Consider the following 56,221-nt stretch of genomic DNA (forward strand, 5'->3'; position numbering starts at 1 on the left):
GTTTCCGACTCTATCAGACCGTTTCCGTATCCGATTTCCTCGGTGCTTTCCAGGTTCCCGCTTCCGCGTTTCCCTTTCCGGCGAGTCCGACTCTACCAGGTCCTTTCGGGCCCGATTTCCTCGGTGCTTTCCAGGTGATTTGCTTTCGCGTTTCCCTTTCCAGCGGCTCCGACTCTATCAGATCCTTTCGGGCCTGACTCCCAGTCAGCAGGGCTTGTCTTCACGGCTGTTGGGCCGTTCCGACGAGTGAGACATTAGCGGATTCCTGGCTCCCGAGCTAATCGGGGTGGCGCCCTTTCGAACGCGGAATCCTCATTTCGCAAACACGCATGAAAACGAGCCGACGACGAGTCGTCGATCGTTGAATGGTGGTGCGGAATGGCTGTCCGGGGACCGACCGGAGTCGACGCTCACGTCGGACAACTCGGAGAACACTACGTACGGGCAGGAGTCGTGTCAACTCCGCTCCGGACGGGCCCCTCGAGGCGTACGGTGACTCCATGACTACCCATACGTGCACCCAGCTGTGGTGGGCCGCCTGACGGCGGCCGTACACACGTATGTACCCAACGGCCGCCGCCCTCGGCGGCCGTTTTTGTGTCTCCCTCCCGGGAGCCGGCCGGTGGGCGCGGCGGCCTCGACCAGGAGGTGGAGAGATGACGCGGATCTTCAGTGGGGTCAAGCCGACCGGGCATCTGACGCTGGGGAACTATCTGGGAGCCGTACGCCGCTGGGCCGCCGTCGATCAGCACCGGGCCGAAGCCCTGTTCTGCATCGTCGATCTGCACGCGCTGACCGTGGACCACGATCCGGGGCGGGTCCGCAGGCTCAGCAGGCAGGCGGCGACGTTGTTGCTGGCCTCGGGGCTCGATCCCGAGCAGTGCACGGTGTTCGTACAGAGTCATGTGGACGAACACGCCCGGCTTTCCTATCTGCTGGAGTGCGTCGCGACCGACGGGGAGATGCGGCGGATGGTCCAGTACAAGGAGAAGGCCGCGTTGGAACGGAAGCGCGGTGGGAGCGTGCGGCTGTCATTGCTGACGTATCCCGTGCTGATGGCGGCCGACATCCTGGCGTACGGAAGCGACGAGGTGCCGGTCGGGGACGACCAGACGCAGCACGTCGAGTTGACCCGGGATCTGGCGGTGCGGTTCAACCAGCGGTACGGCCATACGTTCGTGGTGCCTCGCGCGACCCGTCCCGAGGTCGCGGCGCGGGTCATGAATCTGCAGGAGCCGACGTCGAAGATGGGGAAGAGCGACGACGTCGGACCGGGCGTCGTCTATTTGCTCGACGAGCCGGATGCCGTGCGGAAGAAGATCATGCGCGCGGTGACGGACAGCGGGCAGGACGTCGAGTACGACCCGGAGGAGCGGCCCGGGGTCTCGAATCTGCTGGAGATCCTCGCGGCGTGCGAGGGAGGGGACCCCGAAGCCCTGGCGGGTGCATACGAGTCGTACGGCGCTTTGAAGAAGGACACCGCCGACGCCGTGGTCGAACTCCTCAGGCCCGTGCAGGAAAGGCACAAACGGCTGTGCACGGATCCCGCTTATGTGGAGGGGGTGTTGCGGGACGGTGCCGAGAGGGCCAGAGGGATGGCGCGGCCCCGGGTGGACGCGGCCTACGAGGCGATCGGGTTGCTGCCGCCCGCGGCTGGATGACTGAGGACTGATGGTCGTCCTCGGCGACGGTCGGCCCTCGCCGCCGGAGTGGTCGGCGCCGGGGGCGCCTCGGCTCGGTCCAGGGGTGGCTCGGTGCCGAGGGCCGGCCGGGGCAGGGGCGGGTCAGCTGTTGCCGGAGGCGAGTTCGCGGCTGCGGTCGCGGGCCGCTTCCAGTGCGGCGATGAGTGCCGCGCGTACGCCGTGGTTCTCGAGTTCGCGGATGGCGTTGATCGTGGTGCCCGCGGGAGACGTGACGTTCTCGCGGAGCTTCACGGGGTGCTCCCCGCTGTCGCGGAGCATCACGGCGGCGCCGATCGCGGACTGGACGATCAGGTCGTGCGCCTTGTCGCGGGGCAGGCCGAGCAGGATGCCCGCGTCCGTCATGGCCTCGACCAGGTAGAAGAAGTACGCCGGTCCCGAACCGGAGAGCGCGGTGCAGGCGTCCTGCTGCGACTCCGGGACGAGCAGGGTCTTGCCGACGGCGCCGAAGATCTCCTCGGCGTACGCCACGTGCTCGGAGGTGGCGTGACTGCCCGCGGAGATGACGGACATCGCCTCGTCGACGAGGGCAGGGGTGTTCGTCATGACACGGACGACCGGAGTGCCGGCGGCCAGCCGCTCCTCGAAGAAGGAGGTCGGGATACCTGCCGCGCCGCTGATGATCAGGCGGTCGGCGGGGATGTGCGGGGCGAGTTCGTCGAGGAGGGAGCCCATGTCCTGGGGCTTGACGGTCAGAATCAGGGTGTCGGCGGTCTTCGCCGCTTCCGCGTTGCTGACCGGGGTGACTCCGTGGCGTTCCTGGAGTTCCTTGGCCCGCTCCGGTCGGCGGGCGGTGACCAGGAGATCGGTGGGGGCCCAGCCGGCTCGGATCATTCCGCTGAGCAGGGCTTCACCGATCTTGCCGGTGCCGAGGACTGCGACTTTCTGAGGCATGGTTGCGGGTGCCCTCCGAGGGTTGAGTCGTCCGCGTTCATCCTCCCACCGGGGTCATGAGGACGGGTCGGATGTCCGGTGGGCGGACGGCACGCCGCCCTCGGTCCCGGCGGGCCGGGGCGGGCGGACCGGCCCGTCCGCCCCGTCGCGGGGCCTACGGCGTCCTGCGTCGCAGGGTCGCCGCTCCGAGCCCCAGGACCAGCAGCGCGCTCCCGGCGACGATCAGTACGTCGCGTACGAAGGTCGCCGTCATGTCGGTGTGCTCGAGGACCTCGTTCATGGCGTCGACCGCGTACGACATCGGGAGGACGTCGGAGATGGCCTCCAGGACGGGGTGCATGTTGGAGCGCGGGGTGAACAGGCCGCAGAGGAGAAGCTGCGGGAAGATCACCGCCGGCATGAACTGGACGGCCTGGAACTCGGAGGCGGCGAACGCCGACACGAAGAGGCCGAGGGCCGTTCCGAGGAGAGCGTCGAGGAGGGCGACGAGCAGGAGGAGCCAGGGGGAGCCCGTGACGTCCAGGCCGAGGACCCAGACCGCGAGTCCGGTGGCCAGCGCCGACTGGATGATGGCGAGCGCGCCGAACGCGAGGGCGTAGCCGGCGATCAGGTCGCCCTTGCCCAGGGGCATGGCGAGGAGGCGTTCGAGGGTGCCGGAGGTGCGCTCGCGCAGGGTCGCGATCGAGGTCACCAGGAACATCGTGATCAGCGGGAAGATCCCGAGGAGGGACGCGCCGATGGAGTCGAAGGTGTGGGGGCTGCCGTCGAAGACATAGCGGAGCAGAACCAGCATCACACAGGGGACGAGGATCATCAGCGCGATGGTGCGCGGGTCGTGCCGCAGCTGACGCAGGGCACGGGCCGCGGTGGCCGTCGTGCGGGAGAGGTTGAGCGCGCTCGGGCGTGACGCCGGTGCCGGCTGCCCGGAGAGGCCGGGGCTCGCGGGTGCGGTGGGCGCAGTGGGGCTCGTGGGTGCCGTGGAACTCATCGTGCGGTCTCCTCGCGGGGCGGGGCGCCGGCGGGGTCGGGGTCGGCGCCGGTGGCCGGGGGCTCCGAGGACGGGCCGGGGGAATCCGGGGCCGGGGGTTCGGGGGTGGCGGGTTCCGGCGGTGAGGTGGGGGTGGTCGTCGCGGGCTGGTGTGCGGCCGCCACCGCCTCGTCCACGAGGTGGAGGAAGGCGGCTTCGACGGTGTCCGAGCCGGTCCGTTCGCGGAGGGCGTCGGGGGTGTCGTCGGCGAGGATCCCGCCCTCGCGCATCAGGAGGAGCCGGTGGCAGCGCTCTGCCTCGTCCATGACGTGGGAGGAGATCAGGAGGGTCGTGCCGCGCTGCTCCGCGATGGCGTGGAAGAGGTTCCACAGGTCGCGGCGCAGGACCGGGTCGAGGCCGACGGTCGGTTCGTCGAGGACGAGGAGTTCCGGGGTCCCTAGGAGGGCGACGGCGAGGGAGACGCGGCTGCGCTGGCCGCCCGAGAGGTTGCCGGCGAGGGAGTCGGCGTGGGAGGCGAGGTCGACGTCGGCGATGGCCCGGATGACATCGGCGTGGCGGCGTTCGGATGCGGCCCGGCCCGGGTCGAGGATCGCGGCGAAGTAGTCGAGGTTCTGGCGGACGGTCAGGTCGTCGTAGACCGAGGGCGCCTGGGTGACGTAACCGATACGGGAACGCAGTGCGGCATCGCCGGCGGGAAGGCCGAGGACTTCGAGGGTGCCGCTGACCTTGGCCTGGGTGCCGACGGTCGCGCGCATCAGGGTGGATTTCCCGCAGCCGGAGGGACCGAGCAGGCCGGTGATCTGGCCGCGCGGGACGGTGAAGTCGAGTCCGTGCAGGACGGTGCGGGTGCCGCGGACGACGGTGAGGCCTTCGGCGCGGACGGCGGGCGGGGAAAGGGGCACGGGTGTTCCTGAGGGGTCGGGCGGACGCGGACGAATAATCATCACTCGATGAATATTCCTCTCGTGAGGTGCGCCGGTCAAGAGCCGTGGCGCCCCGGTCCGACGAGCGGAGCATCGGGTGGCGCAGGCGCGCGTCGGCGCGAACGGAACGGGAGCGTCCGCGTGCCGTCGAACGATGCGCTCCCGCATTCGCGTGACGGTGGCTCGGAGGGGCTGCGCGATCAACTGGCTTACCTGACAATGGATTTCAATGTGCGATACGACTCCGTGCCGTGTCGCACGCTCCGCCGTGCCCTCCCCCGGCACGGCACCCACGCATCTCCCGCTGTCGACCGGAGGTGCTGTCGTGATGCGCAAAGCCGATCTGTTCGCGTCCCTCGTCGTCTTTCTGGTGGCGCTGCCCCTGTGTGTCGGGGTCGCCATAGCGTCCGGTGTGCCGGCCGAACTGGGGCTGATGACCGGAATCGTGGGTGGGCTGGTCGCCGGGATGCTGCCCGGCAGCAGCCTTCAGGTGAGCGGGCCCGCGGCCGGGCTGACCGTGCTGGTGTACGAGGCTGTGCAGTCGTACGGGGTCCGGGCGCTGGGCGTGCTGGTGCTCGGGGCCGGGCTGGTGCAGCTCGGACTCGGGGTTCTACGGCTCGGGCGGTGGTTCCGGGCCGTGTCCGTGGCCGTCGTGCAGGGGATGCTCGCCGGCATCGGGCTCGTGCTGATCGCGGGCCAGGTGTACGCCATGGGCGACGTGGCCGCGCCCTCCGGCGGGCTCGGGAAGATCGCCGGGCTCGTCTTGCTGGCCGCTGACGCGGATCCGCCGGCTGTGGCGATCGGCGGCGCCACCGTGGCCGTACTCCTGCTGTGGCCGCGCTGGCGACGGGGAGCGCGGGTGGTGCCGGCGCCACTGCTGGCGGTGGCGCTCGCCTCGGCCGTGACCGGGGCGTTCGATCTGCCGGTGCGACGGGTCGAGGTACGGGGGCTGTTCGACGCCGTGCGGCCGCCGTCCGTCACGGATCTGGGCCGGCTCACGGAAGTGGGCGTGATCGGGACGGTCCTGGCGTTCGCACTGATCGCTTCGGCGGAGTCGTTGTTCAGTGCGGCGGCGGTGGACCGGCTGCATCGGGGGCCGCGTACCGACTACGACCGCGAGCTCATCGCGCAGGGCGCCGGGAACGCCGTGTGCGGGATGCTCGGGGCGCTGCCGATGACCGCAGTGATCGTGCGGAGCGCGGCGAACGTGCAGGCCGGGGCACAGACCAAGGTGTCGCGGGTGCTGCACGGGGTGTGGCTGCTGCTCTTCACGGCCGTGGTGCCCGCGGTGCTCGGGTTGATTCCGGTGGCGGCGCTCGCGGGGCTGCTGGTGCACGCGGGGTGCAAGCTCATGCCGGTACGGGAGGTGCGGACGCTGTGGCGCGGGCATCGCGGTGAGGTGGTCGTGCTGGCGGTGACCGCGGTGGCGATCGTGGTCGGGAACCTGTTCGAGGGGGTGCTGGTCGGACTCGCGCTCGCGGTGGCCAAGACCGCCTGGGACATCAGTCATGTGCACGTGGAGACCGAGGACCGGGGCGACGCGGGGATGGTCGTACGAGTGGTCGGCAACGCCACGTTCCTTCGGCTGCCGAAGCTGCTGGACGCCTTGGAGGCGTTGCCCCACGACCGTGACGTACGGCTGGAGTTGGGCGGGTTGCGGCACGTCGATCACGCGTGTGCGGCGGCCCTGGAGGCGTGGGCCGCCGAGCGGGATCACGAGCGGACCGCCACCAGCAGCTCGACGACATAGGTCTCCTCCACGAACCCTTCCGGGAACGCCTGGAGGAGGTGGTTCCGTTCCTCGGCGAAGAACGCTCCGGTGGCCTCCTCGCCGAGGACCAGGAACTGCGAGTGCTGGCGCTCGTCAGGGGGCGGGCAGCGAGGGCTTCGACGGCGTCGAAGAGGGCGGGCGGATACGACGGACGGTTCGCGGCGTACTGCGCCGCGGCCGAGTTGAAGGAGTGGGCCCGTGCGGCGTGCTGGGAGGCGGCGGAGCGGGAGAGAGGCACGGGTTCATGGTCGGGGGTGGTGCGGGGGCTGAGGTAGACCCCCTTTTCCCCCTCCCCGGTCCATACCGGCTCCGGCGCCGAGGGGTGTGGCCCCCTGACCGGTCGTGTCCCCCAGACCGGTCGGGTCTCCCTGCCAGGTCGTGACGCGTCGCGGGCTCGTCCCCGGGCGCGGGACCCGGACGGCAGACCGGCCGTATCGCGTCGCGGGCTGATCCGCGGGTGCGGGACCCGGACGGAGTCAGGAGCGACGTCCCTTCTTCGAGGGGTTGCCGGCGCGGCGCGTGGTGCGGCGGGTGTACTGCTTCTTCGCCGTCTCGTACTCCTCGCGGTGGAGCTTCTCGCCCGGGGCCTCGGTCAGGGAGCGGAAGCAGTAGGCGAGGAGGGAGCCGACGAAACCGATGGCGAGCAGACCACGCAGGGATGCCTGGCGGTCGGGGTCGGGGCGCTTGGTGAAGGCGTCCGAGGTGTGCCGGAACGCGAGGGCGCTGCACACCGCGAACATCACCACGACCAGCACGGTCACGGGCGTCCCCACGTCCGCGATGGCCAGGCCCTGGTAGGCGAAGCGAAGCACGAAGCAGGCGGCCACGGCGGCGGCGAGGGATCCGACGGCCACGCCGATCCGGCGGCCGGTGTAGCCGCCGTCGTGCTCCACCCAGGTCGTCCCGAAGAATTGCAGGGGCTCGGGCCGGGGCCCCGCGGGGGTGCCGGTTCCGGTGCTGGTCTCGTCGCTCACGCGACGATTATCGCTCCGGTCCCGGCTCCGTCGGCTATCGCTCCGGTCACAGCCCCGTCGGCTATCGCTCCGGTCACAGCCCCGTCGTCCGCCGCGGGTGCCCTTGAGCTGGGGCGTCGGTCAGGAACACGCGGGGGCGACGTAGCCGTCGCTGCCCGTCTGTACGTATGCGTCCGCCACGAACTGGCCGTTGGAGATGTTGTCCCAGATCTTGCTCGTGCCGTAGGGGCCGGCGACGGACTCTCCCGAGCACTGGCAGTAGATCGGGACACGCGAGCCCGCCGGCAGGGTGCGGACGATGCTGAAATGAGTGCCCGGACCGCTGCGGACGTTGACGTTGTGGCCCGGTGCGAGCGGGTAGGTGCGGAGCGCCTCGGCCGACAACGGCTCCGCTTCCGCCGCCTCCGTCGAATCTGTGATGGCAATGTCTTCCACGGCCATGTCAATCTCCCCCGTTGATTGGTTCACGCCAAAAATATGCTGCGCGCCGAGGCTAGCAAGCCGTCGAGGTTTCGTACGAAGGATCGACTAGGCTCTGCGCGTCGCGCATGCGGTCGAACCCACGGGGGTGAGTGATGCCGCCACAGCGCAGCACCGGTACGGACTCGGAAGCGGAACATCCGCGCTATGCCGGGCAGTACCTGCTGGAGGCGAGACTCGGCTCCGGTGGCATGGGAATCGTGCATCTGGCGCGGTCCGCCTCCGGGTTGCGGCTGGCCGTCAAGGTCGTGCATGCCGAGTTCTCTCAAGACCCCGAGTTCCGGGGGCGGTTCCGTCAGGAGGTCGCGGCCGCCCGGCGGGTCAGCGGTGCCTTCACCGCGCCCGTGGTGGACGCCGATCCCGAGGCCGAACGCCCTTGGATGGCAACCCTGTTCATCCCCGGACCGACGCTCTCCGAGCATGTGAAGCGGAACGGCGCGCTGTCCTCGGCCCGGCTGCGTCATCTGATGGCCGGACTCGCCGAGGCCCTGCGGGACATCCACCGGGCCGGGGTCGTCCACCGTGACCTCAAGCCCAGCAACGTCCTGCTGGCGGAGGACGGGCCGAAAGTCATCGACTTCGGCATCTCCCGCCCCGCCGACAGTGAACTGCGTACGGAGACCGGCAAGTTGATCGGCACTCCGCCGTTCATGGCGCCGGAACAGTTCAGCAGGCCACGGCATGTCGGGCCGGCCGCCGATGTGTTCGCCCTGGGTTCGGTGATCGTGCACGCGGCCACCGGGAGCGGGCCGTTCGACTCGGACAGCCCGTATCTCGTCGCCTATCAAGTCGTCCATGACGAACCGGACTTGACGGGTGTGCCGGAGGACATGGTCGGCCTCGTCGCGCGCTGTCTCGCCAAGGAACCCGAGGACCGGCCCACCCCGGACGAGCTGATGACCGCCCTGCGCTCGGTCTCGGCCTCTTACGACACCCGGGCCTTCATTCCCGAACAGCGCACCGGGAAAGGGGAGTCGGCGCCACCCGCGCACGAAGTGGCCCCCCGCCCGAGGCATGAGCGTCCCGAGGGCGCCGAAGACCGCACCCATGTGGCTGCCCGGAAAAGGGGCGGGCGGAGCCGACGGCTGCCCGCCGTCATCGCGGTCGCCGGGCTCGCCGTCGCCGGCGGTGCCGTCGGCGCCTTCGGCCTCCTCGGCGGATCGCAGAGCCCCGTTGCGGAACAGCACACGGCCCGGCCGTCCAAGAGCGCCTTTCAGCCGTGGCAACTCGACCTGCGGGCCTCCGGCGCCCGGGCCGACGGCCAGCCCCGGTGCACGTACGCGGCTCAAGCCCTGCTGTGCGTCCGGCCCGGCGTCCTGGCCGCCGCGATCGATCCGGACGACGGCAAGGTGCTGTGGTCCCGGAGCGAAACAGGGAACGGGAATACCTACTCCACTCCGGCGCCGGTCCTCTCCGGGGGGCTCCTGCTGGTCGGCAGCCGGAGCGGGCATCGGCTGACCGCCCTGGATCCCGCCACTGGCACGACTCGCTGGAGTCGCGATGTCGCGCACTACGACGGCCGGGTCACCTCCGTCGGCGGTGTCGTCCTGCTCACCGGCCCCGACTCCAAGGTCACCGCGCTGGACGCGGCGACCGGCGAGGAGAAGTGGCGTCACGTGATTCCAGGGCTGGCCGTCCCCCAGTTCCAGTCGTACGGGGACGGGGTCGCCTACGTGGTCTCGACGCCCTCCGAGACCGGGAGCGGGACCGAGACCCGGGTGACCGCGGTGGACCCGACGACCGGTGCCACGACCTGGCAGCGGCACATGGACGGAGCGCTGAGCCTCGTGGCCGCCCGAGAGGGAACGGTCTGGTTCACCTCGACCACCGTCGACCAGTACACGGACTCGGTCCTGCGCTACGACGTGGCGAACCGCAGGATTCAGCGCACCACTCTGCGCATCCCGCAGGCGCAGGCGCAGGTGGTCGTACGTGGGGACACCGCGTATCTGCTGGGAAGCGACGGTTCGCTGGTCGCCGTGAACACCCGGACGTCGGAGCAGCTGTGGCGGGCGGAGACGTCCGTCAGCAGGGCGTCGGCTCCCGCAGTGGCCGGTCATCGGCTCTACCTCACCGCGGCGGACGGGCGGCTCGTCGCAGTCGACACGGATCGAGGCACGCTGCTCGGGCAGACAAAGGTGCGGCTGGAAAGCGACCGGGGATCGCTCATCAGCGTGCTCCCCGCCCCCCTCGCCGCCGGCAACCACATCTACGCCGCCGCCCCCGACGGCTCCCTCTTCGCGGTCGACGGGCGGGATCCCTCGGCCTGGTGATCGGCCTGATGATCGGCCTGGTGACAGCGCGAAGGGGCCGCCCCGGCAGGAGCGGCCCCTTTACGGCTTCACAGGCTTTCCAGCCTTTACGGCTAGCCCAGCTTCGAGACGTCCCGCACCGCGCCCTTGTCCGCGCTCGTCGCCATCGCGGCGTACGCGCGAAGGGCGGCGGAGACCTTGCGCTCGCGGTTCACGGGGGCGTAGACGCCGTTCAGGGCGTCGCGGCGGGTGGCCAACTCCTCGTCGGACACGAGCAGTTCGACCGAGCGGTTCGGGATGTCGATGCGGATGCGGTCGCCGTCCCGGACGAGGGCGATCGTGCCGCCGGACGCGGCCTCGGGGGACGCGTGGCCGATCGACAGGCCCGAAGTCCCGCCGGAGAAGCGGCCGTCGGTGATCAGGGCGCAGGTCTTGCCGAGGCCGCGGCCCTTGAGGAACGAGGTCGGGTAGAGCATCTCCTGCATACCGGGGCCGCCCTTGGGGCCCTCGTAGCGGATGACGACGACGTCGCCGTGGGTGATCTCCTTGCGGAGGATCTTGTCGACCGCCTCGTCCTGGGACTCGCAGACGACCGCCGGGCCCTCGAAGGTCCAGATGGACTCGTCGACGCCGGCCGTCTTCACGACGCAGCCGTCGACGGCCAGGTTGCCCTTGAGGACCGCGAGGCCGCCGTCCTTGGAGTAGGCGTGCTCGGCGGAGCGGATGCAACCGCCCTCGGCGTCCTCGTCCAGGGCCTCCCAGCGCTCGGACTGGGAGAAGGCCTCGGACGAGCGGACGCAGCCGGGGGCCGCGTGCCACAGTTCGATCGCCTCGGGGGACGGGGAGCCGGCCCGCACGTCCCACGTCTTCAGCCAGTCCGACAGGGACGGGCTGTGGACGGAGTGGACGTTCTCGTCGAGCAGGCCCGCGCGGTGCAGTTCGCCGAGGAGGGCGGGGATGCCGCCGGCGCGGTGCACGTCCTCCATGTAGTACGTGCGGTCCTTGGCGACGTTCGGGGCGACCTTGGCGAGGCACGGCACCCGGCGCGAGACCGCGTTGATCTCGTCCAGACCGAAGGGGACGCCCGCCTCCTGGGCGGCGGCCAGCAGGTGCAGGATCGTGTTGGTGGAGCCGCCCATGGCGATGTCGAGGGCCATGGCGTTCTCGAAGGCCGCGTGGGTGGCGATGTTGCGCGGCAGGACCGACTCGTCGTCCTGGTCGTAGTAGCGGCGCGTGATGTCGACGACCGTGCGGCCCGCGTCCTCGTACAGGCCCTTGCGGGCGGTGTGGGTGGCGAGGACCGAACCGTTGCCGGGCAGGCTCAGGCCGATGGCCTCGGTCAGGCAGTTCATCGAGTTGGCGGTGAACATGCCGGAGCAGGAGCCACAGGTCGGACAGGCGTTCTCCTCGATACGGAGGATGTCCTCGTCCGAGATCTTGTCGTTCACGGCGTCGGAGATCGCGTCGACCAGGTCGAGCGTGCGGACCGTGCCGTCGACCAGGGTGGCGCGGCCGGACTCCATGGGGCCGCCGGAGACGAACACCGTCGGGATGTTCAGGCGCAGGGCGGCCATGAGCATGCCGGGCGTGATCTTGTCGCAGTTCGAGATGCAGATCAGGGCGTCGGCGCAGTGCGCCTCGACCATGTACTCCACCGAGTCCGCGATCAGGTCGCGGGACGGCAGGGAGTACAGCATGCCGCCGTGGCCCATCGCGATGCCGTCGTCGACCGCGATCGTGTTGAACTCGCGGGCGATGCCGCCGGCCGCCGTGATGGCCTCGCTGACGATCCGGCCGACCGGCTGGAGGTGGGTGTGACCGGGCACGAACTCCGTGAAGGAGTTGGCGACCGCGATGATCGGCTTCCGTCCGATGTCCGCGCCCGGTACACCGGAGGCGCGCATCAGGGCGCGTGCGCCCGCCATATTGCGGCCGTGGGTGACTGTGCGGGACCTCAGCTCGGGCATCGTCGCTCGCTCCTTCGGGGAGGCATGAGGAGGGTTATGACTGAAGTCGAGCGTACGCCGGTGCTCCAGGATCCGGACAGGCCGTCCGCATCTCGGAACGTACGTCTCGACCAGCGGCCGCCTTCGCACGGCATACGCGCATGTCAGCGGTGTCCTGCCGCGGCGGAACGAGCTCGGCGACGGGTCCGCTCGCTCATGAGTTCGCCAGGTGTCCGGATGGGCTCGCCGGATGCCTCTTGGTTCGGCGGATGCCTCATCGGTTCGCCCGGTGTCCTCATGGGTTCGTCAGGTGTCCGCATCGGTTCGTCGGGTGTCCTCATGGGTTCGTCAGGTGTCCGCATCGGTTCGTCGGGTGTCCTCATGGGGTTCGTCAGGCGTCCGCATCGCGCGGTTCGTCCGGTGTCCTCATGGGTTCGTCAGGTGTCCCTGCACCACCGGCGCCACCCTGGCCACGATGCGTTCCAGGTCCACGGAGGCCAGCGGCTCGACCTTGATCACATGGCGCAGCATCGCGACCCCGACCAGCTGGGCCGCCGCCAGCTCCACGCGCAGCTCCGCGTCCGGGACGTCGAGCCGACCCGCGACGCGGCGCAGCAGCTGGGCTGCGACGAGGCGGCGGAAGACGGCGGCCGCGGTGTCGTTGTTCACCGCCGAGCGGACGATCGCGAGCAGCGGGGTACGGCTCGTGGGGTTCTCCCAGACGCCGAGGAAGAAGCGGGTCAGGCGTTCCCCGACGCCGTCGAGAGGGCCCTCGACGATCGTGTCGGGGGCGCCGAGCGCGGGGGCCATGGCTCCCTCGACGGCCGCCTCGAAGACCTGTTCCTTGGTGCCGAAGTAGTGGTGCACGAGGGCCGAGTCCACGTCGGCGGACCTGGCGATGCCGCGGATCGACGTCTTCTCGTACCCGCGCTCGGAGAACTCCTCGCGGGCCGCCTCCAGGATGCGGTCGCGGGTGGTGGGGCCCGCCTCCGTCTGCGTACGGGTGGGGCGTCCCCGGCCGCGGCGGGGGGCGGCGTCCGTCATCCGCGGGGCACCTTCACGGCGGAGGCGAGGTGGAGCCGGGTGAAGGCGAGGGCCTCCGCGAGGTCGGCCTCGCGTTCGGCACTGGACATCGCGCGGCGGGTGTTGACCTCGATGACGACATGGCCGTCGAAGCCGGACAGCGCGAGCCGGTCCAGGAGTTCGGCGCAGGGCTGGGTGCCGCGGCCCGGGACCAGGTGCTCGTCCTTGTTGGAACCGTTGCCGTCGGCGAGGTGGACGTGTCCGAGGCGGTCGCCCATGCGGTCGATCATCTGCAGGGCGTCGGTGCGGGCGGTCGCGGTGTGGCTGAGGTCGATCGTGAAGTGCCGGTAGTCGTCCTTCGTCACGTCCCAGTCGGGGGCGTACGCGAGCATCTCGCGGTCGCGGTAGCGCCACGGGTACATGTTCTCGACGGCGAATCGCACGTCCGTCTCGTCGGCCATGCGCCAGATCCCGGTGACGAAGTCACGGGAGTACTGGCGCTGCCAGCGGAACGGGGGATGGACCACGACGGTGCTCGCGCCGAGCTTCTCGGCGGCGGCCCTGGCACGCTGAAGCTTGATCCACGGGTCGGTGGACCAGACCCGCTGGGTGATCAGCAGACAGGGGGCGTGAACGGCGAGGATCGGGATCCGGTGGTAGTCGCTGAGGCGGCGCAGCGCGTCGATGTCCTGGCTGACGGGATCGGTCCACACCATGACCTCGACGCCGTCGTACCCGAGGCGCGCGGCGATCTCGAAGGCCGTCGCGGTCGACTCCGGGTACACGGAGGCCGTGGACAGGGCGACCTTCGCATCCGGGATGCGCACCACTGGTTCTGCCACGAGGGACAGCGTACGGGGTGCCTCCGGCGGTTGGGCGAGGGGCGGCGAGCTTGGCCGGGAGGCTCCTGTGGGCCCCCGGCGAGGGTGGGTTGGGCTCCGGCCCGGGGGCGGACCGGCCCTGCGGGCGGGTGGTGGACGGGCCTCCGACCTGGGGGTGTTCGAGCTTCCGGGCCGGGGTGCGGCGGGCCGTCGGCCCGAAGGGTGCGGGGCCCTGCCGGGACGCTCCGGTGATCGGCTCCACGGCCGCGCGCCGGAGCGCCCACGTGATCGACGCCACGGTCCCGGGCGGGTGCCCACACCCGGGGCGGGTGCCCACTTGCCGCCGGGCTCGGGTGCCCACTTGCCGTGGGGGAGGCTGCCCACTCGCCGTGGGCGAGGCCGCCGTCGCGCGGCTGACCGCCATAGGGGGCTTGTCGCGCCGTTCCCCGCGCCCCCTTGCGGCACCTTCCCCCGGGGCCCGTTACACCGTCACCGCCGGATCGGCTGCCCACCCGCCGTGGGCGAAGCCGCCGTCGCGCGGCTGACCGCCGCAGGAGGCTTGTCGCGCCGTTCCCCGCGTCCCCTTGCGGCACCTTCCCCCGGGGCCCGTTACACCGTCACCGCCGGATCGGGTGGCTGCGGCGGGTTCCGTTTTGGGTTACTCCGAGGCCATCTGGTCCAGGCGGCGCAGGATGACGCCCTCGCGGAGGGCCCAGGGGCAGATCTCCAGGGTCTCCACGCCGAAGAGGTCCATGGCGGCCTCGGCGACCAGGGCGCCGGCGAGGAGTTGGCTGGAGCGGCCCGGGGAGACGCCCGGCAGCTCGGCCCTTTCGTCGGCCGTCATGGACGTGAGGCGGGGAACCCAGTCCTCCAGGGAACGGCGCTTGAGCTCGCGCTGGACGTACAGGCCGTCGGTGGAGCGTGCGGCACCGGCGAGCCGAGCGAGCTGCTTGAACGTCTTGGAGGTCGCGACCACGTGGTCGGGGGCGCCGAAGCGGCTGAACTCTCCGACCGTCCGGGCGATCTGGGCCCGCACATGCCGGCGCAGCGCCCGCACGGCCGCCGGGTCCACCGGGTCGGTGGGCAGCCAGCCCGCGGTCAGCCGGCCGGCGCCGAGCGGCAGCGACACCGCCGCGTCCGGCTCCTCGTCCATGCCGTACGCGATCTCCAGGGAGCCGCCGCCGATGTCGAGGACGAGCAGCTTGCCCGCCGACCAGCCGAACCAGCGGCGGGCCGCCAGGAAGGTGAGCCGGGCCTCTTCCGCGCCGGTGAGAACCTGCAGCTCTACATCGGTCTCGGCCTGCACCCGGGCGAGAACCTCGTCGGCGTTGCTGGCCTCGCGCACGGCCGACGTCGCGAACGGCAGCAGGGCCTCGACACCCTTGTCCTCGGCGGCCTCCAGGGCGTCCTGGACCGTCTCGATCAGCTTGTCGACGCCTTCGGGGCCGATCGCCCCGCTCTCGTCGAGCAGTTGGGCAAGCCGCAAATCGGCCTTGTGCGAGTGGGCGGGCAGTGGCCGGGCGCCGGGGTGGGCGTCCACCACCAGCAGATGCACCGTGTTCGATCCCACGTCGAGGACACCGAGTCTCATGTACGGAACGCTACTGCCCACACCGCGATTCACGAGGGGCGGGGCGAAAGCCCACGTCGAACGGTGATCTCCGGGCAGCCGCCGGGGCGTCCCCGGAGCGGGCGGAAGCGACTTACCCTGGACCCGTGCCAAAGACGAAAAAGGCGAAGCCCGACAAATCAGCCACGGGATCTCCGCAGGCGAAGGCCACCAAGTCCAAGAAGTCCGTGCAGAAAAGCGACGAGAAGGGGCTCGACTTCGCTCGCGCGTGGGTGGAGTTCCCTGATCCGGCCGATGACGAGCAGGTCTTCCGGTGCGATCTGACCTGGCTGACCTCTCGCTGGAACTGCATCTTCGGGAGCGGCTGCCAGGGCATCCAGGCGGGTCGCGCCGACGACGGCTGCTGCACGCTGGGGGCCCACTTCTCCGACGAGGACGACGAGAAGCGGGTGGCCGGGCACGTGGCCCGGCTCACGCCGGACATCTGGCAGAACCATGACGTGGGGGTGGAGACGGGCTGGGTGTCCAAGGACGAGGACGGCGACCGCCAGACCCGCCCGTACGAAGGCTCCTGCATCTTCCAGAACCGTCCCGGCTTCGCCGGTGGCGCGGGCTGCTCGCTGCACATCCTGGCCATCAAGGAGGGGCGCGAGCCGCTGGAGACCAAGCCGGACGTCTGCTGGCAGCTGCCCGTACGTCGTACGTACGAGTGGATCGACCGGCCGGACGACACCCGGGTGCTCCAGGTCTCCATCGGCGAGTACGACCGGCGCGGCTGGGGACCGGGCGGCCACGACCTGCACTGGTGGTGCACGTCGGCGACCTCGGCACACGGCGCCGGCGACCCGGTGTACGTCTCGTACCGTCCGGAGCTGATCGAGCTGATGGGCAAGGCGGGGTACGACCGTCTGGTCCAGCTCTGTGAGGAGCGGCTGGCCTCGCAGCTTCCGCTGCTGGCACCCCATCCCGCGGATCCGGTGGACTGAGTCCGCAATACCGCGGGTCCGGTGGACTGGGTTCGCCTCCTACGGATCCGGTGGACTGAGTCCGCATCCCGCGGCTCCGGTGGACTGGCGCCATCCCGCGGCTCCAGTGGGCTGGGTTCCTATCCCGGTCGTACGGCGAGTGGCTCGGTTCCTACGAGGTGCCCGGGTCGTCGCCGTCGCTCGGCGGTGGCGACGAGTCGCCCGGGTCCGAGGAGGACGAGTCGGTGGCCGTGGGTGTCGGCGTCGGGTCGGTCGGGGACGGGTCCGGGCTGGTCGGGGTCGCGGTCGGGGTCGCGGTGGAGCCCGGTCCTGAGGGGCTCGGGCCGGTCGCGGTGGGGTCGGGGTGGCCGCCGGGCCGGGGCGAGCCCGCCTTCCCGTACCCCGCGATGGTGACCACCGCGCCCGCCGGGGCGATCGCCACCCGCGCGGTCCAGTGGCCCACCGGCTCGCGAAGGTGATCGACGTACACCTTGATCGTCAACGAATCGCCCGGTTCGAGCGTTCCCGAGGACTGGCTGAGGTAGAGCCATGACGCGCCCGTGCGCGCGGACCAGCGGACCGGCGAACTGCCGGACGCGGTCAGCGTGACCAGGGTCGTGTCGCCGCTGGTTCCGGCGGCCACCGACAGGTGCCCCGGAGTGCTTCCGCGGGCGCTGACGACCTCCACGGAGACGTCCGGCGAGCCACTGCCCTTGGTGAAGCGGGAGCCGGGTCCCGCGCTGGCGTTCCCGGCGTTCTCGTAGCCGCCCGCCTGCCCGCCGTCCAGACCCTCGGGGTCCTGGGCCTCGCTCGTGCTGGCCGGGCGGCCGTCCACGCCCTCGCCGGTCAGCGGTGCGCCCCGGTACGCCGCCCAGAGGGCGAGCACGGGTGCGGCGACGACGGTGGCGACGATCGTCGTCGTGACGGCACGCGCGCGAAGGCGGTCCCTTCGGGCGGCGTGGTCCTTGGGGTCCATCGGAAAGCCGCGCCGGTCGAAGCGCGGAGCGCTGCCCCGCGCGCGTGGGGTGTGCGCCATCGCGACGCGCAGGGCCGCGTGCGGGGCCTCCAGCACGGGAAGCGCCGCGGGCGTGACGCTGGTGCCCGGCCAGGCGCCGGGGACCGCGCGCTCGGCGGTGCGGCGGCAGCGGGGGCAGTCGTCGACGTGCCGGACCAGCTCGCCGCGCAGGGTGGTGCTCAGCACGAGCCGGCTGTCGCCGGTGAGCCGGGCGACGCTGGGACAGGCGCCGGTCTCCACGACGGCGAGGGCCGCGCGGGTGCGTTCGACCTCGCAGGCGGCGGAGGCGAGCAGCTCGCGCGCCGTGGCGAGGTCCATGCCGAGGACGGCGGCGACCTCGTGGGCGGCGAGCTGGTGGCGCACGGCGAGTTCGAGCGCCTCTCGCTGCTCCGGGGTGGTTCCGGCGGCCTCCGGCCAGGCCAGCTGGGCGAGTTCGCGCCGGCGGTCGTCCTGGACCTCCTGGGCCACGGGAGCGGCGCTCAGCGCCTCGGCAGCGCGCCGGTCGGCGGCGGCCTTGTGCACTCCCTTGAGGGCGGCCTCTTCGTGGGGGCCCCTGGCGGCACCCAGGGGGTCGCTCCTGTGGGGTGTGTGCCGCCCTGAGGCGTGTGCCGCCTGCCGCCTGCGCCGCGCTTCGGTGAGCCTGCGCAGGCAGGACCAGCGGGCGAGCGCGTAGAGCCAGGCCCTGCGGTCGCCTGCGGACTCCGGGCCGCGCGGGCCACGCCGCTCGGCCAGCGCGAGGGCGTCCCCCAGGGCGGCGGTGGCCGCGTCGTGGTCGCACAGCACGGACAGGCAATAGGTGAACAGGCCGTCCAGGTAGGGCTCGTAACGCGCGGGGGGACGCTGGACCAGGGTGCGCGGGGTCGCGCCACGGGGCGCGGCCGCCCGCTTGCGCGCGGCTCCGTGCGCCCGGTGTGCGCCGGTGGTGTGCATGGAGGTCTCCGGACTGCTGCTCGTCACCCGTGCGACCGTAGGTGCCCGGAGGCAGCCCCTTCCTCCCCCTTGAGCACATTTAATCCGTACGGGTGAAACGATCCCTCATAAGAGGACAGGAACCCCCGACCTCTGGCCTGAGCCGTCACAGATGGCGATGGCGGTCCATGGCAGACGGGTCGGCGGGGGCTCCGCGCGGGGCCCGGTCCCGCGGGGGTGGGAACGGGGCACGGGGGCTCGCGCCAAGGGCCCCGGAGGGTTCGGAGGCCCGTGGCCCCACGACTCAGGGCACGGGACACATCGGCTCGGAACCCCGCCCGGGGCGGCGGCCCCGGGCGGGGCCGTACCGGCGCGTGCCGGGTTGTCAGTGGCTCCGGCTACGGTTCGGTCATGGCTGCCCGTACGAAAACCGCGAAGGACCGTCCGTCCTACCGCTGCACCGAGTGCGGCTGGCAGACGGCCAAGTGGCTCGGCCGCTGCCCCGAATGCCAGGCATGGGGGACGGTCGAGGAGTACGGCACGCCCGCTGTCCGCACGACGGCACCGGGACGGGTCACCACCTCCGCGGTGCCCATCGGACAGGTCGACGGCCGTCAGGCCACCGCCCGCAGCACCGGCGTGCCCGAGCTGGACCGTGTCCTCGGCGGCGGTCTCGTGCCCGGGGCGGTCGTCCTCGTCGCGGGCGAGCCGGGCGTCGGCAAGTCCACCCTCCTGCTGGACGTGGCGGCCAAGTCCGCGAGCGACGAACACCGCACCTTGTATGTGACGGGCGAGGAGTCGGCCAGCCAGGTGCGGCTCCGCGCGGACCGCATCAAGGCGATCGACGACCACCTCTATCTCGCCGCGGAGACCGATCTGGCGGCCGTCCTCGGCCACTTGGACGCGGTGAAGCCGTCCCTGCTCATCCTGGACTCCGTCCAGACGATCGCCTCCCCGGAGATCGACGGCGCACCCGGCGGCATGGCCCAGGTCCGGGAGGTCGCGGGCGCGCTCATCCGCGCCTCCAAGGAGCGCGGCATGTCCACGCTGCTTGTGGGACATGTCACCAAGGACGGCGCGATCGCCGGACCCCGGCTGCTCGAACACCTCGTGGACGTCGTCCTGTCCTTCGAGGGCGACCGGCACGCGCGCCTGAGGCTCGTCCGGGGGGTCAAGAACCGCTACGGCACGACGGACGAGGTCGGCTGCTTCGAGCTGCACGACGAGGGCATCACCGGCCTCACCGACCCCTCGGGGCTCTTCCTGACGCGCCGGACCGAACCCGTCCCCGGCACCTGCCTCACCGTCACCCTCGAAGGCCGCCGCCCGCTGGTCGCCGAAGTGCAGGCGCTCACCGTGGACTCCCAGATCCCCTCCCCGCGCCGTACGACATCCGGCCTGGAGACCTCCCGCGTCTCGATGATGCTCGCCGTCCTGGAGCAGCGCGGCAAGATCAGCGCCCTCGGGAAGCGGGACATCTACTCGGCGACGGTCGGCGGTGTGAAGCTCTCCGAGCCCGCCGCGGACCTCGCCATCGCGCTCGCCCTGGCGTCCGCGGCCAGTGACACCCCGCTGCCCAAGAACCTCGTGGCGATCGGCGAAGTGGGGCTCGCGGGCGAGGTCAGACGGGTCACGGGCGTCCAGCGCAGGCTCTCCGAAGCACACCGTCTGGGCTTCACCCACGCTCTCGTACCGACCGATCCGGGCAAGGTCCCGGCCGGTATGAAGGTCCTGGAAGTGGCCGACATCGGCGCGGCGCTGAGTGTCCTTCCGCGCTCGCGTCGCAGAGAGGCCCCACGGGACGAGGAGCAGCGCCGGTAGACTTTGCCCTGGTCTCGCCCGTCCGTACGAACCGAGGGCGGCCGGAAACCTTCGACCGGAGGAGTGCAGTGGCAGCCAACGACCGGGCAGCAGCTCCCGGAAAGTCCGGTGGGAGCTCCGGTGCCGATGGCCTGATGCGCGCCGCACTGAGCGCCGTGGCACCCGGCACGGCGCTGCGCGACGGGCTTGAACGGATCCTCCGCGGCAACACGGGCGGGCTCATCGTGCTCGGCTCCGACAAGACCGTCGAAGCGATGTGTACGGGCGGGTTCGTCCTGGATGTGGAGTTCACCGCGACCCGTCTGCGTGAACTGTGCAAGCTCGACGGCGGCATCGTGCTCGACAAGGACATCACCAAGATTCTCCGGGCGGGCGTGCAGCTGGTGCCCGACCCGACCATCCCGACGGAAGAGACGGGCACGCGGCACCGCACCGCGGACCGGGTGAGCAAGCAGGTCGGCTACCCCATCGTCTCGGTCTCCCAGTCGATGCGTCTGATCGCGCTGTACGTCGACGGTCAGCGCCGTGTCCTGGAGGACTCCGCCGCGATCCTCTCGCGCGCCAACCAGGCCCTCGCCACTCTGGAGCGCTACAAGCTCCGCCTGGACGAGGTCGCGGGAACGCTGTCGGCGCTGGAGATCGAGGACCTGGTCACCGTCCGGGACGTCTCCGCGGTCGCGCAGCGTCTGGAGATGGTGCGCCGCATCGCCACAGAGATCGCCGAGTACGTCGTCGAACTGGGCACGGACGGCCGTCTGCTGACCCTTCAGCTCGACGAGCTGATCGCCGGCGTCGAGCCCGACCGCGAGCTGGTCGTACGGGACTATGTGCCCGAGCCGACCGCCAAGCGCTCCCGCACGGTCGACGAGGCGCTCTCCGAGCTGGACGCGCTCGCCCACGCCGAACTCCTCGAACTCTCCACGGTGGCAAAAGCGTTGGGCTACACCGGCTCTCCCGAGGCGCTCGACTCCGCGGTCTCCCCGCGCGGCTTCCGCCTCCTGGCCAAGGTGCCGCGCCTGCCCGGCGCGATCATCGACCGGCTCGTGGAGCACTTCGGCGGGCTCCAGAAGCTCCTCGCCGCGAGCGTGGACGACCTCCAGACGGTCGACGGCGTGGGCGAGGCACGCGCGCGCAGCGTCCGCGAGGGGCTGTCCCGTCTCGCGGAGTCGTCGATCCTGGAGCGCTACGTCTAGGGGTTCCCAGTCGGTCGAGGCCCCGGTTCGGGCCTCATCGCGCCGCGGCCCCTCGGATCGGGGCCGGCCGGGCCGAGGGCCCGGACCCTCAGTCCTTGGACAGGACGAACGACGTCTGCGCCTTCGTCAGGCCCGGGGCCTTCGCCTCGACCAGGTAGGTGCCGGCGGGGGCCGAACCCGCAGGCGGCGTCGCGCACTCGGGGGCGCCGGGCTTGCGGTCCCACTTCACCGTGTAGACGACCTGGCTGCCGGCCGGCACGCGGTAGAGGACGCCCGCGGTGTCCTTCGGGCAGTCGTCCGAGGCCCAGATGTCCTTGTCGCTGCCCGCCTGAGTGATCGTCAGGACCGTGTTCTTCGGGCCGAGATCGACCTTGCAGTCGCTGCCCGAGGTGTTCTTGGCGATGAGATCGATCGCGGGCTGCTCACCGGGGGCGTACCTGTTGTGCACGCTCTTGAGCGTCAACTTCACATTGTCCGGGGTGCAGTTGGGGAGAGTGGAACCGGCCGGGAGCTGATCGGCCGATCCGCCGCCGCCGTTCTTCGCCCCGTCGTCGGAGCCGCCGCCGGCACTCGCGCCGGAGCCCGTGGAGCCGTCGCCTGAACCGTCACCGGAGCCGGAACCCCCGCCGGACCCGCCGCCGCTGTCGCTCCCGCTCCCGCCGGTGCCGCCGTCGCTGCCGCTCGACTCGTCGCGGCCGCCCGGGTGTTGGCTGATCGCGGGGCCCGAACCGGACGGGCCCGGCGTGATCGAGCTCGCGGGGTTCTTGCCGTTCGACCCGCCGGCACTGTTGTTGCCGCCCCCGCCGCCGGTGCCGACCACCCAGACGGTGAACAGGCCCAACAGCCCTACTACGGACAGCAGAACGGCCCTCCGACGCCAGTAAATGGTGGAGGGGAGCGGCCCGACCGGATTGCGCAGAGATCCCACGGCGCAAACTGTACGAGAGATCGGCCGCGCCGCTCGCCCCACCCGCCGCCCTGGTACCAACTTTTCCGGATCATCATCCCGGCGGGCACCCCTCCCGGCGCCGCGACGGCCGCCGGGTGCGGTCTTTCACCACCGCCCGCCCCCGGCGTCGTCCCCGCATCCTCACCGCCGCATGGCAGGATCGACATCGCCATGACTGCACCCACCAAGCCCACCGAGCCCACCCGGAACGCTCCCGGCGAGAACCTCCACACCCCCGTCATCGCCTGGTTCGACGAGCACGCCCGCGATCTGCCCTGGCGGCATCCCGATGCCGGTCCCTGGGCGGTGATGGTCAGCGAGTTCATGCTCCAGCAGACCCCGGTCAACCGCGTCCTGCCCGTGTACGAACAGTGGCTGGCCCGCTGGCCGCGCCCCGCCGATCTCGCGAAGGACGCCCCCGGGGAAGCCGTCCGGACCTGGGGGCGGCTCGGTTACCCGCGCCGCGCACTGCGTCTGCACGGCGCCGCCGTGGCCATAATGGAGCGGCACGGCGGCGACGTACCGACGGAGCACGCGCAGTTGCTGGCGCTGCCCGGCATCGGGGAGTACACGGCCGCGGCGGTCGCGTCGTTCGCCTACGGCCAGCGGCATCCCGTACTGGACACCAACGTCCGCAGGGTCTTCGCCCGCGCCGTCACCGGCGTGCAGTACCCGCCGAACGCCACCACCGCCGCCGAACGCAGGCTCGCCCGCGCCCTGCTGCCCGAGAGCGAGAGCACGGCGTCGCGCTGGGCCGCGGCGTCCATGGAGCTCGGCGCACTGGTCTGCACGGCGAAGAACGAGACGTGTCACCGCTGCCCGATCGCCGCGCAGTGCGCGTGGCGGCTGGCCGGCAAGCCGGAGCACGACGGACCGCCGCGCAAGGGGCAGACGTACGCGGGCACGGACCGCCAGGTGCGCGGCAAGCTGCTGGCCGTCCTGCGGGAGGCGCATGTGCCGGTTCCGCAGACCGCGCTGGACCGGGTGTGGGACGAACCCGTCCAGCGGGGCCGGGCACTCGACGGACTCGTCGCCGACGGACTCGTGGAGCCGCTCCCGGGTGGTCTGTATCGGCTGCCCCTGACATAGCGGCGACACCAAAACCGGATCAACCGGGACGTACGACCGCATCCCTTTACCCCGCACCCACGACCGTTACACAACCGACGGACAGCCGAGTGCTGGCCGCAGGCTGTCTCGGACAACCCCGTGACAACCCCTCCGTAGCTTCAGTGCCGTACCGCAGGAAAGGCCGCAACGAGCGGCGGGAGAGCGGCGGTTCGCAGGGCAACGGACAACCGGCAGCAGGCAGGTCGGAAACGGGGATGGAGGCGGTTGATCATGGCGCACGGCGAGGTGCTCGAATTCGAGGAGTACGTCCGCACTCGGCAGGACGCGCTGCTGCGCAGTGCACGCCGCCTGGTCCCCGACCCGGTCGACGCCCAGGACCTGCTCCAGACCGCGCTCGTACGGACGTACGGCCGGTGGGAGGGCATCGCGGACAAGCGCCTCGCCGACGCCTACCTGCGCCGCGTGATGATCAATACGCGCACCGAGTGGTGGCGGGCCCGCAAGCTCGAGGAGGTGCCCACCGAGCAGCTGCCGGACGCGTGTGTGGAGGACGCCACCGAGCAGCACGCGGACCGCGCGCTGCTGATGGACATCATGAAGGTGCTGGCACCCAAGCAGCGCAGTGTCGTGGTGCTGCGACACTGGGAGCAGATGTCCACGGAAGAGACGGCCGCCGCACTCGGTATGTCGGCCGGAACGGTCAAGAGCACGCTGCACCGGGCGCTGGCGCGGCTCCGCGAGGAGCTGGAGAGCCGCGACCTGGACGCCCGCGCGCTCGAACGTGAGGAGCGGGAGCGTTGCGCGGCCTAGGAGTTGGGGCCAGAGCGGCCCTGAAGGCGGGGAGTTCGGCGGCTGCCGGGCTCACCGCCCTCGGCCTTTTCGTGACCGCGTGCGCCACCGGCGGCACCGGCGCCCGCGACGAGGGCCCGGCGGGCAGCGACGCCGTCGCCAAGGGCAGCATCACGCCGGCCGTCTCCGGGTCGCCCTCCAAGGCACCCAAGCGCGTGGACGCGGTCAAGATCGTCAAGGGTGACCCGGCGGTCAGCGCGGCGGTCAAGCGCGACCTGAAGCCGTGCGTCGCCGACGAGTACCCGGTCGACGTGTCGTACGGGGACCTGACCGGCGGCTCCTCGAACGACATCGTGATCAACGTGATGACCTGTGCCGATGCCGTCGGCGTCGGCTCGTACGTCTATCGCGAGCAGAACGGCAGGTACCAGAATGTCTTCAAGGCCGAGGAGCCGCCGGTCTACGCCGAGATCGACCGGGGCGATCTGGTGGTCACCCAGCAGCTGTACGAGAAGGGCGACCCGGTGTCGTACCCCTCCAGCGAGGAAGTGATCACCTACAGCTGGTCCGCGACGCGCTTCACCGAGCAGTCCCGGATCCACAACGACTACAGCAACGCGGTGGGCGGCACGAGTTCGCCCGACCCCGACGCGAACTGAGAGGGGACGGAGCAGCCGGATGGCAGAGCAGACCCACGTCCTGTTCGTCGAGGACGACGACGTCATCCGCGAGGCCACGCAACTCGCCCTGGAGCGCGACGGCTTCGCGGTCACGGCCATGCCCGACGGGCTCTCGGGCCTGGAGGCGTTCCGCGCCGACCGTCCCGACATCGCCCTGCTGGACGTAATGGTCCCCGGGCTCGACGGCGTCTCGCTGTGCCGTCGTATCCGCGACGAGTCGACCGTGCCGGTCATCATGCTGTCCGCGCGCGCCGACTCGATCGACGTCGTGCTCGGCCTGGAGGCGGGCGCCGACGACTATGTGACCAAGCCCTTCGACGGCGCCGTGCTGGTCGCCCGTATCCGCGCGGTGCTGCGCCGCTTCGGGCACGCGAGCGGCGGCGCGGGCGCGACGGCCGAAGGATCCGCGCCGGTGGACGGCGGGGTGCTGGCGTTCGGTGATCTGGAGATCGACACCGAAGGCATGGAGGTTCTCAGGAGCGGTACGCCGGTGGCGCTGACGCCCACCGAGATGCGGCTGCTCCTGGAGTTCTCGTCCGCGCCCGGGACGGTGCTGAGCCGCGACAAGCTGCTCGAACGTGTGTGGGACTACGGCTGGGGCGGGGACACCCGTGTGGTCGACGTCCATGTGCAGCGGCTGCGTACGAAGATCGGCCAGGACCGTATCGAGACGGTCCGCGGCTTCGGCTACAAGTTGAAGGCCTGAGCACGGTATGCGGGGGATATTTCAGCGCTCGGCTCCGGGGAAGCCCTCGGTTCCGGGGCAGGCACCGGTTCCGGGGAGACGCGCGGACGCGGGCGGCGGCGTGAACACGGGTTGGCGCGACGACGTGGGCGTCGGCGTCCACAGAGATTCCGGCGGGGGCGAGATCCTCGGCAGGGGTACCGGCAGGGCCGGAGGCCTCGGCGGAGTCACCGGCAGGAGCCGAAGCATCGGCATCGGGATCGACCGGGGCGCGGATTCGGGTACGAGCATTCGTACGGGCATCCGCTGGAAGCTGAGCACGGCGATCGCCCTGGTCGGCGCGTTGGTCGCCATCGCGCTGAGCCTGGTCGTGCACAACGCGGCCCGCGTCTCGATGCTGGACAACTCGCGCGACCTGGCCGACGAGCGCATCCAGCTCGCCGAGCGCATGTACGGGCCGGGCCGGCCGCCGCCGTTCGGGGCCAAGATCGACGATCCCGCCATTCCGGTGGACCTGATGACGAAGGTCTCGGAGGGGCGGCGGGCGACCTACGTCTCCGACAGCGCGAAAGGCGTGCCGGACATCTGGGCCGCCGTACCGCTCAGGAACGGCCAGGTGCTGTCCTGGCACGAGCGGTTCACGGACCGCAACGCGGACGTGATGAAGGACCTCGACCAGGCGCTGATCATCGGCTCCATCGCCGTCGTCTTCGGCGGCAGCGCGCTCGGTGTGCTCATCGGCGGCCAGCTGTCGCGCCGACTGCGCAAGGCGGCGGCCGCCGCGAACCGGGTCGCCAAGGGCGAGCGGGACGTCCGGGTGCGGGACGCGATCGGCGGTGTCGTGCTCGACGAGACCGATGACCTCGCGCGTGCCGTGGACGCCATGGCCGACGCGCTCCAGCAGCGCATCGAGGCCGAGCGCCGGGTCACCGCCGACATCGCCCACGAACTGCGCACCCCGGTGACGGGGCTGCTCACGGCGGCCGAGCTGCTGCCGCCCGGCCGCCCCACCGAGCTCGTACGGGACCGGGCGCAGGCCATGCGCACCCTCGTCGAGGACGTCCTCGAGGTCGCCCGGCTCGACGGGGCCTCCGAGCGGGCCGAGCTGCAGGACATCATGCTCGGCGAGTTCGTGGCCCGGCGAGTGGCCGCCAAGGGCGCGGACGTCGAGGTGCGGGTGGTGCACGAGTCGGAGGTCACCACGGACCCGCGCCGCCTGGAGCGCGTCCTGCTCAACCTCCTGGCGAACGCCGCCCGGCACGGCCGACCGCCGATCGAGGTCACCGTCGAGGGCCGCGTCATCCGCGTCCGCGACCACGGCCCCGGCTTCCCCGAGAAGCTCCTCGCCGAGGGGCCGAGCCGCTTCCGCACCGGCAGCACCGACCGCGCGGGCGACGGCCACGGACTCGGCCTCACCATCGCCGCGGGCCAGGCACGGGTGCTCGGCGCGCGGCTGACCTTCCGCAACGTCCGGCCCGCCGGGGCCCCGGACGACGTACCCGCCGAGGGCGCGGTCGCGGTGCTGTGGCTGCCGGAACACGCGCCGACGAGCACCGGGAGCTACCCGATCCTGCCGCCGTCCGGGAAATAGCCGCAACGGCGAGGGCCCGGCCTGACGGCTACGGGCCCGGCGGGGCCCGTCCCAGGGGCTACAGCCCCGGCGGGGGCCAGGCCCGGCGGGGCCAGGCCCAACGGGGCCAGGCCCGGCGGGGCCAGTCCTAGCGGCTCCAGTCCTTGTCCAGGTCGAGCTCGCCCTCGCGCTGCTGGGTGAAGGAGAACCAGTTCCCCGAGTCGTCGCGGAACAGCGCTTCCGTGCCGTACGGGCGCTCCTGCGGTTCCTGGAGGAACTCCACGCCGCGGTCCTTGAGCTTCTTGTAGTCGCCGTGGATGTCGTCGGTCCTCAGCACGCCCGCGCCGAGCACGCCCTTGGCGATCAGCTTCTTCATCATCTCGGCGGACTCGGGGTCCATGGCGGGCGGTCCGGGCACCATGAGGGTCAGCTCGATCCCGGGCTGATCCGGGGCGCCGACGGTGAGCCAGCGCATGCCGCCCTCGCCCATCGTCATGTCCGTACGGAGTTCGAGCCCGAGCTTCTCGGTGTAGAACTCCTTGGCCCGGTCCTGGTCGAGGACCCAGACGGTCGAGATGGCGAGTCCTTTGATCATGGTGTGCTCCAGGTGTGCGGGATCGCGAGGTGTGCGCGGTCGGGCCGGATCGGCGTCCTCTGTGCGTTCCCTGCCACGGTAGGCGGCCTCCGCGTCACGGCGCTTCTCCGGAATTGCGCTCTCCCCCACCGGAGCCCGAACGGGATTCCGCGCCCGGCGCACCGGAGCCGGTACGGGATTCCGCGCCCGGCCCGGTCCGGAAGCCGCCGGCCCAGAGCATCGCGTAGCAGCCGGGTATCAGCGCGGCACCCCGCCCGACGTGTTTCGCCCGGTACTCGCTCGGGGTCAGCCCGGTCCATGTCTTGAAGCGCGTCGAGAAGGTGCCGAGGCTGCTGAAGCCGACCAGATGGCAGATCCCGGTCACCGAGAGGTTCGCGGTGCGCAGCAGGTCCTCGGCCCGGTCGATGCGCCGGTGCGTCAGATACTGGCCCGGGGTCTCGCCGTACGCCGCCTTGAAGGCCCGTATGAAGTGATACCGCGAATATCCGGCCCGCGCGGCCAGCGCGTCGAGATCGGTGCCGGGCTCGGCCCAGTCCCGATCGATGACGTCCTTGGCGAGCCGCAACTGCCGCATTCGGTCCACGTTCCCGATGGTGGCACGCGGCACTGACAGTGACCCGGCACGGGAGAAGGCCCGCACAGGAGAAGGCCCGCACGGGAGAAGGCCCCCGGGGCGGACAACGCCGGGGGCCTTCGTTTCGAGGAGTTCAGGGGCCGGCGGAAAGGCCGGCCCCGCGATCAGGTCAGACCGTCTCGGCGAGCGGGACCTGGGGTGCCTCGGCCGGCGTGCCGTCCTCGGCGGGCTTGGGCGCTCCCGCTCCCTTGAGGGCGACCTCCTTGACGAACACCGACGAGATCATCACGATCACGGCCACCGACGCGCCCAGCAGGAAGGCCGAGTGCGTACCGGCCGACACCGCGTGCTGGTAGGCCTCGCGAGCCGCCGCCGGCAGCTTCGCCAGGCTCGCCGCGTCCAGCTGCGGGGACTGCTCGGTGATCTTCGAGCCCAGCGCGCCGGCCTTCTCGGCCATGACGTCCTTGACGCGGTTGTTGAACAGCGCGCCCATGACGGCGACACCGAACGACGAGCCGAGCGTACGGAACAGGGTGGTGGAGGAGGACGCGACGCCCATGTCCTTCATCTCCACGCTGTTCTGCGCCACCAGCATGGTGACCTGCATCAGGCAGCCCATGCCCAGGCCGAGGACGGCCATGTAGACGCCGGACATGAAACGGGTGGTGTCCGTGTCCATCGTCGACAGCAGGTAGAGGCCGATCACCATCAGCACACCGCCGATGACGGGGAAGATCTTGTAGCGGCCGGTGGCGGTGGTGACCCGCCCGGCGACCATCGACGTCACGAGCATCGCGCCCAGCATGGGCAGCAGCAGCAGACCGGAGTTGGTCGCGGACGCGCCCTGTACCGCCTGCTGGTACAGCGGCAGGAACAGCGTGGCGCCGAACATGGCGAAGCCGGTGACGAAGCCGATGATCGACATCAGGGTGAAGTTGCGGCTGCGGAAGATGTGCAGCGGCACGATCGGCTCGGCGGCCTTGGTCTGCCAGAAGACGAACCCGACCAGCGCGGCGACGCCGAGACCGATGAGCTCCATGATCCGCGCGGACGACCAGGCGTACTCCGTGCCGCCCCAGGTGGTGACGAGGACGATGGAGGTGATGCCGACGGTCAGCAGAGCGGCACCGAGGTAGTCGATGCGCGTCTCGGACCGCTTCTTCGGCAGGTGCAGGACGATGCTGATCGCGGCGAGCGCGACCGCGCCGAGCGGCAGGTTGATGTAGAAGGACCAGCGCCAGCCCCAGTTGTCGGTGATGGTGCCGCCGATCAGCGGACCGCCGATCATCGCGAGCGCCATGATGCCGGCCATCATGCCCTGGTACTTGCCGCGCTCACGGGGCGGGATCAGGTCACCGATGATCGCCATGACGCCGACCATGAGACCGCCGGCGCCGAGACCCTGAATGGCGCGGAATCCGATCAGCTCACCCATGTTCTGGGCCATGCCGCTCAGCGCGGAGCCGATCAGGAAGATCACGATCGAGGTCATGAAGGCGCCCTTGCGCCCGTACATGTCGCCGACCTTGCCCCAGATCGGGGTGGAGGCCGCGGTGGCGAGGGTGTACGCCGTCACGACCCAGGAAAGGTGTTCGAGTCCGCCGAGATCACCGACGATGGTCGGCATGGCCGTGCCGACGATCATGTTGTCGAGCATCGCCAGCATCATCGTGAGCATCAGCGCGAGCAGGACCACGCGCACGCTGCGCTGTCGCTTCCCGCCCTCGACCGCCGGCTGGCCGTCGGCCTGTGGCCCGGCCTGCTCCGCGGCCGGTTCGGCCGCTTTCGTCTTGTCCGCCATCGTTCTTCCCACTCCCCTAGTACCTCTGCCGCCGCCCGGCTACTTACTTGCCGACCGGCAAGCTGACTACACTCCGGGAAAATAGCCCCGCAACTAGCCGGGCGTCAAGTAAGTATGACTAGTTTTACCAGCCGGTCGACAGGTAAGTTTCAGGGAGCGCGAGGAATACGAGGATGGGCGGCACGATGGACGGCACCAAGCGGCAGCGCCGGGGCGACACACGGCAGCGCATCCAGGACGTAGCCCTCGAACTCTTCTCCGAGCAGGGCTACGAGAAGACCTCGCTGCGCGAGATAGCCGAGCACCTCGGTGTCACCAAGGCGGCGCTCTACTACCACTTCAAGACCAAGGAAGAGATCCTCATCAGCCTGTTCGAGGATCTGACGCGGCCGCTCGACGAGCTGATCGACTGGGGCAAGCAGCAGCCGCACAGCCTGGAGACCAAGAAGGAGGTGCTGCGCCGCTACAGCGAAGCCCTCGGCGGCGCGTCCCCGCTCTTCCGCTTCATGCAGGAGAACCAGGCGACGGTACGCGAGCTGAGCATCGGCGAGACCTTCAAGGACCGCATGATCAGCATGCTGGAGATCATCAAGGAGCCCGAGTCGCCGCTGACCGACCAGGTCCGCTGCATCAGCGCGCTCTTCACGATGCACGCCGGCATGTTCGTGCTCAAAGACGTCGAAGGCGACCCCGAGGACAAGCGCAAGGCTGTCCTGGAGGTCGCGATCGATCTGGTGACACAGGCCCACGGGGGCGGAGCGGCCCACGGAGGCGGAGTTTCCTAGCGCCGCTTTCCGGACGCCGGGGCTCCGCCTCGGGCTCTGCTCCGGCACTCCGCACCGGGGCTCCGCGCCGGGTCACCGGCGCGGGTGGGTCAGACAGTCACGCCCATGTTGTGCAGGAACGTGACGGGGTTGATGGCCGAGCCGTAGTTCGGGGTCGTACGGATCTCGAAGTGCAGGTGCGGGCCACTGGAGTTACCGGTGTTGCCGGACAGGGCTATGTGCTGACCGGTGGCGACGACCTGGCCGACGTGCACGTCGATGCGCGACAGGTGGGCGTACTGCGAGTACGTGCCGTTGCCGTGCTTGATGACGATGGCGTTGCCGTACGCCGGACCGTCACCGGCGCCGTTGCCGCCCGCCTTGACGACGGTGCCGCCGTGCGCGGCCATGACGTTGGTGCCCTGCGGCACGGCGAAGTCCTGGCCGGAGTGCTTGTGGGCCCACATGCCGCCGGCCTGGTTGAAGGTGGCGGACAGCGTGTACTTCGCGACCGGGTCGATCCAGGAGGCGGCCTTCTTGGCGACGGCCTTCTTCGCGACGGCGGCCTTGTTGGCGGCCGCGGCCTTCTTCACGGCGGCGGCCTTGGCCTGAGCGGCGGCCTGCGTCTGAACGGCGTTGGCCGCGGTGACGGTCGCGCTGGTGCTGACGCCCGTTTCGGCGGCGGTCGCGACCCCTGCGCCCAGTACGGCCGAGGCGCCCAGACCGACGGCCAGGACGGCCGCCCGAGTGCGGACCAGGGAAGTAAGGGACTTGCGGGACGTGACGCGCTTCGACATGAATACCTCGTGGAGCCGGGGACAAGGGACTGAACAACCACTCCGGCGCACTGCCTGCCGCCGAGTGGGCCATTCATTGGTAACCCGCACCCCCCGGGGCGCTCAAACCCCCCATCTACGACGCCAGCTAGTACTTCATCGCAAAACTTGATGAACCTTGACAGCTCGGACATCCGACACGGGAGCCAGTCGCTTTCGCCCGGGAAACATGGTTTAAGCCCACTTCGGGGCGGCACACGCCTTGCCAAACATGCCTGCGGCCCACCCTTTCGGGTGGCGTGCCGCAGGGCCTCCCCACCCCGGGCCGAAGGTCCTTTATGTCCGTTTTCGCGTATCCACTATTCGTCCTAGTACCGGACAAAACGCCTGTGCCTCATGTCACCGGGCCACCGGATCCGGGACCCCCTGAATGTGACGCGGGCTACGCTCCGGCCCCTGGTTTCAAGGGTCTTGGGACGGCCCGGCGGGCAATGACCGGGCTCTGCTGCGCCGATCGGCTCGCGGCCCCTACGGTGGCCTTCGAGTTCAACGTTTTCGCGGGGGGATCGTCGTGGACCCAGTAACCGTCGGCACGCGCCTGGCCTCGAGCGTGGCCGGGCCTCTCATCAGGAAGCTCTTCGTGGCGGAGGGCCCCGGAGCCGGGCTCGTGGACCAGCCCGTACGCATATCGGCGTTCGTGTCCTTCAAGGGCGAGAAACGGGTCGTCGGCGAGAAGGAACTGACCAACCTCTCGGCAGCCTTGGTCAGCCGGGCACTGCGCGGCGGAGAGCGCCCGTTCCCCACCGACGAGGAGCCGGCCGTCGTCCATGCCCTGGCCGCGACCCTGCACGCCCTGGGCGACCTCACCATGACGGACGTCCAGGCGGTGGAGCTCGGCCACCGGGCGCTCGCCCAGCGGCTGCGCGCGGCCGGCGAGAACCCCGAACGGGACCTGTCCCTCGACGCGACCCTGTTCTACGAGGGGCTGCTCGACACGGCCTGCCTCCACATCCTGCACTTCTTCACCCAGCGCTCGACCTTTGTCCCCCGCACCCTCGTGGAGCAGAGCCGCAAACAGCGCAAGGCGATCGCCAAGCTGGACGAGCTGATCGCGCGCACACCCATGACGGGTGGCACCGACCAGGCCTTCGAGGAGCGCTATCTCGCCCATCTCGCCACCAGGCACAGCCACCTCACCATCTACGGCATCGACCTCGTCAACTCCCCGGAACACTGGCCGCTGGACGCCGCCTACCTCAGCCTCCAGGCCCTACGCCCCGTGGCGGACGAGGAAACCACCTCGTCGGACGGTGTGCGCGTCGCCGCCGCGGCCACCTCCCTGCCCGCCGAACAGGCCCTGTCGGAGCAGGACCTGGTTCTCCTGCGCGGTGTGGCCGGTTCCGGCAAGACCACGCTGGTGCAGTGGCTGGCGGTCACCACCGCGCACGGCGAACGGGGGGACCGCATCCCCTTCGTCCTCCCGCTGCGCACCCTCGTCCGCCGCCCGGACGGTCTTCCGGCCCCCGAAGCGTTCCTGTCCGCCGTCCGGATCGCCTTCCACGCGACCCAGCCGGACGGCTGGGCCGACAGGGTGCTCGGCCACGGCCGCGGCCTGCTGCTCGTCGACGGCCTCGACGAAATCCCCGAACGTGACCGCGAACACACCCGCCGCTGGCTGCGTGAACTCCTCGACGCCTACCCCGGCAACCAGTGGCTGGTCACGTCCCGCCCCTCGGCCGTACGGGAGGACTGGCTCGCCCCCGACGGATTCACCGAACTCGTCCTCTCGCCGATGACGGGCGACGACGTGGCCGCGTTCATCCGCCGCTGGCATGCCGCGGCACGCCTGGACGCCTCGGACACGGACCGCCTCGACGGCTACGAGCAGTCCCTCCTCGACGCCGTCCGGACCAAGCCGGACCTCGGCCGCCTCGCCACCAACCCCCTTATGTGCGGCCTGATCTGCGCACTGCACCGTGACCGGCGGGGCTATCTTCCGCACGGCAGACAGGAGTTGTACGACGCCGCGCTCTCCATGCTGCTGTCGCGCCGCGACGAGGAACGCGACATGTTTGTGCGCGGAAGCAGTCACGACGGCATCCATCTCACGGAACTTCCGCAGATCCAGCTTCTGCAACGGCTCGCCTACTGGCTCATCCGCAACAGCCGGGTGGAGATGGACCGCGACCGCGCCGAACGCATCGTCGCCGACGTCCTGCCCTCCCTCCCGGCCGCCGCCCAACAGGGCGACGCCTCGCGGATACTGCGTCACCTCATCGTCCGCAGCGGCCTTCTCCGTGAACCCGCCCTCGGGACGGTCGAGTTCGTCCACCGCACTTTCCAGGACTACCTGGGCGCCAAGGCCGCGGTGGAGGACGGAGACTTCGGGCTGCTGGTGCGCAACGCCGGGGAGTCCCAGTGGGCGGATGTGATCCGGATGGCCGTCGCCCACGCCCGGCCACGGGAACGGGCCGAGCTACTGAGCTCCATGACCGGCGCGGCGGCACGGCTCGACGGGGCGTCCGCGACCCGCGTACGGCTTCTCGCCCTCGCCTCACTGGAACACGCCACGCAGCTCGCGCCCGAGGTGCGGGCCGCCGTGGAGCGCGACGCGGCCGCGCTCATCCCGCCGAGGACGTCGGAGGAGGCCCGTGCCCTGGCCGAGGCCGGCCCTCTCGTCCTGGAGCTGCTGCCCGGGCCGGAGGGACTGACCGAGGCCGAGGCCCGAGGGGTCGTGGTCACCGCCTCCCTGATCGGCACCGACGCGGCCATCCCCGTACTGGCACGTTTCCGCTCGCATCCGGCCCTGTCCGTACGAGCTCAACTCACCTGGGGATGGCACAGGTTCGACACCGAGCGCTACGCCTCCGAGATCATCGCCCGGCTGGACCCGGCCGGCCTGTACTTCACCGCGCACTCGACCGCCCAGCTCCATGTGCTGCGCGAACTGGGCGGCCGGCCCAGGCTGCAGATCGTCGGGGACATCGGCTCGGGGGAGCTGCGCTCCTGCCTGCCGCCCGACCAGGTGACCCATCTGGCGCTGCGGTACAACAACCGTCTGCGGGACCTGGACTGCCTGACGGCGCAGCGACAACTGGAGCAGCTCAACCTCGATCAGTGCACGGGGGTCGACGATCTCGCGCCCCTCGCGGAGCTGCCTCTGCGGGGGCTGTTCCTGCTGTCCGCCTCGGGACGGACCCCGGCCCCCAGCGGTCTGGCGGCGCTGACCTCACTGCGTGAGCTGAACGTCGGACACCGGCTCAGGGGCCGGTCGCTGAGCGAGACCCTCCCCCTGAACGCGCCGCTGGAAGTCATCTCCTTCGGCCTGGACGTACTGCGCGACACCGGCCTGCGGGGGCTGCGTCACTGGCAGACCCTGCGCACGCTGTGGCTGAGCGGGGTGCCCGGCGAGCTCTCCCGCGCCGACTGGTCCGAGGTCGCCGCACTGCCGGAACTCAGAGAACTGCGGATCCACCGGGCCGCCCTGGGATCCCTCGTGTCGGCGCCGCCGCTGCCGTCCGTCGAGCATTTGGAGCTCAGAAAGCTGGCGGGCAATGAGGACCTGTCCGGACTCCGAGCCCTGGTGCCGAATCTGCGGACGGTCAATTTCGTCCTCAATTCGGACACCGGCATTGCGCCGGAACATCTCGCGGGTCAATTGCCCGGCGTACACACGACGACAACGACCCACAACGTTCTGTGACTCCTCCCCCTCCTGAAAAAGGGGCTGCCCCGGGACCGAAGTCCCGGGGCAGCCCCTTTTTCAGGCGGACCCGGAGGTCACGCCTCCTTGCTCAGGTTGGGACCGGCACCGCCGGCGGCCTGCTCGATCGGCGGGATGTCGGGAAGCGCCGACTTCTCCTCGCCCCGGAAGGTGAAGGCCTTGGCCTCGCCCTCGCCGTCCGTGTCGACGACCACGATGTGGCCGGGACGGAGTTCTCCGAAGAGGATCTTCTCGGAGAGGATGTCCTCGATCTCGCGCTGGATGGTCCGGCGCAGCGGCCGGGCGCCCAGCACGGGGTCGTAGCCCTTCTTGGCGAGGAGGGACTTGGCGCTCGGGCTGAGCTCGATGCCCATGTCCCGGTCCTTCAGACGCTCGTCCACCTTCGCGACCATGAGGTCGACGATCTGGATGATGTCTTCCTCGGTCAGCTGGTGGAAGACCACCGTGTCGTCGACACGGTTCAGGAACTCGGGGCGGAAGTGCTGCTTCAGCTCCTCGTTGACCTTGGCCTTCATCCGGTCGTAGTTGCTCTTGACGTCGCCCGTGGCCGCGAAGCCGAGGTTGAAGCCCTTGGAGATGTCCCGCGTGCCGAGGTTGGTCGTCATGATGATGACCGTGTTCTTGAAGTCCACGACCCGGCCCTGGGAGTCGGTCAGACGACCGTCCTCCAGGATCTGCAGCAGCGAGTTGAAAATGTCCGGGTGGGCCTTCTCGACCTCGTCGAAGAGGACGACGGAGAACGGCTTGCGGCGGACCTTCTCGGTCAGCTGGCCGCCCTCTTCGTAGCCCACGTATCCGGGGGGCGAACCGAAGAGACGCGAGACCGTGTGCTTCTCGCTGAACTCCGACATGTCGAGGGAGATCAGCGCGTCCTCGTCACCGAAGAGGAACTCCGCGAGGGTCTTCGACAGCTCCGTCTTACCGACACCCGAGGGGCCGGCGAAGATGAAGGAGCCACCGGGACGCTTCGGGTCCTTCAGACCCGCTCGCGTACGACGGATCGCCTGCGAGAGCGCCTTGATGGCGTCCTTCTGGCCGATGACCCGCTTGTGGAGCTCGTCCTCCATGCGCAGCAGACGCGAGGACTCCTCCTCGGTCAGCTTGAAGACCGGGATGCCGGTGGCGGTGGCCAGGACCTCGGCGATCAGCTCGCCGTCGACCTCGGCCACGACGTCCATGTCGCCGGCCTTCCACTCCTTCTCGCGCTTGGCCTTCGCCGCCAGCAGCTGCTTCTCCTTGTCGCGGAGAGAGGCCGCCTTCTCGAAGTCCTGGGAGTCGATGGCCGACTCCTTGTCGCGGCGCACGCCCGCGATCTTCTCGTCGAACTCACGGAGGTCCGGCGGTGCGGTCATCCGGCGGATGCGCATCCGGGAACCCGCCTCGTCGATCAGGTCGATCGCCTTGTCGGGGAGGAAGCGGTCCGAGATGTACCGGTCGGCGAGCGTCGCCGCCTGCACCAGGGCCTCGTCCGTGATGGACACGCGGTGGTGGGCCTCGTACCGGTCGCGCAGACCCTTGAGGATCTCGATCGTGTGGGGGAGGGAAGGCTCCGCCACCTGGATCGGCTGGAAGCGGCGCTCGAGGGCCGCGTCCTTCTCGAGGTGCTTGCGGTACTCGTCCAGCGTCGTGGCACCGATGGTCTGCAGCTCACCGCGGGCCAGCATCGGCTTCAGGATCGAAGCGGCGTCGATGGCACCCTCGGCGGCACCCGCACCGACCAGCGTGTGGAGCTCGTCGATGAACAGGATGATGTCGCCGCGGGTGCGGATCTCCTTGAGGACCTTCTTCAGGCGCTCCTCGAAGTCACCGCGGTAGCGGGAGCCGGCGACCAGCGCGCCGAGGTCCAGGGTGTAGAGGTGCTTGTCCTTGAGGGTCTCGGGCACCTCGCCCTTGACGATGGCCTGGGCGAGGCCCTCGACGACGGCGGTCTTGCCGACGCCGGGCTCACCGATCAGCACCGGGTTGTTCTTCGTACGGCGGGACAGGACCTGCATGACCCGCTCGATCTCCTTCTCGCGCCCGATGACCGGGTCGAGTTTGGACTCACGAGCGGCCTGGGTGAGGTTCCGGCCGAACTGGTCGAGGACCAGGGACGTGGAGGGGGTGCCCTCGGCAGGACCGCCACTGGCGCCGGCGGTCTCCTTGCCCTGGTAGCCGGAGAGCAGCTGGATCACCTGCTGCCGCACCCGGTTGAGGTCTGCGCCCAGCTTGACCAGGACCTGGGCGGCGACGCCCTCGCCCTCACGGATCAGGCCGAGCAGGATGTGCTCCGTGCCGATGTAGTTGTGGCCCAGCTGAAGAGCCTCGCGGAGCGAGAGCTCCAGGACCTTCTTGGCACGGGGGGTGAAGGGAATGTGGCCGGACGGGGCCTGCTGGCCCTGGCCGATGATCTCCTCCACCTGCTGGCGGACCGCCTCGAGCGAAATCCCGAGGCTCTCCAGGGCCTTAGCGGCGACACCCTCACCCTCGTGGATCAGGCCCAGGAGGATGTGCTCGGTGCCGATGTAGTTGTGGTTGAGCATCCGGGCTTCTTCCTGAGCCAGGACGACAACCCGCCGCGCGCGGTCGGTGAACCTCTCGAACATCGTTAATCGCTCCTCAGAGCGGTCAGGCAGTAAGGGGACGCTCCCCTCCCTGTCCTTCCGCAGCTTAGTCCCGCAAGCGGGGACCGCTCATTCCAACTGCCGACACCGTCCTTGGCCTCCTGACCCCGAACGCCGACATCTGCTCCAACCTGATGGTGCGAGACGATGTTCCCGCAGGCCAGGCAGATACCCTCTCCCGCTGTACGCCGATGGCGAACGTGAGATGCCCGAGCCCTGCGTGTCGCCCCTCCCACTAGGGATGTCTTACCCGTACGCACTGACACTCCATGCCGCGCGCACCGGTTCCCTCCGCTACGGGCGAACAACCCTGCCCGTCAGAACGCTCCCGCACGCCCCATGTCCCGGAACTCTGTGCGTTCGCGTAAACGCCCAGCGTAACTCCGGGGGTCTTCCGGCGGTTGCTCCTTGCATGGTTCCCACCGTCCCTGTCCCTCGCCGGCCGTTCGATCCAGGTGATCCGGTCGATCCGGTGCATCAGTGGTACGAGAACGAACTGGGCTGGGCGACAGTGCCCGGGTCGCCGGTACGGCTCGTCACGGGGCTGCGCTTCGACGTCCTGGAGGTGCCGGCGGAGGCGGGATTCGCGGCGCTGCGGCATCTGGGACCCGCTTCTCCGGTAGTGCTGCAGGGAGAGCGGATGCGGCTGCTGGTGGCCGCGGGGAGCGCGGAGGAGCTGCCGGGGCTGCTCGACTGGCTGGAGTGGGGCGCTCTCGCGCTGGATCTCACGGCGATCGGTGCGGACGGAAGCATCGAGGCTCCGCCGCCGCCGGATCTCAGCGTCTCGGTGGCGCCGGATCTCAGTGTCTCGGTGGCGCCGGATTCCGGGGCTCCGGCGTCGCCGGGTCCCCGTGCTCCGCTGCCGGCCGGGTCCGAGGAGCGATCCGGAGCCCGGCCCGAAGGCCACCCGCAAGTCCGTCCCGCGGACCGGCTGACGGCCGGTCCGCACACGCAGAGGGGCCCGCGAGGGGCCGCCCGCTGGCTGCGACCCCCGGAGCCCGGCCGCGAGGTGGAGCCGGCATTGCCGACGCTGTCGGCGTTGGGCGGCGGGGGCGTCGGCGGGGGCGTTGGGGGCGCCCCCGATCTCGTACGACTGGTGCTGACAATGGCGACGCAGTGCCACCGGGTAAGGCTGCGGCGGGCGTGCGCTCAGCCGTTGGCCTTCTCGTAGGCCTCGCGAATGGACGCGGGAACGCGGCCGCGGTCGTTGACCTCGTAGCCGTTCTCCTTGGCCCAGGCGCGGATCTGCGCGGTGTCCTGGCTGCCACCGGAAGCGACACGGGCCTTTCCGCGTCCGCCCGAAGCGCGGCCTCCGGTCCGACGGCCACCCTTCACGTACGCGTCGAGAAGGCCACGGAGCTTGTCCGCATTGGCGGTCGTGAGATCGATTTCGTACGTCTTGCCGTCCAACGCGAACGTCACGGTCTCGTCCGCCTCGCCACCGTCGAGGTCGTCGACAAGAAGGACCTGAACCTTCTGTGCCACCGGATTTCCTTTCATCGATAACTTCAGGGCAAGGAGGGCCCGCGGCGTCCGCCGTTTCGCCGTCCCTTGTTATATGCAGTACTGCAGTACGTCGGAAAGCAAACCGCTTTTGCTGGAAAAACACAAACCCCTGGCAGAGACTCACTGGACACCGCCCGCCCGGAAACGTGCGCGTTTCGGACATAGGGAACGTGGGCAACGCACTCCGCCGGAATAGCCGGCGGCGATCACAGATGCAGAAGCATCCGGCTGTTGCCCAAGGTGTTCGGTTTCACTCGTTCGAGACCGAGGAACTCTGCCACGCCCTCGTCATAGGAACGCAGGAGCTCGGCGTACACATCGGTGTCGACGGGTGTCTCGCCGATCTCCACGAAGCCGTGCTTCGCGAAGAAGCCGACTTCGAAGGTCAGACAGAAAACCCGTCGAACGCCGAGCCAGCGAGCGGTCTGCAGCAACTTCTCCAGCAACTGATGACCGACGCCCAGGCCCTTGACCGCGGGGTTCACCGCGAGAGTGCGGACTTCCGCGAGGTCTTCCCACATCACATGCAGGGCGCCACAGCCGACCACCTCGGCGTTGTCGTCGCGTTCCGCGACCCAGAACTCCTGGATGTCCTCGTAAAGAGTGACCGTGGGTTTGTCGAGCAGGATACGGCGGCGCACGTTCGCGTCAAGGAGTCCGCGTACGGCCTCGACATCGCCGGTCCTGGCTCGCCGGACGGTGACGGCTTTTGCGGTGACTTCGGGATGCTGCGCCGGAAGCTCTGCCGGAACCTCCGCGGGACGCTCTGCTGGCATGAGCGGACGCTATCGCCCGGAGGCGCCCCCGTCGTCGGCGGGGTTCTCCTCGGAGGGCTCGGGCACCGGTGGCCTTTCGGCGGCTTCGGAAGCTTGTGGTTCGGGCCCTTGCACCATGCGCACGGCATCCCCGAGCGCGACCCGCTGTTCCTCGCTCATCATCCCGAAGAAGGCGACGAGAGCGGCTGCCGGGTTGTCGCTCTGGGACCAGGCGTCGTTCATCAGCGCCGCCGAGTAGGCGGCCCGTGTGGAGACCGCCTCATATCGATAGGCCCGGCCTTCCGCCTCTCGGCGCACCCAGCCCTTCTGATGGAGATTGTCCAAAACGGTCATCACCGTGGTGTACGCGATGGACCGTTCCTGTTGAAGGTCTTCCAGGACTTCCCGAACGGTCACCGGGCGGTTCCACTTCCACACCCGCGTCATGACCGCGTCTTCGAGTTCTCCCAATGGGCGAGGCACAGTTCAGAACAATAGTGGGAGATGGGCAACAAAAAGGGCGTACGACTCGAAGAACGCATGAAACGTCCGAGTCGTACGCCCTGAGAGCGCGGTTCGGTGCGGGGCCGCAGCCGGAGGGTGCCCGTGCCGGCGGAGCCGCGCGCGGGGCCGCCCGGGGCTCAGGCCCCGGCGTCCTTGGGGGCCGAGGCCTGCTGGGCGGCCTCCACGCGCGCGAGAGCGGCGTCGACGACCCCGTCCTCCTTGGCCTTGTTGGCCCCGCCCTGACTCTTCACGATCGTCACGATGAGCCCGATGAAGAACACGGCCATCACTACGGGGGGCACGAGCGCGGAGACATAGTCCATGGCTCCAGAGTAGCTAGCCCGCCGCGAGTTGCTGCGGCGGGTTCGCCGGAGGCGGTCCGGGCTTGCGCCTCGGCGGGAAGACCTCGCCCGGGGTGGGGATGGGCCGGTCCGGACGCGGCGTCCCGGCCGGCGGCTGGGACTGCGGTTTCGGCTCGGGCTTCTTGTCCGGCTCGTCGGCGGCGCGACCGCCGGGCAGGGCCAGCAGCCGGGTGCGGGACGAGGGGACCGAGGCGACCACGCGGCCCGCGAGCCGGGCGCGCACGTCCTGCTCGGCCAGGACCCGGCAGCGGTCCAGGAGGGCTGCCGCGGTGGGGTTGCCGCGCAGCGCTCGGAGCGCGGCGAGGTCGTCGGGGTTCGGCCGGTAGCCGGAGGTGAGGACCTCCTCCAGGAGGACGAGATAGCCGGCGGCGGTGCCCGGCAACGCGGCCCGGTAGCGGGCGAGGTCGTCCAGCAGGAAGGCCCGGAGCCTGACTCCCTCGCGGGCCGCCTCGTCGACCGACTCGGCGAGGCGGAGGCAGTCCTGGACGTCCTCGGCCGAGACGGGACTGGGGTGCAGGGCTAGGGCGAGGGCACGACGGAGCACACGCAGCTCCTCCGCGCCGAACGCCATGCCGCCGTGGGATCCGTATGGCGTGGGCATGAAAGTGACGATACGCACCGAATGCGAAGAATCAGACGAATGTACTTCTTGTGGCGCGGCACAGGCCCGCCATTCGGACCATGGAGGTCCGCCCGGCGGGCCCGCCGGGGGTCACGTCACGGACTCCCAGGCGCTCAACGTGCCGCTCTGCGGCGCAGGCCGAGGAACAGTCCGCCGCCGAGGAGCAGGGCCGGCGCCGACACCGCGGCCGCGAACGTCACCGCGGAGTCCATGCCCGTCTGGGCCAACTCCCCCTCCCCGGCGTCGGCGCCGATGCCGCCTGAGCCCTGCGCGGCGTCGGAGGGGCCGGGCGTACCGCTGGGACCCGCCGTGCCGCCCGCGCCACCACCGACCGAACCCCGGCTCGGCGCGTGGACGACGACGGCCGCGCTGTTGTTGCTCATGCGGGGGTCGCTCCACAGCACCTCGACGCGGCCCGGCTTCAAAGCGGCCGGATCGACCACGCGCAGTTCGAAGGTCCAGTTCGTCCGCCGGCCCGGGGCGATCCAGGAGTCCTGCTTGGTGTCCATGACGCAGTCGTAGTAGACGGCGTCGTGCCTGTCCGTGAACTTGTGACAGTGCTCGGGAACGGTGGCGACCTCCGTCCCGCCCGGGAGATAGACATGCGTCCGGTACGGCAGGTCCTCGCCCGGCTCGCTGCCGTTCCACGACTGCATCCCGGCGGGACCGTTGTTGCGCACACCGACCGTGGCCGTCACCAGGCCCCCGGCCCTCTTCGGCCGCACGGTGGTCCCCAGGGCCTGGATGTCCGCGGTGTTGTCGACGGACAACGGGGTGTAGTCCCCGTTGCTGCTCTGCGGAACACCGGGCGGTGCGGAGGCCGGGCGCGGTGTCAGCCTCAGCTCACCGCCGGTTCCGCGGCGGTAGTCCTCATCCCGGCCCAACCGCAGGTCAGGCACGTAGTGGACGGCAATCTCACCCGACAGCACGGCTGAGTCGACCGTCATCGAACCCAGATCCACATCGTACGAACCGTTGACGTCGACCGGGCCCTCGACCACACAGTGCGCCAGGCCGCTCCCATGGGTGGAATCGCCCCGGGTGCGGTACTCGCAGTTGCTGAACTCCTGGTCGGGCGTCAGCTCTTCGTAGCGGACGGAAAAGCCCACACTGTCCAGTGGAGTGGCGCCGTAGTCCGTGAACCCGGTCCTCACCTTCATGGAGGCTCCGGGCTTCACCTTCTCGCTGGCGGGCGTGCGCTCCAGCCGGTCGAGGACCACGCCCGCGTCAGGGACCGTCACCTTGATGGTCCGCGATGCGAGGCGGACGCCCTTCGACTCGACGGTCACGCGGATCTCGCCCGAGGCCCCGACCGTGGCGCCCTTCGCGCGCCGCAGCCCGATGGGGTACGAATCGGACTTGCCGGGCTTGAGCGACGCCCTGCCACTCGGGCAGACCAGGATGTTGTCCGCCTGCTCCGAGCAGCCCGTCACATCGGCGACGCCCTTGAGCGACGTGGTGTCGAGGGTGAGCGTGTACGAGTCGACCGTCGTCGTCCCCGTGTTGCGCACGCCGGTGTGCAGGCCTTCAGAGTTCGGATCGTCGTACGGATATGCCTTCGCGTCCGTCGGGCCGTCCAGCACGACGACGGTGCCGGCGGGCACCGGCGCCCCCGCCGCCGATCCGGCGGACACGCCGGTCAGGGCCGTGGCCGCGACAAGAGCGCACACGGCCGGCCGGGCCCACCCCATACCGGCCGTTCCGGCGCGCGCCGGAATCGATCTCATCTGAGCTCCCTCTGGTGGACCAGGGCCCCGGGGCGCCCCCGAAGTCACCCGCCATGACCCCGAACCCCACCAGAAGGTTGTATGAACTCCACGCCGGCCAAGAGCCGGCCTAGCTGCGGGACACGTTCCGCTCGTACACCAGGCGCAGCCCGATCAGCGTCAGCCACGGCTCGTGCTCGTCGATCACCGAGGACTCGCCGAGGACCATCGGAGCCAGCCCGCCCGTGGCGATCACGGTGACGTCCTCGGGATCGTCGGCGAGCTCGCGCGCCATCCGGGTCACGACCCCGTCGACCTGGCCCGCGAACCCGTAGATGATGCCGGACTGCATCGCCTCGACGGTGTTCTTGCCGATCACCGCACGCGGCCTGGCCACCTCGATCTTCCGCAGCTGGGCGCCCTTGACGCCGAGCGCCTCGACCGAGATCTCGATGCCGGGAGCGATGACACCGCCGATGTACTCGCCCCGCGCGCTGACCGCGTCGAACGTGGTCGCGGTACCGAAGTCGACGACGATCGCCGGTCCGCCGTACAGCTCGACGGCGGCCACTGCGTTGATGATCCGGTCGGCGCCGACCTCCTTGGGGTTGTCCGTGAGGATCGGCACGCCCGTCTTGACGCCGGGCTCGACGAGGACGGCGGGGACATCGCCGTAGTAGCGCCGGGTCACCTCGCGCAGCTCGTGCAGCACGGACGGCACGGTGGCGCAGATCGCGATGCCGTCGATGCCGTCGCCGAGCTCCTCGCCGAGCAGCGGGTGCATGCCCATGAGGCCCTGGAGCAGCACGGCGAGTTCGTCGGCGGTCCGGCGGGAGTCGGTGGAGATGCGCCAGTGCTCGACGATCTCCTCCCCGTCGAAGAGGCCGAGGACGGTGTGGGTGTTGCCTACGTCGATGGTCAGCAGCATGGTCGCGGTTACTCCGCCGCTCGCAGGTCGAGACCGATGTCGAGGATCGGGGAGGAGTGCGTGAGCGCCCCCACGGCCAGGAAGTCGACGCCCGTCCGCGCGTACGCGGCGGCGTTGTCGAGGGTGAGCCGCCCGGACGCCTCGAGGAGGGCCCGGCCCTCGACGACACCCACCGCCTCCTCGCACTCGAGGGGCGTGAAGTTGTCCAGCAGGATCAGGTCGGCGCCCGCGTCCACGACCTCGCGCAGCTGGTGCAGGGTGTCGACCTCGACCTCGACCGGGACCTCCGGGAACATGTCCCGTACGGCCTTGAAGGCCTGCGCCACGCCGCCGGCGGCGACCACGTGGTTGTCCTTGACCAGCGCGGCGTCGGCGAGCGACATGCGGTGGTTGACGCCGCCGCCGCAGCGCACCGCGAACTTCTCCAGGGAGCGCAGGCCCGGCGTCGTCTTGCGGGTGTCCCGCACGCGGGTCCCGGTGCCCTCGAGTGCGTCCGCCCACGCGCGCGTGGCGGTCGCGATGCCGGACAGGCGGCACAGGAGGTTCAGGGCGCTGCGTTCGGCCGTCAGCAGGTCGCGGGTGCGCGTGGTGACGGTGAGCAGCTTCTGGCCGGCCTCGACGCGGTCGCCGTCGTCGACGTGCCGCTCGACCTCGAACTCGTCGGTGCAGATCACGGAGATGACGGCCTCGGCGACCCGCAGGCCCGCGACGACGCCCGCGTCCCGCGCGGTGAAGTCCCCGGTGGAGACGGCGTCCTCGGGGATGGTCGCGACCGTCGTCACGTCCACGCCGTGGTCGAGGTCCTCCTGGATCGCCACGTTCGCGATGTCCTCGACCTCCAGGGGGTCGAGACCGGCGTCGGCGAGGAGCTGGGCGAGCGCGGGGTCGAGGCCGCACTCCAGATAGGCCTCGTCCGTGTCGGCGCCGCAGCCGCAGCCGTCGCCGCAGCCGCCGCTCTGGGCGAGGGGAAGGTCGTGGGTGCTCACTTCGGTCACTGCTCCTGGGGACGGGACTGGGGCGCCGCGTGGGGCTGCCGGGATGTCGGGGGGAAGTCTGCGGTATCGGTGGTCCGGACCGCGAGCGTCCGGTCGGGATTCAGCCGTACGACGATGTGGCGGCGCCAGTCCGCGTCGTCCCGGTCGGGTTGGTCCTCGCGCCAGTGGCAGCCCCGGGTCTCCTCGCGCTGGAGGGCGGCGGCGACCAGGACGCGGGCCACGCACAGCAGGTTGGTGGCCTCCCAGGTGTCGACGCCGGGCTCGGAGGTCTTGCCGTTCTCGTCGAGGGCGTCACGCGCGTCGGTGTGCAGCCGCTGGAGCTGGTCGGCCGCGGTCGCGAGGGACTCGGCGGAGCGCAGCACACCGGCGCCGACGGTCATGATCCGCTGGATCGCGAACCGGTCCTCGGGGGCGAGCAGCGGGTGCGCGGGCTTCTCGGGGTGCGGGACGGGTTCGGGCACGCGCGCGTGGAGACCGTCCTCGGCGTGGCTCGCCGCGATGTCGGCGGCGATGCGCTCGGCGTAGACCAGGCCTTCCAGCAGCGAGTTGGAGGCGAGCCGGTTGGCGCCGTGGACACCCGTGCAGGCGACCTCGCCGCACGCGTACAGGCCGGGGACCGTGGTGCGGCCCCGCGCGTCGGTCCGCACGCCTCCGGAGGCGTAGTGCGCTGCGGGGGCGACCGGGACGGGCTCGGTCACCGGGTCGATGCCGTTGGCGCGGCAGGCGGCCAGGATGGTGGGGAAGCGGTGCTCCCACATGGCGGCGCCGAAGTGCCGGGCGTCGAGGAACATGTGCTCGGCGTCCTGCTCCTGCATCCGGCGCGTGATGCCCTTGGCGACGATGTCCCGGGGCGCCAGCTCGGCCAGCTCGTGCTGCCCCAACATGAAGCGCACGCCGTCACCGTCGACCAGATGGGCGCCTTCGCCGCGTACCGCCTCGGAGACCAGCGGTTGCTGGCCCTCCGCGTCCGGCCCGAGGAACAGCACGGTCGGGTGGAACTGCACGAATTCGAGGTCGGAGACCTCGGCGCCCGCGCGCAGGGCGAGGGCCACGCCGTCGCCCGTGGAGACGGACGGGTTGGTGGTCGCGGAGTAGACCTGGCCCATGCCGCCGGTCGCGAGAACCACGGCGGGGGCGTGCACGGCGCCCACCCCGTCGTGCTGGCCCTCTCCCATGACGTGCAGGGTCACGCCCGCGGTGCGGCCGTCGGCGTCCGTGAGGAGGTCGAGGACGAGCGCGTTCTCGACCGTGCGCAGGCCCCGCGCCCGTACCGCCTCGACGAGGGCCCTGGAGATCTCGGCGCCGGTCGCGTCGCCGCCGGCGTGCGCGATGCGGCGCCGGTGGTGGCCGCCCTCGCGGGTGAGTTCGAGTCGGCCCTCGGCGGACTCGTCGAAGTGGGCGCCGGTCGCGATGAGCCGGCGGACGGCGTCGGGGCCCTCGGTGACGAGGATCCGCACGGCTTCCTCGTCGCACAGGCCGGCGCCCGCGACCAGGGTGTCGTCGAGGTGCTGCTCGGGGGTGTCGCCGTCGCCGAGGGCGGCGGCGATGCCGCCCTGCGCCCAGCGCGTGGAGCCGTCGTCCAGGCGGGCCTTGGTGACGACGACGGTCCTCAGCCCCGCGGCCTCGCAGCGCAGGGCGGCGGTGAGACCGGCGACGCCGGATCCGACGACCACGACGTCCGCGGTGAGGGCCCAGCCGGGTGCGGGCGCGTGCAGTCGTATGCCGGTGCCCTTGGCTGAGTCTGAACCTGTGCCTTTGCCGGTCACGAAGCGGCTCCGAAGGTGAGGGGGATGTTGTCGATCAGCCGGGTCGTCCCGACCCGGGCGGCGACGGCGAGGACCGCCTCGCCGGTGAAATCGTCCGGGATCTCCGTGAAGTCGTCAGGGTCGACGAGAGCGAGATAGTCCAGGACCAGCGGCGGCTGCATGCGGGCCGCCTCCTCCAGGACCAGCCGGGCCGCCGAGCGGACGCCGCCGGGCCAGCCGGGGACGGCCTTCGCGACGGCGTGCGCGTCGGCCGCGGCCCGGGACTCGCCTATGGCGCTGAGGGCCTCGGCACGCGCGCGCGTGGCGGGCACTTCGAGGGCCCGCGCGCGCAGCGCCTCCTGGGCGGCATGCCGGTCGCGGCCCGCGAACAGGGCCTGCGAGAGGGCGAGCGCGGTGTGCCGCTCCCCGGCCGAGAGGTAGCGGTTGCGGCTGGAGAGGGCGAGTCCGTCCTCCTCGCGCACGGTGGGAACACCGGCGATCTCCACACCGAAGTTCAGGTCGCGCGCCATGCGCTTGATCAGGGCCAGCTGCTGGGCGTCCTTCTGGCCGTACAGCGCCACGTCGGGCCGGGTGAGGTGCAGCAGCTTGGCGACGACGGTGAGCATGCCGTCGAAGTGGCCGGGCCGCACGGAGCCCTCCAGGCGCTCGCCCATCGGTCCCGCGGAGATCCGGACCTGGGGCTCGCCGCCGGGGTAGACCTCGTCGACGGAGGGGGCGAACACGACGTCCGCGCCCGCCTGTTGGGCGATCTTCAGGTCGGCTTCGAGGGTGCGCGGGTAGCGGTCGAGGTCCTCGCCCTGGCCGAACTGGAGGGGGTTCACGAAGACGGTCACGACCACTTCGCCCCCGTCGCCCGCCATCTCGCGGGCGGTACGGATCAAGGTGGCGTGGCCCTCGTGGAGGGCCCCCATGGTCATCACGACGGCTCGGCGGCCGGCGCGGGCACGCGCGCGCAGTTCGTCGGCGGTGTGCAGCAGGACAGTGGTCATCGGGCGTCTCCCTCGGTCCCCTGGGTCCCGTCCGTCCCGTCGGCGAGTACCCCCAGGAGGTCCTCGGCGAGTTCCGGCTTGAGCAGTCCGTGGGCGAGCGCGCGGTCGGCGGTCGCGCGGGCCATCGCCAGATAGCCGGCGACGGTCTGCGGGGCGTGCTCGCGCAGCTCGGCGACGTGCGCGGCGACCGTACCCGCGTCCCCGCGCGCGACGGGTCCGGTCAGGGCCGCGTCGCCCGATCTGAGCGCGTTGTCCAGAGCGGCGCCGAGCAGCGGGCCCAGCATCCGGTCGGGGGCCTCCACACCGGCGGTGCGCAGCAGCTCCATCGACTCGGCGACCAGGGTCACCAGGTGGTTGGCGCCGAGCGCGAGGGCCGCGTGGTAGAGCGGCCGGGACTCCTCGGCGATCCACTCGGGCTCGCCGCCCATCTCGATCACCAGGGCCTCGGCGGCCATCCGCAGCTGCTCGGGCGCGGTGACCCCGAAGGAGCATCCGGCGAGCCGCTGGACGTCCACGGGGGTGCCCGTGAACGTCATCGCGGGGTGCAGGGCCAGCGGCAGCGCGCCCGCCCTGAGCGCCGGGTCGAGCACTCGTGTGCCGTACCGCCCGGAGGTGTGCACCAGCAGCTGGCCGGGCCGGACGGCGCCCGTCTCGGCGAGCCCTTCGACGAGCCCGGGGAGCGCGTCGTCGGGAACGGTCAGCAGCACCAGGTCGGCGCGCTCCAGGACCTGTGCCGGGGACACCAGCGGCACGTCGGGCAGGAGCTGCGCGGCACGCCGCCTGGAGGCGTCGGAGACGCCGGAGACGGCCACCGGGCGATGTCCGGCGAGCTGGAGTGCCGCGGCGAGCGCGGGTCCGACACGGCCGGCGCCGACGACGCCGACGGTCAGCCGCGCGGGGCGGTCCTTGGGCTCTGGCTGGGGAAACGTACTCACTCGACGGCGGCCTTCCGTTCCAGTCCGCTCGGGGTACCGGACGATTTCTCGTCATGTTAACGCGATTGGTTCGAGGGCAGTTCGGCCGTCCACAGGCTGTGGGTTTCCGCGAGCCGCGGAGACAGGACGTGCGCCGACCGCGTGAACGGGATTTCCGCAGGTCACCGGCGCACCGAAATCGGGGTGACCGGCCGGGCGGGCTCGGGACATCATCCTGGGATGAGCGATACGGCGGCACAGAGCGGTACGGAGCCTGCGGAGCAGGCCGGGGAGAAGACGGCGGAGCTGTCTCCCGAGGAGCGGTTCAAGCGGCGCGCCGCCGCCTGGAAGGCGGCCGAGCGGGTGCTGTGGCGGCCCAGTTACCAGCAGACGCTCCGCGAGCGCCTTGCCTGGCTGAGCGAGGCCGCGGGCGAGGTGTGCGACCTGGACGGGCGGGTCGACATGTACGGCGACGGCCTCGTCGAGACCCTGGAGGAGCGGGTCGCCGAGCTGCTGGGCATGGAGGCGGCGGCCTTCTTCCCGACCGGGACCATGGCCCAGCAGGTCGCCCTGCGCTGCTGGGCGGGCCGGACCGGCGACACGACCGTGGCCCTGCACGCCCTCAATCACCCCGAGGTCCATGAACGGCAGGCGTTCAGCCAGGTCAGCGGCCTGCGCCCGGTGCGTCTGACGGACGAGCCCCGGATGCCGACCGCCGAGGAGGTGCGGGACTTCCCCGAGCCGTTCGGAGCGCTGCTCCTGGAACTGCCCCTCAGGGACGCCGGTTTCGTCCTGCCCTCCTGGGAGGAGCTCACCGAGGTCGTGGAGGCCGCCCGGGAGCGCGACGCGGTGGTCCACATCGACGGGGCCCGGCTGTGGGAGTGCACCCCGCACTTCGACCGCCCCCTGAACGAGATCGCGGGCCTCGCGGACAGCGTGTACGTCTCGTTCTACAAGTCCCTCGACGGCTTCGGCGGTGCCGCTGTCGCGGGGCCGAAGACGCTCGTGGACGAGGCGAAGACCTGGCGGCACCGGTACGGCGGCATGATCATCCAGCAGTTCCCGACCGTCCTGTCGGCACTGATCGGCCTGGAGCGGGAGCTGCCCCGGCTGCCGGACTACGTCGCCCACGCGCGCGTGGTGGCCGGCGCCCTGCGCGAGGGCCTCACGGAGGCCGGGGTCCCTTGGGTCCGTGTCCACCCTGAGGAGCCGCACACCCACCAGTTCCAGATCTGGCTGCCGTACGAGCCGGACGTTCTCGGGGACGCGGCGCTGCGGCACGTCGAGGAGACGAGGACGGGCCTCTTCGCCCAGGGCTGGCACCGGGGCGGCCCCGGACTCGCGTACACCGAGGTGACGGTGGCCGGGCCGGGTCTGGAGTGGACGGCGGACGACGTGAAGACGGCGGTGCGGGCGTTCGTGGAGCGCCTGCCGGACGGGACCGCCGGGTAGCACGGGATCGCCTGGACGGCACGGGATCACCGGACGGCTCGGCGGCGGAGACCTCAGTGGGCCGGGTGCCGGCGCTGTCCGTGCAGCCACCGGCTCAGGGCGCCGCGTATCCGGCCGTGGGCCGGATGCCCGGCCACGACGGCCCGGAACTGCCGGTAGTCGCGCAGCTCCCGCGCGACCTCCCAGTCATGGCTGCCGGGTGCCGGAGGTGCCGCTTCCCCGTGCTGCGAGGCCCGGTAGGTGTCCAGGAGGTACTGCTGCGTGATGCTCATGACCGATCGCCTCTCGGGACGAGGGATGGGACCGAAGGACCCACGAGGAGCCGCACGGAAAGCCCTGAATGTCCCAGGTTGCGCCTGATCGTCACGGCTGTCGCATCGATTGACGGCCGCCGTCAATCGACGGCGGCCCGTTGTCGGTGGCGGGGTGCACCATGGGGGCATGAGCGTGCACATCGACATCGGCGGGCTGCGGCCGGAGCGGATCGCCGTCGTGCCGTCGCCGCTGGCCGAGCTGGGGATGGCGCTGCACGCGCTGGCGGAGCCGGGACACCACCCCGGACTGCAGGGCTGGGTGACGGGGGTGACCGCCGGGCTCGACCCCCATCTCGCGGACCGGATGTGCGAGGCGGACTTCCTGTGGCGTACGACGTTCTCGGACCTGTTCCTGGCGTGTGCGGGCGTCCCGGGCGGGGCCGAGCTGCCGGGCGCGACGCTCGCCGAGGACCTGGACCTGCTGGACAAGCTCACGGACGAGCAGTTCGTGGACGCTGCCCTGGAGTTCACCTGCGCGCTGGCCTACAGCTCCGAGGGGCCGCACGCCCTCTCCGACCCCGAGGTGCGGCGGCGTGCCGTGGATCTTGCCGCCTCGCGCGGGCCGCAGCAGACGCGGTTCACCGAGCGGCTGCTGGTGGACCCGCCGGGCGTGCGGGCCTGGCTGAGGCAGTTCCTGGAGGACTGCGACGAGGCCTTCTTCGCCGAGACCTGGTCCCGGCTGCGCCACCCGCTCGCCGCGGAGGCCCGGCACAAGACGGATCTGCTCCGGCACAAGGGCCTGTCCGAGGCGCTGGCCTCCGTGTCGTCCGCCCTGTCCCTGGACGAGACGGCGCGGCGCATCACCGTCGACAAGCTGACCGAGGGACGCACGGTCGCGGCGGACGGCGGCCTGCTCCTCGTCCCCACCAGCCTCGGCCGCCCGCATCTGATGGTGCTGCACCGCTATCAGTGGATGCCTGTGCTGCACTACCCCGTCAGCTCCCCCGAGCTCGCCACCCCGCCCTCCGTGGAGCAGCTCACCCTGCGGATGACCGCCCTGTCCCACCCGGTCCGGATGCGTATCTGCCGCAACCTGGCACGCAGCGCGTACACCACCGGCGAACTGGCCCAGGCGCACGGCATGACCGCGCCGGAGATATCCCGGCACCTGGGCGTGCTCAAGAAGGCGGGCCTGATCACCACGCGGCGCCGCGGGCGGTATGTGCTGCACCAGCTCGACGTCGGCGTGGTGGCCCGGCTGGGCAGCGATTTCCTGGAGGGCATCCTGCGCTAGGGCCCGGCGTCGGCTCGCGGGCACGGGGACTCGCGGGCATGGGGACTCGCGGGCACGGGGACTCGCGGGAAACACCGCTCCCTGGCACGCGGGCGCCACGTAGGCGCGGGGAGCGCACCCACGCCCCCGGCCCCGGGCGACCGGCTCAGTCGAAGCGGATGTGGCGCGCGCTCGTCCGCGCCCGCCGCAGGCGTCCGCGCAGGACCCCGTCCCGGTTCGGCGTGAGCGTCAGCCCGGCGAGGACGGCTATGCGGTCGGCGGTCTTGGCGACCGTCGTCTGGTCGGTCCACAGATGCTCGGCGAACTCCGGCTCGCGCAGCCGCTCCAGGCAGTGGTCGAGCTGCCGCACCGCCCAGCTCTCGCGCCGCAGCGGAGCGTCCTTTCCGGCGACGTAGCGCAGAAGCTGCCCGAAGCCGCGTTCGCGCAGCCGTCCCAGTACGGTCTCGCGCTCGGCCAGCAGCGCGAAGTGCCGTACGTCGTGGCCCAGTTCACGCAGCCGCCCGACCGTCTCCGCGAAGTACACGGGGTTCGTGACCGTCATGGGGGCGATGACCACACCACCCTGCTTGCTGAGCGCGAGGTCGAGCACCTCGACCACACCCTGCCGCCAGGACACCAAGTCCTGGAAATCGCCGCGGAGTTCGGGCGGAAGCATACGGCGCAGGCCAAAACCGGCGTGTTCCGGATCGCAGATGACGCTGCCGGGCAGCCGGCGCTGGATCTCGTGTGCGGTCTGTGTCTTGCCGCCCCCGAAGGGCCCGTTGATCCACAGGAGCATGCGCGGACCCTAGTGGGCGCCGGTCACATCCCGGTAACGCCCCCGCCCCGGCCGTCGGCCGTACGCCGAAAGGGCGTCAGCCGAGTCCGCCCGCCCGGACGAGCCCCGTCTCGTAGGCGAGCACGACCACCTGGACCCGGTCGCGCAGCCCCAGCTTGGTGAGAATGCGCCCGACATGGGTCTTCACGGTGGCCTCCGAGAGGACGAGGCGGGCTGCGATCTCCCCGTTGGACAGACCCTGCGCGACGAGGATCATGACCTCGCGTTCGCGCTCGGTGAGCCGCTCAAGACCCTTGTGCTGGGGCTCCTTGCCCGCGTTGGGCAGCAGCGGCGCGAACCGGTCGAGCAGTCGCCGGGTGGTGGAAGGCGCGACCACGGCGTCGCCACTGTGCACGGAACGGATGGCGGCGAGCAGCTCGCCCGGAGGCACGTCCTTGAGCATGAAACCGGAGGCACCCGCCTTCAGACCGGAGAAGGCGTACTCGTCGAGGTCGAAGGTGGTGAGGATCAGCACCTTCGGCGGGTTCGGGTCAGAGCAGATGCGGCGGGTGGTCTCCACGCCGTCCAGCTTCGGCATGCGTACGTCCATCAGGACCACGTCGACCTCGGTGGCACGCAGTACCTGCAAGGCCTCGACGCCGTCGCCCGCCTCGGCCACGACCTCCATGTCCGGCTGGGCGTCGAGCACCATCCGGAAGCCGGTGCGCAGCAGCACCTGGTCGTCGACGAGCATCACGCGGATCGCCATCGGGGGCCTTTCACTTCGTAAGGATCATTCGTCAGGATCAGCTTCGTAGGAATCAGTTGTGTACAGGTGTCAGTGGGCCGCTTTGAGCGGCAGCAGGGCGCTGATGCGGAAGCCTCCACCGGGCCGCGGCCCCGCGTCCAGGGTGCCGCCGACCATGCCCACGCGCTCCCGCATACCGATCAGGCCGTGGCCCTGCCCGTCGGCGCCGCCCTCCTCGTACAGCTCGTGGGGCGCGCCCTTGCCGTCGTCCTCGACGAGCAGGCCGAGGCCGTCGTCGAAGTAGACCAGGCGGACGCTCGCACCCGCGTTCGGGCCCCCGTGCTTGCGGGTGTTGGTGAGCGCCTCCTGCACGATGCGGTACGCCGTGAGTTCCACTCCGCTGGGCAGCGGGCGCGGGGTGCCCTCCACCTTGAAGTCGACGGGAAGACCGGAGGTGCGGCACTGCTCGATCAGGTCGTCGAGCTGCTCGACGTCGGGCTGCGGCACGTACTCGCCGCCCTCCTGGTGCTCGCCGGTGCGCAGGACGCCGAGCAGGCGGCGCATCTCGGCGAGGGCCTGCCGGCCGGTCCCCGAGATGGTCTCAAGCGCCTTCCTGGCCTGGTCCGGGGCGCTGTCCATGACGTACGCGGCACCGTCGGCCTGAACCACCATCACCGAGACGTTGTGCGCGACGACGTCGTGCAGCTCGCGCGCGATCCGGGCGCGCTCGGCGGCCACCGCGACCTTGGCCTGGGCCTCGCGCTCCTTCTCCAGACGGGCGGCGCGCTCCTCCAGCTGCGCGAGGTAGGCGCGGCGGGTGCGGATCGAGTCGCCGAGCACCCAGGCGAGCGCGAACGGAACCGTCTGGAAGATCGCTATGAGGACGCCGGCCAGCCCGCCGGCCTCGTGCGCGGGCCAGCGCAGCTGTGAGAGCGTGCCCGCGCACAGGCCGCCGATCAGCGCGAACCGGGAGGCCCAGCGGGCGCCGTCCGCGGCGACGGTGTAGATGATCACCAGCATCGCGAAGTCCTCGGGCGCCGTCGGGACGTCGAGGACCAACTGTGCGAGGCCTGCCGCCACCGCCAGGACCAGCATCTTCTCGGGCATGCGGCGCCGCAGCGCGACGACCACACTCATTACGACGGCGATCGGGAGCGCCGGGACAAGCGACGACGCTTGCTGGTCCGCGGCGTCGCTGACATGGGAGAGGCTCACCCCGGAGATCCCGAGCAGGGCGACGGCCCAGAAGCTGTCGACCCATGTCGGGTACCTGCGGAGAAAGTCATAGAGGCGCTGCACGTAACCCAGAGTAGGGAAGCGTGCAGTGTGCAGGGGTCAGCCGGAGGATCGATCCGGGACCGGCCCTCGTACTCCCCAAGGTGGAGACCCCCGCTCCGGGACACTTAGCCTGGCCCGGTGGAATGTGCGGCGACGGGCGAGTGGCGTGGGTGGCGCGAGGCTACGGAGGAGGCGTTGTACGGCCCCTCCGGCTTCTATCGCAGGCCCGAGGGACCGGCCGGGCACTTCCGGACCTCGGTGCACGCCTCCCCGTTGTTCGCGGGCGCCGTGGCGCGGCTGCTGTGCCGCCTCGACGCGGCGCTCGGCCACCCGGGCGCGCTGGCCTTCGTCGACGTGGCGGCGGGCCGCGGCGAGCTGGTGACCGGCGTCCTGGCCGCCCTCCCCGCCGACGTGGCCTCCCGCGCGCGCGGGTACGCGGTCGAGCGGGCAGATCGGCCGGCCGGCCTCGACCGGCGGATCGAGTGGCTCGCGGAGCCCCCGCAGGGGATCACCGGGCTGCTGTTCGCCAACGAGTGGCTGGACAACGTGCCCGTGGACGTCGCCGAGGTCGGCCCGGACGGAGTGCCGCGGCTGGTCCTCGTACGCGGCGACGGAGCCGAACGTCTCGGGGAGGCCGTCACGGGGGCGGACGCCCGGTGGCTGCGGAACTGGTGGTGGCCGCCGTCCGGCGCGCGGCTCGCCCGCACGCCCGCACCGGGAGCACGGCCGGCCCACGAGCCCCCACCAGGAGCACTCCATCCGCAGGGGGCGCGCACGTCTGCCGAAGTGCCCATCGCGCCCGCCGAGGGCGCCCGTGCCGAGATCGGGCTTCCCCGGGACCTCGCCTGGGCCTCCGCCGTCTCCGCGCTCGACCGGGGTCTCGCCGTCGCCGTCGACTACGCGCACTTCGCGGGCGGACGGCCGCCCTTCGGGACGCTCACCGGCTTTCGGGAGGGACGCGAGACGGCGCCGGTGCCGGACGGGTCGTGCGACATCACCGCGCATGTGGCGCTCGACGCGTGCGCGCTGCCCGGGGGACGCGTGGTGACCCAGCGCGCGGCACTGCGCGCGCTGGGCGTGAGCGGCACACGCCCCCCGCTCGCACTGGCGTCGACGGACCCCGCCGGCTATGTGCGCGCTCTCGCGGGCGCAGGCGCGGCGGCGGAACTCACCGCGCCGGGCGGGCTGGGCGACTTCGGCTGGCTGCTCCAGCCCGTCGGCCTCCCCGACTTGCCCGACGTGCCCGACGCCGCTCCGGACGCCGAGAACGCCGTCCTGCGCGATGCCCTACTTGTCGATGTCCCCGACCACGAAGAACAGTGACCCCAGGATCGCCACCATGTCCGCGACCAGCGTCCCCGGCAGCAGTTCGGCGAGCGCCTGGATGTTGTTGAAGGAGGCGGAGCGCAGCTTCAGCCGGTACGGGGTCTTCTCGCCCTTGCTGACGAGGTAGTAGCCGTTGATGCCGAGCGGGTTCTCGGTCCAGGCGTACGTGTGCCCCTCGGGCGCCTTCAGGACCTTCGGCAGACGCTGGTTGATGGGGCCGGGCGGCAGCTCGGCGAGCC

Annotated in this window: 49 protein-coding genes and 1 pseudogene (1 of these 50 cut by a window edge); 17 read left to right on the forward strand and 33 right to left on the reverse strand. The window is 71.0% G+C overall.

The window, feature by feature from the left end; genetic code table 11:
- Positions 1-656 precede the first annotated feature (656 nt).
- On the forward strand, positions 657-1,661 hold the full coding sequence (gene trpS, locus ACFYR3_RS02950; protein WP_355842545.1) for a tryptophan--tRNA ligase: 1,005 nt from the start codon (positions 657-659) through the stop codon (positions 1,659-1,661).
- 123 nt (positions 1,662-1,784) lie between these two features.
- Here trpS and proC read toward each other — a convergent pair whose 3' ends face one another.
- From proC to ACFYR3_RS02965, 3 genes are all read right to left on the reverse strand, one after another.
- Positions 1,785-2,594, reverse strand: a complete 810-nt coding sequence (gene proC / locus ACFYR3_RS02955; protein ID WP_355842548.1) for a pyrroline-5-carboxylate reductase — start codon at positions 2,592-2,594, stop codon at positions 1,785-1,787.
- 154 nt (positions 2,595-2,748) lie between these two features.
- Positions 2,749-3,582, reverse strand: a complete 834-nt coding sequence (locus ACFYR3_RS02960; RefSeq protein ID WP_389281236.1) for an ABC transporter permease — start codon at positions 3,580-3,582, stop codon at positions 2,749-2,751.
- Positions 3,579-4,526: an ABC transporter ATP-binding protein gene (locus tag ACFYR3_RS02965; RefSeq protein ID WP_355842963.1), complete on the reverse strand. Its 948-nt coding sequence runs from the start codon at positions 4,524-4,526 to the stop codon at positions 3,579-3,581. Before ACFYR3_RS02965 ends, ACFYR3_RS02960 begins: the two co-directional genes overlap by 4 nt.
- 307 nt (positions 4,527-4,833) lie before the next feature.
- Between ACFYR3_RS02965 and ACFYR3_RS02970 the strand changes: the two genes are divergently transcribed.
- Positions 4,834-6,255 carry a SulP family inorganic anion transporter gene (locus ACFYR3_RS02970; protein ID WP_389281238.1) on the forward strand — a complete coding sequence of 474 codons (1,422 nt, stop codon included), beginning with the start codon at positions 4,834-4,836 and terminating at the stop codon, positions 6,253-6,255.
- Between the two features lie 106 nt (positions 6,256-6,361).
- On the opposite strand, the pseudogene ACFYR3_RS02975 reads toward ACFYR3_RS02970, so the two are convergent.
- The 3 genes and pseudogenes from ACFYR3_RS02975 to ACFYR3_RS02985 all read right to left on the reverse strand — a co-directional run.
- Positions 6,362-6,514, reverse strand: a pseudogene (locus ACFYR3_RS02975) (SAM-dependent methyltransferase); the annotation flags it as partial.
- A 238-nt stretch (positions 6,515-6,752) separates the two neighbouring features.
- Positions 6,753-7,250: an EamA/RhaT family transporter gene (locus tag ACFYR3_RS02980; protein WP_355842557.1), complete on the reverse strand. Its 498-nt coding sequence runs from the start codon at positions 7,248-7,250 to the stop codon at positions 6,753-6,755.
- 120 nt (positions 7,251-7,370) lie between these two features.
- A complete protein-coding gene (locus tag ACFYR3_RS02985) occupies positions 7,371-7,691 on the reverse strand; it encodes a peptidase (protein ID WP_355842560.1) in 321 nt (106 codons plus the stop codon).
- Between the two features lie 134 nt (positions 7,692-7,825).
- Here ACFYR3_RS02985 and ACFYR3_RS02990 point away from each other — a divergent pair, with 134 nt between their 5' ends.
- A complete protein-coding gene (locus ACFYR3_RS02990) occupies positions 7,826-10,003 on the forward strand; it encodes a PQQ-binding-like beta-propeller repeat protein (RefSeq protein ID WP_389281240.1) in 2,178 nt (725 codons plus the stop codon).
- A gap of 92 nt (positions 10,004-10,095) precedes the next feature.
- On the opposite strand, the gene ilvD is transcribed toward ACFYR3_RS02990, so the two are convergent.
- From ilvD to ACFYR3_RS03010, 4 genes are all read right to left on the reverse strand, one after another.
- A complete protein-coding gene (ilvD, locus tag ACFYR3_RS02995) occupies positions 10,096-11,949 on the reverse strand; it encodes a dihydroxy-acid dehydratase (protein WP_355842566.1) in 1,854 nt (617 codons plus the stop codon).
- A gap of 405 nt (positions 11,950-12,354) precedes the next feature.
- On the reverse strand, positions 12,355-12,972 hold the full coding sequence (locus ACFYR3_RS03000) for a TetR family transcriptional regulator (protein ID WP_356783954.1): 618 nt from the start codon (positions 12,970-12,972) through the stop codon (positions 12,355-12,357).
- The gene (locus ACFYR3_RS03005; RefSeq protein ID WP_355842572.1) at positions 12,969-13,793 is read right to left on the reverse strand and encodes a sugar phosphate isomerase/epimerase; all 825 of its coding nucleotides are present in this window, start codon (positions 13,791-13,793) and stop codon (positions 12,969-12,971) included. The genes ACFYR3_RS03000 and ACFYR3_RS03005 overlap by 4 nt, the downstream gene beginning before the upstream one ends.
- Before the next feature lie 637 nt (positions 13,794-14,430).
- Positions 14,431-15,363 (reverse strand): Ppx/GppA phosphatase family protein, encoded by a 933-nt coding sequence (locus tag ACFYR3_RS03010; RefSeq protein WP_355842574.1) that lies wholly within the window; start codon positions 15,361-15,363, stop codon positions 14,431-14,433.
- A gap of 125 nt (positions 15,364-15,488) precedes the next feature.
- Here ACFYR3_RS03010 and ACFYR3_RS03015 point away from each other — a divergent pair, with 125 nt between their 5' ends.
- Entirely contained in the window at positions 15,489-16,328 is an 840-nt protein-coding gene (locus tag ACFYR3_RS03015) for a hypothetical protein (RefSeq protein WP_356783956.1), read from the forward strand.
- A 151-nt stretch (positions 16,329-16,479) separates the two neighbouring features.
- On the opposite strand, the gene ACFYR3_RS03020 is transcribed toward ACFYR3_RS03015, so the two are convergent.
- Positions 16,480-18,279, reverse strand: coding sequence for a hypothetical protein (locus ACFYR3_RS03020; protein ID WP_389281243.1), 1,800 nt, complete (start codon positions 18,277-18,279; stop codon positions 16,480-16,482).
- A 363-nt stretch (positions 18,280-18,642) separates the two neighbouring features.
- On the opposite strand from ACFYR3_RS03020, the gene radA reads away from it, so the two are divergent.
- Complete coding sequence (radA, locus tag ACFYR3_RS03025; protein WP_355842583.1) at positions 18,643-20,052, forward strand: DNA repair protein RadA; 1,410 nt, start codon at positions 18,643-18,645, stop codon at positions 20,050-20,052.
- 68 nt (positions 20,053-20,120) lie between these two features.
- Positions 20,121-21,245: a DNA integrity scanning diadenylate cyclase DisA gene (gene disA, locus ACFYR3_RS03030; RefSeq protein ID WP_261704645.1), complete on the forward strand. Its 1,125-nt coding sequence runs from the start codon at positions 20,121-20,123 to the stop codon at positions 21,243-21,245.
- A gap of 88 nt (positions 21,246-21,333) precedes the next feature.
- Here the strand turns inward: disA and ACFYR3_RS03035 are convergent, their stop codons facing one another.
- Complete coding sequence (locus ACFYR3_RS03035; protein ID WP_389281246.1) at positions 21,334-22,173, reverse strand: hypothetical protein; 840 nt, start codon at positions 22,171-22,173, stop codon at positions 21,334-21,336.
- 192 nt (positions 22,174-22,365) lie between these two features.
- Here ACFYR3_RS03035 and ACFYR3_RS03040 point away from each other — a divergent pair, with 192 nt between their 5' ends.
- The 5 genes from ACFYR3_RS03040 (at position 22,366) to cseC (ending at position 27,010) form a co-directional block, all read left to right on the forward strand.
- Positions 22,366-23,283 carry an A/G-specific adenine glycosylase gene (locus ACFYR3_RS03040; RefSeq protein WP_389281248.1) on the forward strand — a complete coding sequence of 306 codons (918 nt, stop codon included), beginning with the start codon at positions 22,366-22,368 and terminating at the stop codon, positions 23,281-23,283.
- Between the two features lie 252 nt (positions 23,284-23,535).
- Complete coding sequence (locus tag ACFYR3_RS03045; RefSeq protein WP_339130720.1) at positions 23,536-24,075, forward strand: SigE family RNA polymerase sigma factor; 540 nt, start codon at positions 23,536-23,538, stop codon at positions 24,073-24,075.
- On the forward strand, positions 24,063-24,713 hold the full coding sequence (locus tag ACFYR3_RS03050; protein ID WP_355842594.1) for a hypothetical protein: 651 nt from the start codon (positions 24,063-24,065) through the stop codon (positions 24,711-24,713). Before ACFYR3_RS03045 ends, ACFYR3_RS03050 begins: the two co-directional genes overlap by 13 nt.
- Positions 24,714-24,732: 19 nt before the next feature.
- Positions 24,733-25,440 carry a two-component system response regulator CseB gene (gene cseB / locus ACFYR3_RS03055; protein ID WP_355842597.1) on the forward strand — a complete coding sequence of 236 codons (708 nt, stop codon included), beginning with the start codon at positions 24,733-24,735 and terminating at the stop codon, positions 25,438-25,440.
- Between the two features lie 7 nt (positions 25,441-25,447).
- Entirely contained in the window at positions 25,448-27,010 is a 1,563-nt protein-coding gene (gene cseC / locus ACFYR3_RS03060; protein ID WP_389281251.1) for a two-component system sensor histidine kinase CseC, read from the forward strand.
- A gap of 127 nt (positions 27,011-27,137) precedes the next feature.
- On the opposite strand, the gene ACFYR3_RS03065 is transcribed toward cseC, so the two are convergent.
- The 3 genes from ACFYR3_RS03065 to ACFYR3_RS03075 all read right to left on the reverse strand — a co-directional run bounded on the left by ACFYR3_RS03065 (position 27,138) and on the right by ACFYR3_RS03075 (position 29,959).
- Positions 27,138-27,584 (reverse strand): VOC family protein, encoded by a 447-nt coding sequence (locus ACFYR3_RS03065; RefSeq protein WP_389281253.1) that lies wholly within the window; start codon positions 27,582-27,584, stop codon positions 27,138-27,140.
- Between the two features lie 94 nt (positions 27,585-27,678).
- Positions 27,679-28,158: a helix-turn-helix transcriptional regulator gene (locus ACFYR3_RS03070; RefSeq protein WP_355842965.1), complete on the reverse strand. Its 480-nt coding sequence runs from the start codon at positions 28,156-28,158 to the stop codon at positions 27,679-27,681.
- Positions 28,159-28,327: 169 nt separating this feature from the next.
- Positions 28,328-29,959 carry an MDR family MFS transporter gene (locus tag ACFYR3_RS03075; RefSeq protein ID WP_355842603.1) on the reverse strand — a complete coding sequence of 544 codons (1,632 nt, stop codon included), beginning with the start codon at positions 29,957-29,959 and terminating at the stop codon, positions 28,328-28,330.
- Between the two features lie 173 nt (positions 29,960-30,132).
- Between ACFYR3_RS03075 and ACFYR3_RS03080 the strand changes: the two genes are divergently transcribed.
- On the forward strand, positions 30,133-30,744 hold the full coding sequence (locus ACFYR3_RS03080; protein ID WP_355842606.1) for a TetR/AcrR family transcriptional regulator: 612 nt from the start codon (positions 30,133-30,135) through the stop codon (positions 30,742-30,744).
- 89 nt (positions 30,745-30,833) lie between these two features.
- Here the strand turns inward: ACFYR3_RS03080 and ACFYR3_RS03085 are convergent, their stop codons facing one another.
- Complete coding sequence (locus ACFYR3_RS03085) at positions 30,834-31,520, reverse strand: M23 family metallopeptidase (protein WP_356783969.1); 687 nt, start codon at positions 31,518-31,520, stop codon at positions 30,834-30,836.
- A 550-nt stretch (positions 31,521-32,070) separates the two neighbouring features.
- On the opposite strand from ACFYR3_RS03085, the gene ACFYR3_RS03090 reads away from it, so the two are divergent.
- Entirely contained in the window at positions 32,071-35,202 is a 3,132-nt protein-coding gene (locus ACFYR3_RS03090; RefSeq protein WP_389281255.1) for an NACHT domain-containing protein, read from the forward strand.
- A 77-nt stretch (positions 35,203-35,279) separates the two neighbouring features.
- Here the strand turns inward: ACFYR3_RS03090 and ACFYR3_RS03095 are convergent, their stop codons facing one another.
- Entirely contained in the window at positions 35,280-37,808 is a 2,529-nt protein-coding gene (locus ACFYR3_RS03095; RefSeq protein WP_355842615.1) for an ATP-dependent Clp protease ATP-binding subunit, read from the reverse strand.
- Between the two features lie 430 nt (positions 37,809-38,238).
- Here ACFYR3_RS03095 and ACFYR3_RS03100 point away from each other — a divergent pair, with 430 nt between their 5' ends.
- Positions 38,239-38,997 carry an SCO3374 family protein gene (locus tag ACFYR3_RS03100; RefSeq protein ID WP_355842618.1) on the forward strand — a complete coding sequence of 253 codons (759 nt, stop codon included), beginning with the start codon at positions 38,239-38,241 and terminating at the stop codon, positions 38,995-38,997.
- On the opposite strand, the gene ACFYR3_RS03105 is transcribed toward ACFYR3_RS03100, so the two are convergent.
- From ACFYR3_RS03105 to ACFYR3_RS03155, 11 genes are all read right to left on the reverse strand, one after another.
- Positions 38,976-39,311 carry an Lsr2 family protein gene (locus ACFYR3_RS03105; RefSeq protein WP_168529346.1) on the reverse strand — a complete coding sequence of 112 codons (336 nt, stop codon included), beginning with the start codon at positions 39,309-39,311 and terminating at the stop codon, positions 38,976-38,978. The genes ACFYR3_RS03100 and ACFYR3_RS03105 overlap by 22 nt on opposite strands.
- Before the next feature lie 227 nt (positions 39,312-39,538).
- The gene (locus ACFYR3_RS03110; RefSeq protein ID WP_355842622.1) at positions 39,539-40,108 is read right to left on the reverse strand and encodes an amino-acid N-acetyltransferase; all 570 of its coding nucleotides are present in this window, start codon (positions 40,106-40,108) and stop codon (positions 39,539-39,541) included.
- Positions 40,109-40,117: 9 nt separating this feature from the next.
- Entirely contained in the window at positions 40,118-40,570 is a 453-nt protein-coding gene (locus ACFYR3_RS03115; protein WP_355842625.1) for a BlaI/MecI/CopY family transcriptional regulator, read from the reverse strand.
- Between the two features lie 158 nt (positions 40,571-40,728).
- Positions 40,729-40,914: a hypothetical protein gene (locus tag ACFYR3_RS03120; RefSeq protein ID WP_328554209.1), complete on the reverse strand. Its 186-nt coding sequence runs from the start codon at positions 40,912-40,914 to the stop codon at positions 40,729-40,731.
- Positions 40,915-40,927: 13 nt separating this feature from the next.
- Positions 40,928-41,524, reverse strand: a complete 597-nt coding sequence (locus ACFYR3_RS03125) for a hypothetical protein (protein WP_355842967.1) — start codon at positions 41,522-41,524, stop codon at positions 40,928-40,930.
- A 164-nt stretch (positions 41,525-41,688) separates the two neighbouring features.
- Positions 41,689-43,302 (reverse strand): LPXTG cell wall anchor domain-containing protein, encoded by a 1,614-nt coding sequence (locus ACFYR3_RS03130; protein ID WP_389281259.1) that lies wholly within the window; start codon positions 43,300-43,302, stop codon positions 41,689-41,691.
- 109 nt (positions 43,303-43,411) lie between these two features.
- Positions 43,412-44,209, reverse strand: a complete 798-nt coding sequence (locus ACFYR3_RS03135) for a type III pantothenate kinase (protein ID WP_355842634.1) — start codon at positions 44,207-44,209, stop codon at positions 43,412-43,414.
- A gap of 8 nt (positions 44,210-44,217) precedes the next feature.
- Positions 44,218-45,195 (reverse strand): carboxylating nicotinate-nucleotide diphosphorylase, encoded by a 978-nt coding sequence (gene nadC / locus ACFYR3_RS03140; RefSeq protein WP_355842637.1) that lies wholly within the window; start codon positions 45,193-45,195, stop codon positions 44,218-44,220.
- 5 nt (positions 45,196-45,200) lie between these two features.
- Complete coding sequence (locus ACFYR3_RS03145) at positions 45,201-46,970, reverse strand: L-aspartate oxidase (RefSeq protein WP_355842640.1); 1,770 nt, start codon at positions 46,968-46,970, stop codon at positions 45,201-45,203.
- Entirely contained in the window at positions 46,967-47,959 is a 993-nt protein-coding gene (gene panC / locus ACFYR3_RS03150; RefSeq protein WP_355842643.1) for a pantoate--beta-alanine ligase, read from the reverse strand. Before panC ends, ACFYR3_RS03145 begins: the two co-directional genes overlap by 4 nt.
- Positions 47,956-48,894, reverse strand: coding sequence for a DUF2520 domain-containing protein (locus ACFYR3_RS03155; protein ID WP_355842646.1), 939 nt, complete (start codon positions 48,892-48,894; stop codon positions 47,956-47,958). Before ACFYR3_RS03155 ends, panC begins: the two co-directional genes overlap by 4 nt.
- Before the next feature lie 219 nt (positions 48,895-49,113).
- Here ACFYR3_RS03155 and ACFYR3_RS03160 point away from each other — a divergent pair, with 219 nt between their 5' ends.
- Positions 49,114-50,325, forward strand: coding sequence for a threonine aldolase family protein (locus ACFYR3_RS03160; protein ID WP_389281262.1), 1,212 nt, complete (start codon positions 49,114-49,116; stop codon positions 50,323-50,325).
- Positions 50,326-50,378: 53 nt separating this feature from the next.
- Here ACFYR3_RS03160 and ACFYR3_RS03165 read toward each other — a convergent pair whose 3' ends face one another.
- The gene (locus ACFYR3_RS03165; RefSeq protein WP_355842652.1) at positions 50,379-50,597 is read right to left on the reverse strand and encodes a hypothetical protein; all 219 of its coding nucleotides are present in this window, start codon (positions 50,595-50,597) and stop codon (positions 50,379-50,381) included.
- A 169-nt stretch (positions 50,598-50,766) separates the two neighbouring features.
- Here ACFYR3_RS03165 and ACFYR3_RS03170 point away from each other — a divergent pair, with 169 nt between their 5' ends.
- Complete coding sequence (locus ACFYR3_RS03170; protein ID WP_355842654.1) at positions 50,767-51,873, forward strand: DUF5937 family protein; 1,107 nt, start codon at positions 50,767-50,769, stop codon at positions 51,871-51,873.
- Between the two features lie 145 nt (positions 51,874-52,018).
- Here the strand turns inward: ACFYR3_RS03170 and ACFYR3_RS03175 are convergent, their stop codons facing one another.
- The 3 genes from ACFYR3_RS03175 to ACFYR3_RS03185 all read right to left on the reverse strand — a co-directional run bounded on the left by ACFYR3_RS03175 (position 52,019) and on the right by ACFYR3_RS03185 (position 54,677).
- The gene (locus tag ACFYR3_RS03175) at positions 52,019-52,651 is read right to left on the reverse strand and encodes an AAA family ATPase (protein WP_355842657.1); all 633 of its coding nucleotides are present in this window, start codon (positions 52,649-52,651) and stop codon (positions 52,019-52,021) included.
- Between the two features lie 76 nt (positions 52,652-52,727).
- Positions 52,728-53,399 carry a response regulator transcription factor gene (locus ACFYR3_RS03180; RefSeq protein WP_355842660.1) on the reverse strand — a complete coding sequence of 224 codons (672 nt, stop codon included), beginning with the start codon at positions 53,397-53,399 and terminating at the stop codon, positions 52,728-52,730.
- A 69-nt stretch (positions 53,400-53,468) separates the two neighbouring features.
- Positions 53,469-54,677 carry a sensor histidine kinase gene (locus tag ACFYR3_RS03185; protein ID WP_355842663.1) on the reverse strand — a complete coding sequence of 403 codons (1,209 nt, stop codon included), beginning with the start codon at positions 54,675-54,677 and terminating at the stop codon, positions 53,469-53,471.
- 117 nt (positions 54,678-54,794) lie between these two features.
- Here ACFYR3_RS03185 and ACFYR3_RS03190 point away from each other — a divergent pair, with 117 nt between their 5' ends.
- Positions 54,795-55,979 carry an SAM-dependent methyltransferase gene (locus tag ACFYR3_RS03190; protein WP_389281266.1) on the forward strand — a complete coding sequence of 395 codons (1,185 nt, stop codon included), beginning with the start codon at positions 54,795-54,797 and terminating at the stop codon, positions 55,977-55,979.
- Here the strand turns inward: ACFYR3_RS03190 and ACFYR3_RS03195 are convergent.
- Positions 55,944-56,221 carry the end of an NADH-quinone oxidoreductase subunit D gene (locus ACFYR3_RS03195; protein ID WP_355842667.1) on the reverse strand. 874 nt of this gene lie beyond the right edge of the window, so 278 of the gene's 1,152 nt are visible here — the last part of the coding sequence; its start codon lies off the right edge, out of view — the gene reads right to left on this strand; the stop codon is at positions 55,944-55,946. The genes ACFYR3_RS03190 and ACFYR3_RS03195 overlap by 36 nt on opposite strands.

Source organism: Streptomyces sp. NPDC005784, assembly GCF_042871525.1.
Classification (GTDB): domain Bacteria; phylum Actinomycetota; class Actinomycetes; order Streptomycetales; family Streptomycetaceae; genus Streptomyces.

What these genes read in the sequence shown, in the direction of transcription:
- ACFYR3_RS02985 (WP_355842560.1), bottom strand. Translation starts at nt 7,691, where the DNA reads ATGGCCGTGGAAGACATTGCCATCACAGATTCGACGGAGGCGGCGGAA.
- ACFYR3_RS03070 (WP_355842965.1), bottom strand. Translation starts at nt 28,158, where the DNA reads ATGCGGCAGTTGCGGCTCGCCAAGGACGTCATCGATCGGGACTGGGCC.
- ACFYR3_RS03160 (WP_389281262.1), top strand. Translation starts at nt 49,114, where the DNA reads ATGAGCGATACGGCGGCACAGAGCGGTACGGAGCCTGCGGAGCAGGCC.
- ACFYR3_RS03040 (WP_389281248.1), top strand. Translation starts at nt 22,366, where the DNA reads ATGACTGCACCCACCAAGCCCACCGAGCCCACCCGGAACGCTCCCGGC.
- ACFYR3_RS02965 (WP_355842963.1), bottom strand. Translation starts at nt 4,526, where the DNA reads ATGATTATTCGTCCGCGTCCGCCCGACCCCTCAGGAACACCCGTGCCC.
- ACFYR3_RS03045 (WP_339130720.1), top strand. Translation starts at nt 23,536, where the DNA reads ATGGCGCACGGCGAGGTGCTCGAATTCGAGGAGTACGTCCGCACTCGG.
- ACFYR3_RS03120 (WP_328554209.1), bottom strand. Translation starts at nt 40,914, where the DNA reads ATGGACTATGTCTCCGCGCTCGTGCCCCCCGTAGTGATGGCCGTGTTC.
- radA (WP_355842583.1), top strand. Translation starts at nt 18,643, where the DNA reads ATGGCTGCCCGTACGAAAACCGCGAAGGACCGTCCGTCCTACCGCTGC.
- proC (WP_355842548.1), bottom strand. Translation starts at nt 2,594, where the DNA reads ATGCCTCAGAAAGTCGCAGTCCTCGGCACCGGCAAGATCGGTGAAGCC.
- cseB (WP_355842597.1), top strand. Translation starts at nt 24,733, where the DNA reads ATGGCAGAGCAGACCCACGTCCTGTTCGTCGAGGACGACGACGTCATC.
- ACFYR3_RS03125 (WP_355842967.1), bottom strand. Translation starts at nt 41,524, where the DNA reads ATGGCGTTCGGCGCGGAGGAGCTGCGTGTGCTCCGTCGTGCCCTCGCC.
- ilvD (WP_355842566.1), bottom strand. Translation starts at nt 11,949, where the DNA reads ATGCCCGAGCTGAGGTCCCGCACAGTCACCCACGGCCGCAATATGGCG.
- panC (WP_355842643.1), bottom strand. Translation starts at nt 47,959, where the DNA reads ATGACCACTGTCCTGCTGCACACCGCCGACGAACTGCGCGCGCGTGCC.
- ACFYR3_RS02990 (WP_389281240.1), top strand. Translation starts at nt 7,826, where the DNA reads ATGCCGCCACAGCGCAGCACCGGTACGGACTCGGAAGCGGAACATCCG.
- ACFYR3_RS03080 (WP_355842606.1), top strand. Translation starts at nt 30,133, where the DNA reads ATGGGCGGCACGATGGACGGCACCAAGCGGCAGCGCCGGGGCGACACA.
- ACFYR3_RS03100 (WP_355842618.1), top strand. Translation starts at nt 38,239, where the DNA reads ATGGTTCCCACCGTCCCTGTCCCTCGCCGGCCGTTCGATCCAGGTGAT.
- ACFYR3_RS03130 (WP_389281259.1), bottom strand. Translation starts at nt 43,302, where the DNA reads ATGAGATCGATTCCGGCGCGCGCCGGAACGGCCGGTATGGGGTGGGCC.
- ACFYR3_RS03175 (WP_355842657.1), bottom strand. Translation starts at nt 52,651, where the DNA reads ATGCTCCTGTGGATCAACGGGCCCTTCGGGGGCGGCAAGACACAGACC.
- ACFYR3_RS03085 (WP_356783969.1), bottom strand. Translation starts at nt 31,520, where the DNA reads ATGTCGAAGCGCGTCACGTCCCGCAAGTCCCTTACTTCCCTGGTCCGC.
- ACFYR3_RS03165 (WP_355842652.1), bottom strand. Translation starts at nt 50,597, where the DNA reads ATGAGCATCACGCAGCAGTACCTCCTGGACACCTACCGGGCCTCGCAG.
- ACFYR3_RS03095 (WP_355842615.1), bottom strand. Translation starts at nt 37,808, where the DNA reads ATGTTCGAGAGGTTCACCGACCGCGCGCGGCGGGTTGTCGTCCTGGCT.
- ACFYR3_RS03010 (WP_355842574.1), bottom strand. Translation starts at nt 15,363, where the DNA reads ATGAGACTCGGTGTCCTCGACGTGGGATCGAACACGGTGCATCTGCTG.
- ACFYR3_RS03000 (WP_356783954.1), bottom strand. Translation starts at nt 12,972, where the DNA reads ATGACGGACGCCGCCCCCCGCCGCGGCCGGGGACGCCCCACCCGTACG.
- ACFYR3_RS02960 (WP_389281236.1), bottom strand. Translation starts at nt 3,582, where the DNA reads ATGAGTTCCACGGCACCCACGAGCCCCACTGCGCCCACCGCACCCGCG.
- ACFYR3_RS03065 (WP_389281253.1), bottom strand. Translation starts at nt 27,584, where the DNA reads ATGATCAAAGGACTCGCCATCTCGACCGTCTGGGTCCTCGACCAGGAC.
- ACFYR3_RS02970 (WP_389281238.1), top strand. Translation starts at nt 4,834, where the DNA reads ATGCGCAAAGCCGATCTGTTCGCGTCCCTCGTCGTCTTTCTGGTGGCG.
- ACFYR3_RS03075 (WP_355842603.1), bottom strand. Translation starts at nt 29,959, where the DNA reads ATGGCGGACAAGACGAAAGCGGCCGAACCGGCCGCGGAGCAGGCCGGG.
- trpS (WP_355842545.1), top strand. Translation starts at nt 657, where the DNA reads ATGACGCGGATCTTCAGTGGGGTCAAGCCGACCGGGCATCTGACGCTG.
- ACFYR3_RS03180 (WP_355842660.1), bottom strand. Translation starts at nt 53,399, where the DNA reads ATGGCGATCCGCGTGATGCTCGTCGACGACCAGGTGCTGCTGCGCACC.
- ACFYR3_RS03135 (WP_355842634.1), bottom strand. Translation starts at nt 44,209, where the DNA reads ATGCTGCTGACCATCGACGTAGGCAACACCCACACCGTCCTCGGCCTC.
- cseC (WP_389281251.1), top strand. Translation starts at nt 25,448, where the DNA reads ATGCGGGGGATATTTCAGCGCTCGGCTCCGGGGAAGCCCTCGGTTCCG.
- ACFYR3_RS03110 (WP_355842622.1), bottom strand. Translation starts at nt 40,108, where the DNA reads ATGCCAGCAGAGCGTCCCGCGGAGGTTCCGGCAGAGCTTCCGGCGCAG.
- ACFYR3_RS03170 (WP_355842654.1), top strand. Translation starts at nt 50,767, where the DNA reads ATGAGCGTGCACATCGACATCGGCGGGCTGCGGCCGGAGCGGATCGCC.